54 protein-coding genes and 1 tRNA gene (2 of these 55 only partly in view) are annotated in these 57671 nt (G+C 40.2%); 42 read left to right on the forward strand and 13 right to left on the reverse strand.

Annotated features, from left to right (window positions below):
- Together IGJ28_RS14635 and IGJ28_RS14640 are read right to left on the reverse strand one after the other, a co-directional pair.
- A protein-coding gene (locus IGJ28_RS14635; protein WP_252711508.1) for a hypothetical protein crosses the window boundary here: on the reverse strand, positions 1-420 show its 5' portion. 360 nt of this gene lie to the left of the window's left edge; 420 of the gene's 780 nt are visible here — the first part of the coding sequence; it begins with the start codon at positions 418-420; its stop codon lies off the left edge, out of view.
- Positions 421-641: 221 nt separating this feature from the next.
- The gene (locus IGJ28_RS14640; RefSeq protein WP_252711507.1) at positions 642-1070 is read right to left on the reverse strand and encodes a helix-turn-helix domain-containing protein; all 429 of its coding nucleotides are present in this window, start codon (positions 1068-1070) and stop codon (positions 642-644) included.
- A 379-nt stretch (positions 1071-1449) separates the two neighbouring features.
- Here IGJ28_RS14640 and IGJ28_RS14645 point away from each other — a divergent pair, with 379 nt between their 5' ends.
- On the forward strand, positions 1450-5976 hold the full coding sequence (locus IGJ28_RS14645; RefSeq protein ID WP_438845466.1) for a Spy0128 family protein: 4527 nt from the start codon (positions 1450-1452) through the stop codon (positions 5974-5976).
- Positions 5977-6273: 297 nt separating this feature from the next.
- On the opposite strand, the gene IGJ28_RS14650 is transcribed toward IGJ28_RS14645, so the two are convergent.
- Positions 6274-6723 (reverse strand): DIP1984 family protein, encoded by a 450-nt coding sequence (locus IGJ28_RS14650; RefSeq protein ID WP_002331389.1) that lies wholly within the window; start codon positions 6721-6723, stop codon positions 6274-6276.
- 489 nt (positions 6724-7212) lie between these two features.
- Here IGJ28_RS14650 and IGJ28_RS14655 point away from each other — a divergent pair, with 489 nt between their 5' ends.
- Positions 7213-8838: a peptide ABC transporter substrate-binding protein gene (locus IGJ28_RS14655; RefSeq protein WP_170081311.1), complete on the forward strand. Its 1626-nt coding sequence runs from the start codon at positions 7213-7215 to the stop codon at positions 8836-8838.
- 71 nt (positions 8839-8909) lie between these two features.
- Here the strand turns inward: IGJ28_RS14655 and IGJ28_RS14660 are convergent, their stop codons facing one another.
- The 3 genes from IGJ28_RS14660 to ypfJ form a co-directional block, all read right to left on the reverse strand.
- Positions 8910-10193 carry a cytochrome P450 gene (locus IGJ28_RS14660; RefSeq protein ID WP_170081312.1) on the reverse strand — a complete coding sequence of 428 codons (1284 nt, stop codon included), beginning with the start codon at positions 10191-10193 and terminating at the stop codon, positions 8910-8912.
- Between the two features lie 115 nt (positions 10194-10308).
- Positions 10309-10390: transfer RNA gene (locus IGJ28_RS14665), tRNA-Leu, on the reverse strand.
- A 340-nt stretch (positions 10391-10730) separates the two neighbouring features.
- Positions 10731-11624 carry a KPN_02809 family neutral zinc metallopeptidase gene (ypfJ, locus tag IGJ28_RS14670; protein WP_002316719.1) on the reverse strand — a complete coding sequence of 298 codons (894 nt, stop codon included), beginning with the start codon at positions 11622-11624 and terminating at the stop codon, positions 10731-10733.
- A gap of 213 nt (positions 11625-11837) precedes the next feature.
- Here ypfJ and IGJ28_RS14675 point away from each other — a divergent pair, with 213 nt between their 5' ends.
- The 5 genes from IGJ28_RS14675 to IGJ28_RS14695 are packed head-to-tail and all read left to right on the forward strand — an operon-like array spanning position 11838 to position 16189.
- Positions 11838-13475 carry a BglG family transcription antiterminator gene (locus tag IGJ28_RS14675; RefSeq protein WP_005470693.1) on the forward strand — a complete coding sequence of 546 codons (1638 nt, stop codon included), beginning with the start codon at positions 11838-11840 and terminating at the stop codon, positions 13473-13475.
- On the forward strand, positions 13472-13903 hold the full coding sequence (locus IGJ28_RS14680; RefSeq protein ID WP_081131547.1) for a PTS sugar transporter subunit IIA: 432 nt from the start codon (positions 13472-13474) through the stop codon (positions 13901-13903). Before IGJ28_RS14675 ends, IGJ28_RS14680 begins: the two co-directional genes overlap by 4 nt.
- Positions 13904-13915: 12 nt before the next feature.
- Complete coding sequence (locus IGJ28_RS14685) at positions 13916-14197, forward strand: PTS sugar transporter subunit IIB (RefSeq protein ID WP_002301437.1); 282 nt, start codon at positions 13916-13918, stop codon at positions 14195-14197.
- 2 nt (positions 14198-14199) lie between these two features.
- On the forward strand, positions 14200-15450 hold the full coding sequence (locus IGJ28_RS14690) for a PTS ascorbate transporter subunit IIC (protein ID WP_003125789.1): 1251 nt from the start codon (positions 14200-14202) through the stop codon (positions 15448-15450).
- 1 nt (position 15451) lies between these two features.
- A complete protein-coding gene (locus IGJ28_RS14695; protein WP_002301439.1) occupies positions 15452-16189 on the forward strand; it encodes a sugar isomerase domain-containing protein in 738 nt (245 codons plus the stop codon).
- A 251-nt stretch (positions 16190-16440) separates the two neighbouring features.
- Here the strand turns inward: IGJ28_RS14695 and IGJ28_RS14700 are convergent, their stop codons facing one another.
- Both IGJ28_RS14700 and IGJ28_RS14705 read right to left on the reverse strand, forming a co-directional pair.
- Positions 16441-17280 (reverse strand): aldo/keto reductase, encoded by an 840-nt coding sequence (locus IGJ28_RS14700; RefSeq protein WP_002301441.1) that lies wholly within the window; start codon positions 17278-17280, stop codon positions 16441-16443.
- 141 nt (positions 17281-17421) lie between these two features.
- The gene (locus IGJ28_RS14705; RefSeq protein WP_010723486.1) at positions 17422-18249 is read right to left on the reverse strand and encodes a manganese catalase family protein; all 828 of its coding nucleotides are present in this window, start codon (positions 18247-18249) and stop codon (positions 17422-17424) included.
- Between the two features lie 191 nt (positions 18250-18440).
- On the opposite strand from IGJ28_RS14705, the gene IGJ28_RS14710 reads away from it, so the two are divergent.
- The 4 genes from IGJ28_RS14710 (at position 18441) to IGJ28_RS14725 (ending at position 22051) form a co-directional block, all read left to right on the forward strand.
- A complete protein-coding gene (locus IGJ28_RS14710; protein ID WP_060814530.1) occupies positions 18441-19388 on the forward strand; it encodes a magnesium transporter CorA family protein in 948 nt (315 codons plus the stop codon).
- Between the two features lie 634 nt (positions 19389-20022).
- The gene (locus tag IGJ28_RS14715; RefSeq protein ID WP_002292290.1) at positions 20023-20271 is read left to right on the forward strand and encodes a GlsB/YeaQ/YmgE family stress response membrane protein; all 249 of its coding nucleotides are present in this window, start codon (positions 20023-20025) and stop codon (positions 20269-20271) included.
- 200 nt (positions 20272-20471) lie between these two features.
- Positions 20472-20876 carry an organic hydroperoxide resistance protein gene (locus tag IGJ28_RS14720; RefSeq protein WP_170081314.1) on the forward strand — a complete coding sequence of 135 codons (405 nt, stop codon included), beginning with the start codon at positions 20472-20474 and terminating at the stop codon, positions 20874-20876.
- 131 nt (positions 20877-21007) lie between these two features.
- On the forward strand, positions 21008-22051 hold the full coding sequence (locus IGJ28_RS14725) for a hypothetical protein (protein ID WP_438845467.1): 1044 nt from the start codon (positions 21008-21010) through the stop codon (positions 22049-22051).
- A gap of 117 nt (positions 22052-22168) precedes the next feature.
- Here the strand turns inward: IGJ28_RS14725 and IGJ28_RS14730 are convergent, their stop codons facing one another.
- Positions 22169-22513, reverse strand: coding sequence for a PepSY domain-containing protein (locus tag IGJ28_RS14730; RefSeq protein ID WP_003125823.1), 345 nt, complete (start codon positions 22511-22513; stop codon positions 22169-22171).
- A 193-nt stretch (positions 22514-22706) separates the two neighbouring features.
- Here IGJ28_RS14730 and pepA point away from each other — a divergent pair, with 193 nt between their 5' ends.
- From pepA to ytpR, 4 genes are all read left to right on the forward strand, one after another.
- The gene (gene pepA / locus IGJ28_RS14735) at positions 22707-23783 is read left to right on the forward strand and encodes a glutamyl aminopeptidase (protein ID WP_003125824.1); all 1077 of its coding nucleotides are present in this window, start codon (positions 22707-22709) and stop codon (positions 23781-23783) included.
- A 217-nt stretch (positions 23784-24000) separates the two neighbouring features.
- On the forward strand, positions 24001-24315 hold the full coding sequence (locus tag IGJ28_RS14740; RefSeq protein ID WP_003125825.1) for a thioredoxin family protein: 315 nt from the start codon (positions 24001-24003) through the stop codon (positions 24313-24315).
- Positions 24316-24333: 18 nt separating this feature from the next.
- Positions 24334-24789 carry a universal stress protein gene (locus IGJ28_RS14745; RefSeq protein ID WP_005470736.1) on the forward strand — a complete coding sequence of 152 codons (456 nt, stop codon included), beginning with the start codon at positions 24334-24336 and terminating at the stop codon, positions 24787-24789.
- Positions 24790-25000: 211 nt separating this feature from the next.
- Positions 25001-25612, forward strand: coding sequence for a YtpR family tRNA-binding protein (ytpR, locus tag IGJ28_RS14750; RefSeq protein WP_252711504.1), 612 nt, complete (start codon positions 25001-25003; stop codon positions 25610-25612).
- Positions 25613-25666: 54 nt separating this feature from the next.
- Here the strand turns inward: ytpR and IGJ28_RS14755 are convergent, their stop codons facing one another.
- On the reverse strand, positions 25667-26974 hold the full coding sequence (locus IGJ28_RS14755) for a S1C family serine protease (RefSeq protein ID WP_060814535.1): 1308 nt from the start codon (positions 26972-26974) through the stop codon (positions 25667-25669).
- A 248-nt stretch (positions 26975-27222) separates the two neighbouring features.
- Here IGJ28_RS14755 and rlmH point away from each other — a divergent pair, with 248 nt between their 5' ends.
- Positions 27223-27702 carry a 23S rRNA (pseudouridine(1915)-N(3))-methyltransferase RlmH gene (gene rlmH / locus IGJ28_RS14760; protein WP_081131541.1) on the forward strand — a complete coding sequence of 160 codons (480 nt, stop codon included), beginning with the start codon at positions 27223-27225 and terminating at the stop codon, positions 27700-27702.
- Positions 27703-27750: 48 nt separating this feature from the next.
- The gene (locus IGJ28_RS14765) at positions 27751-28599 is read left to right on the forward strand and encodes an LEM-3-like GIY-YIG domain-containing protein (protein WP_081131540.1); all 849 of its coding nucleotides are present in this window, start codon (positions 27751-27753) and stop codon (positions 28597-28599) included.
- 282 nt (positions 28600-28881) lie between these two features.
- Here IGJ28_RS14765 and IGJ28_RS14770 read toward each other — a convergent pair whose 3' ends face one another.
- A complete protein-coding gene (locus IGJ28_RS14770; protein ID WP_170081317.1) occupies positions 28882-29703 on the reverse strand; it encodes a MurR/RpiR family transcriptional regulator in 822 nt (273 codons plus the stop codon).
- A gap of 124 nt (positions 29704-29827) precedes the next feature.
- On the opposite strand from IGJ28_RS14770, the gene IGJ28_RS14775 reads away from it, so the two are divergent.
- The 4 genes from IGJ28_RS14775 to IGJ28_RS14790 all read left to right on the forward strand — a co-directional run bounded on the left by IGJ28_RS14775 (position 29828) and on the right by IGJ28_RS14790 (position 35226).
- Positions 29828-31699: a beta-glucoside-specific PTS transporter subunit IIABC gene (locus IGJ28_RS14775; protein ID WP_170081318.1), complete on the forward strand. Its 1872-nt coding sequence runs from the start codon at positions 29828-29830 to the stop codon at positions 31697-31699.
- 27 nt (positions 31700-31726) lie between these two features.
- The gene (locus IGJ28_RS14780; RefSeq protein ID WP_170081319.1) at positions 31727-33205 is read left to right on the forward strand and encodes a glycoside hydrolase family 1 protein; all 1479 of its coding nucleotides are present in this window, start codon (positions 31727-31729) and stop codon (positions 33203-33205) included.
- A 470-nt stretch (positions 33206-33675) separates the two neighbouring features.
- Entirely contained in the window at positions 33676-34371 is a 696-nt protein-coding gene (locus IGJ28_RS14785) for a DUF4767 domain-containing protein (protein WP_205943893.1), read from the forward strand.
- A 96-nt stretch (positions 34372-34467) separates the two neighbouring features.
- Positions 34468-35226: a TIM44-like domain-containing protein gene (locus IGJ28_RS14790; protein WP_170081321.1), complete on the forward strand. Its 759-nt coding sequence runs from the start codon at positions 34468-34470 to the stop codon at positions 35224-35226.
- 97 nt (positions 35227-35323) lie between these two features.
- On the opposite strand, the gene IGJ28_RS14795 is transcribed toward IGJ28_RS14790, so the two are convergent.
- Together IGJ28_RS14795 and IGJ28_RS14800 are read right to left on the reverse strand one after the other, a co-directional pair.
- The gene (locus IGJ28_RS14795) at positions 35324-35494 is read right to left on the reverse strand and encodes a hypothetical protein (RefSeq protein WP_438845468.1); all 171 of its coding nucleotides are present in this window, start codon (positions 35492-35494) and stop codon (positions 35324-35326) included.
- Positions 35495-35675: 181 nt separating this feature from the next.
- Positions 35676-36434, reverse strand: a complete 759-nt coding sequence (locus IGJ28_RS14800) for a MurR/RpiR family transcriptional regulator (RefSeq protein ID WP_170081322.1) — start codon at positions 36432-36434, stop codon at positions 35676-35678.
- A gap of 163 nt (positions 36435-36597) precedes the next feature.
- Between IGJ28_RS14800 and pfkB the strand changes: the two genes are divergently transcribed.
- The 21 genes from pfkB to IGJ28_RS14905 all read left to right on the forward strand — a co-directional run.
- On the forward strand, positions 36598-37527 hold the full coding sequence (pfkB, locus tag IGJ28_RS14805; protein WP_081131535.1) for a 1-phosphofructokinase: 930 nt from the start codon (positions 36598-36600) through the stop codon (positions 37525-37527).
- A 3-nt stretch (positions 37528-37530) separates the two neighbouring features.
- Positions 37531-38967, forward strand: a complete 1437-nt coding sequence (locus IGJ28_RS14810) for a PTS fructose transporter subunit IIC (protein ID WP_252711503.1) — start codon at positions 37531-37533, stop codon at positions 38965-38967.
- A gap of 15 nt (positions 38968-38982) precedes the next feature.
- Positions 38983-39438 (forward strand): fructose PTS transporter subunit IIA, encoded by a 456-nt coding sequence (locus tag IGJ28_RS14815; RefSeq protein ID WP_005470755.1) that lies wholly within the window; start codon positions 38983-38985, stop codon positions 39436-39438.
- Between the two features lie 19 nt (positions 39439-39457).
- Entirely contained in the window at positions 39458-40426 is a 969-nt protein-coding gene (gene lacD, locus IGJ28_RS14820) for a tagatose-bisphosphate aldolase (protein ID WP_113849408.1), read from the forward strand.
- Between the two features lie 236 nt (positions 40427-40662).
- Positions 40663-41544, forward strand: a complete 882-nt coding sequence (locus IGJ28_RS14825; protein WP_081131533.1) for a LysR family transcriptional regulator — start codon at positions 40663-40665, stop codon at positions 41542-41544.
- Positions 41545-41695: 151 nt separating this feature from the next.
- On the forward strand, positions 41696-42109 hold the full coding sequence (locus IGJ28_RS14830) for a cupin domain-containing protein (protein WP_005470765.1): 414 nt from the start codon (positions 41696-41698) through the stop codon (positions 42107-42109).
- Between the two features lie 13 nt (positions 42110-42122).
- On the forward strand, positions 42123-42440 hold the full coding sequence (locus tag IGJ28_RS14835) for a carboxymuconolactone decarboxylase family protein (protein ID WP_005470766.1): 318 nt from the start codon (positions 42123-42125) through the stop codon (positions 42438-42440).
- Positions 42441-42535: 95 nt separating this feature from the next.
- On the forward strand, positions 42536-43042 hold the full coding sequence (locus tag IGJ28_RS14840) for a DinB family protein (protein WP_081131531.1): 507 nt from the start codon (positions 42536-42538) through the stop codon (positions 43040-43042).
- A gap of 160 nt (positions 43043-43202) precedes the next feature.
- Positions 43203-43943, forward strand: coding sequence for a tRNA pseudouridine(38-40) synthase TruA (gene truA, locus IGJ28_RS14845; RefSeq protein WP_003125859.1), 741 nt, complete (start codon positions 43203-43205; stop codon positions 43941-43943).
- A gap of 29 nt (positions 43944-43972) precedes the next feature.
- Positions 43973-44617 carry a glucose-6-phosphate 1-dehydrogenase family protein gene (locus tag IGJ28_RS14850; RefSeq protein ID WP_081131530.1) on the forward strand — a complete coding sequence of 215 codons (645 nt, stop codon included), beginning with the start codon at positions 43973-43975 and terminating at the stop codon, positions 44615-44617.
- A 259-nt stretch (positions 44618-44876) separates the two neighbouring features.
- Positions 44877-45695, forward strand: coding sequence for a peptide-methionine (S)-S-oxide reductase MsrA (msrA, locus tag IGJ28_RS14855; protein ID WP_436796720.1), 819 nt, complete (start codon positions 44877-44879; stop codon positions 45693-45695).
- Between the two features lie 581 nt (positions 45696-46276).
- The gene (locus IGJ28_RS14860; protein WP_369915129.1) at positions 46277-47587 is read left to right on the forward strand and encodes a citrate transporter; all 1311 of its coding nucleotides are present in this window, start codon (positions 46277-46279) and stop codon (positions 47585-47587) included.
- 19 nt (positions 47588-47606) lie between these two features.
- Positions 47607-48830, forward strand: a complete 1224-nt coding sequence (locus IGJ28_RS14865; protein WP_252711501.1) for an amidohydrolase family protein — start codon at positions 47607-47609, stop codon at positions 48828-48830.
- Positions 48831-49594: 764 nt separating this feature from the next.
- The gene (locus IGJ28_RS14870) at positions 49595-50302 is read left to right on the forward strand and encodes a deoxynucleoside kinase (RefSeq protein WP_170081327.1); all 708 of its coding nucleotides are present in this window, start codon (positions 49595-49597) and stop codon (positions 50300-50302) included.
- 132 nt (positions 50303-50434) lie between these two features.
- Complete coding sequence (locus IGJ28_RS14875) at positions 50435-51283, forward strand: helix-turn-helix domain-containing protein (RefSeq protein WP_252711500.1); 849 nt, start codon at positions 50435-50437, stop codon at positions 51281-51283.
- Between the two features lie 257 nt (positions 51284-51540).
- Positions 51541-52497, forward strand: a complete 957-nt coding sequence (locus IGJ28_RS14880; protein WP_252711499.1) for an FAD:protein FMN transferase — start codon at positions 51541-51543, stop codon at positions 52495-52497.
- Positions 52498-52500: 3 nt separating this feature from the next.
- On the forward strand, positions 52501-53106 hold the full coding sequence (locus tag IGJ28_RS14885; RefSeq protein ID WP_021150173.1) for an NADPH-dependent FMN reductase: 606 nt from the start codon (positions 52501-52503) through the stop codon (positions 53104-53106).
- A 21-nt stretch (positions 53107-53127) separates the two neighbouring features.
- Positions 53128-54384 (forward strand): NAD(P)H-dependent oxidoreductase, encoded by a 1257-nt coding sequence (locus tag IGJ28_RS14890; RefSeq protein ID WP_003125869.1) that lies wholly within the window; start codon positions 53128-53130, stop codon positions 54382-54384.
- 446 nt (positions 54385-54830) lie between these two features.
- Positions 54831-55877, forward strand: coding sequence for an FUSC family protein (locus IGJ28_RS14895; RefSeq protein ID WP_252711498.1), 1047 nt, complete (start codon positions 54831-54833; stop codon positions 55875-55877).
- 115 nt (positions 55878-55992) lie between these two features.
- A complete protein-coding gene (locus IGJ28_RS14900) occupies positions 55993-56592 on the forward strand; it encodes an NUDIX hydrolase N-terminal domain-containing protein (RefSeq protein WP_252711497.1) in 600 nt (199 codons plus the stop codon).
- A gap of 367 nt (positions 56593-56959) precedes the next feature.
- Positions 56960-57671, forward strand: the 5' portion of a protein-coding gene (locus tag IGJ28_RS14905) for an NCS2 family permease (RefSeq protein WP_252711496.1). Its footprint extends 599 nt past the window's final position; only the first 712 of its 1311 coding nucleotides appear in the window; the start codon lies at positions 56960-56962; its stop codon lies off the right edge, out of view.

The raw sequence follows: 57671 nt of genomic DNA on the forward strand, positions 1-57671 counted from the left end.
ATGGAAAATATAAATCAAATGGTTGATCGTAGCAGGGCGAATCGCCGGTAATTCAGAATGAGTCACTAGCTGAACAATATCTTTGTTGATTGCTTGCTGGACAGGATCGCAGTTGTCAACAAAACGGGCCAGGCGATCATTCAAAATACAATACGGAACATTCAAATTCGTTTCCAGCAAATATTTGAAACTAACAGCATCCAATTTTTCTTGAAAGTCTGTTTCGGTGTAATTGTATTTAAGAAAAATTTGTTTAGTCAATTGATAGAAGATTTTTTTTACTTGTTTATAGATAGCTGGGTCGGCTGTGATATGAGAAGTCAGATAACCCATAACTTTTTCTAAATAAGAGCGTTTGTAGCGAGAGAATTCAGCGAGATCGATTTTTTCTAGAAAATATTCAATTTTATTCGATTGCACTTCCGTGGCAAAAAGCTTCTCTCGTTTACTATGTACATAAATGATAAACGCTATTTTTCATATGTCAGAAAAATACAGCTTTAATGGAGTAACTTCAGCCAAAAGTTGTGCAACCTTTAAAAATTCTTGTTCCTGATTTTTACTGGCATCTCTAAACTCATGTTGGTATTTCTCCAAAAAGAAAACCATGTAAAACTGGCGAATAGTAATTTCATTCCCAGCTATGCGGATAGGTTTTTTTCTATATGAAAATCAAAAGGACGTATGACCGTGTTGATTTTTTTAATTAAACGAATAATTGAGGATTTGCTTAGATTCAATTCAATCGCTAGTGTCTCATAACTGGAAAAGTGGGATGAAAACAGAAGTTCCAAGAGTTTGAAAGCAGAAGAGTCAGCCAAGAAAAAACTATAGACATCCGATCGTGAAGCGAAAGAATGGAATTCCAGACTCACTTGGGAATGATTGTCTATATTTATTTGAAGAAAGGACAGATCGTGATTGATCTCTGTCACATACTTTCTGAACAACGACAAAGACAGGTCAAATTCATCCAGCAAATCAGCAATAAAACAGTGACGGTCATGCAACAAACTTTCAATCAACTGCAATTTTATTTGTGAAGCAGTTGACAATAAACCTCTGAACATAGCTTTCCTCCAATCAGTTATGTATTGATGGTAGCACGTTTTTCCAAATAGTCAAAAATATTTGAAAAATGATTTTTTTTGAACACTTAGTTTATGCCAAATTTGGGAAAATAAAGGTGAGATAACACATGCTTTTTTATTGATACTTGTCTCTGATTTTCTATAAAAAAGGTATGTTATTGAATGAAAAATAGGTTCTGGTCTAGCTATATCAATCGTTATGCTGTCTTCGGAAGAATGAGGGAAGAACGTACAGTACGGTGCCATCATAAATAATTATATTGGTTGGTTCTTTTAGAAAAACTTATATTTTAGAAAAGTAAAAAAATTAAGTTTTTCTAAAAAGTAACAGTTGTTTTTTTAGAAAGGATGAATCACTATGAATAAAAAACTATGTGCATATTTGAGCTTGTTGATTTTGCTAGGTGCGACTTTTTGTACACCGGCAATTGCAGTAGCTGAAATGGTTTCAAATATAGAAGTTGAAAGTCAAACGAGTCAATCGAATTCACCTGCGGCAGACACAAAAACGGAAGAATCAACAACAACTTCAGAAAACACGGAGAGTATTAGTCAAACAGTCGAAGATACCTCAAACAGTCAACCGGAAAAAGCGACCACTACTACTACGACTGAAACGTCCACTTCAGAGTTGAATCAAAATACAATACAGCCAAGAGCACCCACGGAGGATTCAGAGACTGAATCTACCGAACAAGCAGCCACTCCAAATGCTGTTAATCCAGATTTAAATGCTCGAGGAATTCAACTATTTGATAATGTACGAATTACAGATATGAATGATCAACCTTTTGATCAAAACAATCCTCCTTATTATAACGACAATATTAAGATTCACTTTGACTGGTCATTATCTGATCAGGAGGAAATCAAAAACGGTGATTATTATATTTATCAGCTACCAAGCTATTTTGCTGTTCACAATGAGGTGTCAGGCACATTACAGCGTTCAGGTGGAGGATCATTAGGAGACTTTTATCTAAATGCAAATGGAGAATTAAAGATTGTTTTCAATGAAAACGCAGAGAATCTATCAGGTAGAAGTGGGACAATCAATCTTGAAACCGAATTGAAAGTGTCAACAATCACAGAAGATGTTGTCATCGAAACTGGTATTTATGACCGTGATGGCAATGAGATCCTGATTACTTTACCAATCTATCAAATCGATATTACGAAGAGTGGGAAAGTAAGTACTAGTGGCTCAATTGTTTGGGAGATCGTATATAATACGGAAAGCAAGGAACTGGAAAACGTCGTTGTGACAGATAAACTACCAAGCGGATTGGCATATTCTCATTCTTATGGTTACCTTTATGATGGAGACGCTTGGGTTAGAACTAGCGACTTGTATACTTATAACTCAACGACTGGAACTTTTACATTCAATCAAAAAATCGATAAGCCAGTCAAAATTGAAATTTATAGTGTTGTCAATGATCCAACGATTAACTCCTTCAAAAATGTTGCTCAAATCACTGGAGATAATTTCCATGAAAAATCAGTTGAAGCAACAGTCAGCTATGATGAATCTGCGGAATATAAGCGATTTTTAGGTTATGATCAGTCAACTGGTCGTGCTTCTTGGGAGGTTTCTTTAGATCTTAGCAAAGACGGTTCAATTCTCACTGATAAAACGTATTCTGGATCACTTTCAGAAAATGCATTGCATTATTTAGTAGCCGATTCTGTAGTGGTCAGAAACAAAAATGATAACAGTATTGTGACAGATTGGCACTTTGATGAAGCAGGAGAAATAAAAAAAGATAATCAGCTTGTTCAATTTCAACTTGTGTTTGCTCATGCTGGACAATATGTGATTCGTTATGAGACACAACTCTTTGATCCAGTACTGGCGAATACTAGAATTACTAACTATATAACTATCAAAGATGATACGACAACTTCTCATAATGGGTCGGGAACAGTGACCCCAACAAGCAAAATTGGTGTGACAAAAACAGCACCATCAAAAAGTTATCAGGATCAAACGATTCAATGGCAGATTGAGATAAATCAGCAATATGTAGAAGTGGAAAATATGGTCATCACAGATCGCTATCGAGAAATTAGCGGGACAAATATTAGTGGATTAGAATTGATTGAAGACTCTCTTGTTTTAACTGCAACTAGCCAGTCAGGAGAAGTTAAAGAATTGACTTCAAGCGACTTTGATTTATCGAAGCAGCGTGAAACCACTTCTGGAGAAAATCCAATTGAGTACGAATCTGGTTTTCAAATTAAACTAAAAGGAAACTATGCAAAGACAGCAGACAAAATTACGGTCAGATTCAAAACGACTTTTGATATGACGACACAGATCGCTTTAGGAAGTGCCAAAACACGTTTTAGTAATTCTGCTTTTGTCGATTATGAAATTGACGGTAACTCTTATAGGGAAGCCGCTCAAGCAAATTCATGGATGGACACTACTTGGACCTTAAACGCGCTAAAAGCAGGGCTTTTCATTCCAAAAGGAGGAGATGTAAAAGCATACTTGCAAGCAGCTTTTAACCGTAATTTCCCAAATATCTTTTCAGAAGATGTTGCTACAAGTGATCAAATCTATTGGATGGGATTATTTAATACGTATAAAGCGACACTTCATGAAGGAACCAAGATTGTCGATCAATTACAAGATGGTCAAACGTTTAAAGAAGCAGTAGTTTATACAGTTGACGTATCCGGAACAGGAAACCAAGTAAGATCTCTGAAGGAAGAATTGAGCTCAGCTGATTATCGCTTGACGTATGATCCAGTGACAAAACAAGTGACAGTAGAACTGTTGAAAGACACTTCAGAAACGATTGCTGTCTTCATTGCTGTCGAAGCAGCTACAGATGTTTACAAGTACAATAATATGATCTCTTTGACAGATGGTACAACGGATTTAACTGCTGAAGCGCAAGTTGAGAAATCCGCAAAAGGAAACTGGTTAACAAAAAATGGCACTCAAAATGTTGACAATAATCGACTGTTGGATTGGGAAGTGCTGGTTAACCAAGATAGTCGAACGATCAAGAATGCTGTGATTGAAGATACGATCAATTATAATCAACAGACTTTCTTGTACGATGAGACAGGAAAAGTCCTTGTTGATGTGTATAAAGCCGTCAAAGACGGAGATCAATGGATAAAAGGTGAGAAAGTTATTTTCAATAATCAAGACAATCCAAATGTAACAACGAATGGTATTGATGGAACATTCACATTACGTATTGCTTTTGAGGATGTCATTGACAGTCCATACTTCATCGTTTATCAAACGAAACTTGATCCTGGCATTCGAAATAATGAAGTTGTTTCAAATGATGTGTCTCTTTACGGAAGTCAGACGGAAATCCATCAAGTAACAAAAGACGTAATCGTCAAATCTACCAACGGTAGCGGTACTTCAACGGGAACAAATGGCTCGTTGACAATCAAGAAATATGACAGAGAAGGGGATAAGGAAGCTGGGATCAACAAAGAGGCACATTTCCAACTCAGTCGTAAAAATGCCGAAGGAAACTACGAAGTTGTTTTCTCCGAACTTGTTGTCAGAAATAATAAGTTGATTCAAGGAACTAGCGAATTTGACCGCTTAGATGGGCTACGATATGGAGATTATAAAATCCAAGAAACGAAAGCACCAGATGGATATGAGCGGGATGAAAAAGAATATACGTTTACGATCTCGAGCGAGGAAGTCGATTATGTCTTTGAACTAGCTAATACAAGGGAAATTATCGAAACTAGCCTAGCTTTAACGGCTATGAAAGCTTTGGAAGGCCGACAGATCGAAGACGGGGAATTCACTTTTGTTTTGGCAGATGAAGAAAATAAAATCCTTCAAGAAAAGACGAAAAAGGAAAATAATATTCTTTTTGATGAGATTACTTATCAAAAAGAAGGAACCTATCGATATAAAATTTATGAAGTACAAGGACATGACGCTACGATTAGCTATGATGATTCAATCACCAATGTTACAGTAGAGGTGAAAAATAACGACGGACAGTTAGAAGCAACAGCCACCTATGAAGGCAACGCCGTCTTCACGAACACTTACACGCCAAAAGCTGGCAGTGTAGTGTTGGAAGCTGAGAAAGTCTTGACTGGCCGTTCACTAGTCGCAGGAGAATTTACTTTTGAATTAGTCGATCAAGAGGGACAAGTGATTCAAAGTCAAACCAACGACGGCACAGGGAAAGTTTACTTCGATGCGATTCCATACGAAGAGGCTGGTGACTACAACTATACGATCCGGGAAAAAACCGGTGACGACAGTACGATTGATTATGACACTACTAAAGTGCCAGTGACTGTAAGTGTGAAAGACAATGAAGGACAATTGGAAGCAACAGCCACCTATGAAAGCAATGCCGTCTTCACGAACACTTACACACCAAAAGCCGGCAGTGTAGTGTTGGAAGCTGAGAAAGTCTTGACTGGCCGTTCACTAGTCGCAGGAGAATTTACCTTTGAATTAGTCGATCAAGAGGGACAAGTGATTCAAAGTCAAACCAACGATGGAAACGGAAAAATTTACTTTGATGCGATTCCGTACGACAAAGCCGGTGAGTACAACTATACGATCCGGGAAAAAGTCGGACAAGACAGTACAATCACTTATGATGACGCAGAGATTCCAGTGACCGTAAATGTCGAAGATCAAAACGGAACATTGGAAGCGAAAGCAGATTATGGTAGCGAGCCAACCTTTACTAACCGCTACACGCCAGAAAAAGCTCCTGATCCAGCAAAAAATCAGAATACAAAAACACCGACGAAGAAAAACGAACTGCCAAAAACCGGTGAAACGTATCAAGTCAGCTGGATGTTAGTAGGCTTGTTACTAGTAGGCATTGTAGTAGTGGTATATCGCAGACAGAAAAGAAAGTAACTAGCTAAACGAACAAAGATTCCTTGATCTGGTTTCCTATGTTGGAAACGGATCAGGGGGTCTTTTTCTTTTGAAAGAGGTCTTGTTGAACAAAAAACCTCTGTTTACCTTTTGCGTAACAAAAGATAAACAGAGGCACCCACCTTGTCAAACCAGCACGTGGTCGTTAATTGAAAAATATAAGTTGTACGCTTGTAACTGAACAGCAGTCATTAAACTGGTCTCTGCCAGACCCCATTGGTGTACATATAAGCCTGTACCTGCTTTGTGCTCGCTTTTGACTCCCACCCAGCTGTTTTATAAATCAACAAGCCAATTTGTTTGTTGAATCTGCCCGTCTAATTCACGTAAAGCTTTTGCGGTTTGATTCAAACGGTCGGTGATTTGCTTGGTATCGATCGTTCGGATCATACGAATCTCATTACGTCCCATCCGTGGAGCAACCTTGGCTGCTTCCAATGTTGCCGTTAGCATCGCATGCGAACGCCTTAAAGCTTCCCGTTTCTCTAATGCAGCAGCAATCGTTTCTTGTTCACCGATTTTGGCGACCGCATTTCGCTGATTGATTGCAATGACCAACTGGGCAAATTCTTGGTTTGTTGTTTCATAATCCAGCAGTAAGTCGTCGATGCTGCGGTCTAACGTATCGCCTTCTTGGATCACGGCACTACTGGCAATCTCTTCTCGTAACAGAGTGAGTTTGGATTCAAGATCTCTTCGTAGTAATAATGCTTCAGCAAGTTTCATTGATTTCATCCTTTCGAGCAAGGTTTCTTTTCTTTATCCTAGAAAAAAAACACTAAGCTGGCAAGTATTTGCCCTCCAAAAAGTTTCGAAGCCATTATTGAAAAGATTGAAAATTCTAAAAACTGTTTGACTTGAAAAACGAGGAATAGTATACTTTTATCAATTCAGTAGAATATAGGACATCGATGAGAAGAGTAGCTTTGATGACTGTTTAAAGAGAACCCGGGTTGGTGAGAAAGGGGACAGAACGCTAAGTGAAGATGAGCTCAGAGTCTTTTAACTGGTTTACGCTGGTTAGACGGAACGCAGCCGTTATCCTGCCGAGTATGCATACGTACTGATGAGGTGTTATTGTAAAAATGACACGAAAAAGGGTGGTAACACGAAGTCTTCGTCCCTTTGTTGATCAATGATGATCAGCAAAGGGACGAGGATTTTTTTATTTAATCAAGCTTGCAACTCGCAAGTGAAAAGGAAAGAGGAGAGTAAATGAAAAAGGGTTTGGTTGTTGTAGGGATTTTAAGTTTTTTGTTAGCAGGATGTAGCACGACTGGATCGTCCGCAAAGGGGACAGATCCAGAAGTTCAAGAGATTTCAGTCAGCTTACCGGCAGAGTTGACAACATTAGATACGACGCAAACAACGGATAAAGTTACGTTTACCGTTATCCAGCATCTTTTTGAAGGGTTGTATCGTTTTGATGAAAAGAGTCAGCCAGTTCCCGGTTTGGCGGAGGAAGCAGTCATCAGTGAAGATGGCAAGACATATACCTTTAAACTAAAGGAAGAAGCCAAATGGAGTGATGGGCAGCAAGTGCAAGCAGCAGATTTTGCTTATGCTTGGAAGAAACTGGTCGATCCTAAAACCATGGGGCCTAATGCGTATCTTTTAGACAATGTCGTCAACAGTCAAGATATTCGCGAAGGGAAAGCAGACATTGCGACGATTGGCTTAGAAACACCGGATGAAAAGACCTTTGTCGTCCATTTGGAACAGCCGCAACCTTCTTTTTTATCGGTGGTGTCGATTGGCTGGTTAGCGCCTCAAAGACAGTCTTATGTTGAAGAAAAAGGGACGGCATATGGGAAAACAAGTGAAGACTTGCTCTATACGGGACCTTTCATTCTGAAAGACTGGCAACAGACCGGTGCAGAATGGACGCTTGCCAAAAATCCTGAGTATTACGATCAAGCGGTAGTTAAGTTGGATAAAATCAAAGGTTCCACGATCAAAGAGGAGAATACTGGAATCCAGTTGTTTGAAAGCGGGGAGTTGGATCTGCAAAAAATCAGCGGACTCTATGTGCAACAGTACCAAAATAATGACTCATTAGTCACTCAAAAGGATATTGCCAACTATTTTTTAGATTTTAATAAACAGGCAAATAAACCATTGGCAAATGTCCACCTTCGTAAAGCCATCGCTTTGGCGATTGACAAAGAGAGTCTCGTGAATGATGTGTTGAACGATGGAGCAAGCGTATTGAATGGCCTTATTCCCAGTGGGCTTTATGCCAATCCGAATACCAATGAAGATTTTCGCACTTATAGCGGGGACTACAATGAATACGATAGTAACAAAGCACAAGCAGAATGGAGCCAAGCACAATCAGCTATCGGTGACAAAATTGAACTGACTTTATTGGTAACAGATGATGATCACGGACAAAAAATCGGTGAATATCTGCAAAATCAGCTTCAAGATCATTTGCCTGGTTTGACGATTACAATCAATAAACAACCACGAACGAATTTGAATCAATCACGAGCAGATGGTCAATATGAGTTGTCGATTTCTGGTTGGATTGCTGGCAGCAGTGACTTGGACTCTTATTTCAATTTATATAAAAAAGGTTCTTCTTACAATTACGGTGGATATGTCAACGAGGACTATACGGCATTGACAGAAAACGCACGTACCGTGGATGCCAATGATCCAGATAAAGTATTTGAAGATTACAAATCAGCAGAATCAATTCTGTTAGCAGAAGATGCAGCTCAAGTTCCTCTATATCAGAGTGCATCAAATTATTTGATCAGGTCAACGATCAAAGATATCCAATTTCCCGCATACGGTGCCTATTTTTATTTCCGTACGGCATCTGTAGAGAAGTAAGCAAAAAACGCAGCCCTAAGCTTGCTTGGGCTGCGTTTTTGTGAGCTGCACTTAATAACAACGATCAATAGTTACTCATTTTCTGTGGTCATTGCAGCTTCTTTAAATAAGAGAACTTTACTTTCTGGATAGGTTGGAAAGTGATTCATTGGAATCTTCCAATCTTGTTCAGGAACTTCAAACTGATAGTAGTTGACCAGTAAATCACTGAACACGCGCAACGTATGCAAGGTGATCCATTCACCAGCACAGCGGTGCATTTTGCGGAAATCACCGCCTCCTTGTGCGATCATTTCATATTCTTCCTCATAGGAAATGGCTTGTGTACGTCCGACAAAGCGATCCACTTTGAAGTCATCTGGCTGATCAAAGGTTCTCGGATCATGATTCGTACCATAAATATCTTGGACGACCCAGCTGTCCTTAGGGATCAGATAACCATCGACGACAACATCTTGCAAGCTAATGGCGGGCATCATTGGAAAGAAAGGATAAAAGCGGCGTAATTCTTGAATAAATGAATCCTGTAACTCCGAAAAGTTTTGTTTAAGTGCTTGGTAGATGGTCGTTGTACTAAAAAGGGCATGTCCCATCAAAGCGATCCAAACGGTTAAAGCAACCGTAGGGCGGATGATATTTAACAGATCGACGGCTGCAACTTCGATCGGCAGTAAATTACCTTCAAGATCAGTGGCAGTAGCGAAAGTATAAAGTGCTAATGATTCTTTGCCAGCAACAGGATGTTGACGAGCTTCTTCAATCAATCCTTGAGCCCATTTCTCAGATTTTTTACGATCTTCGACGCCTCTTAAATGGGCGACAGGGGAGGTGACAGTCCCGCTGAACATAGCAACTTGATAATCAGCTAACTCACTGATCTCTGATTGAGACAGTGGTGCTAGATTGATTCCTGACCATTCACAAATCGTTTTGAATAGAACATTTTTTGTGAGTGAAAAAAGCTCAAAGGTACCGGATTGTTTATTCAGTTCATGAGAAAGGTTTCGTTCCAACAAATCATGGTAATCGGTCATTCTCTCAGGTGTCATCAAGTCCATAAAGTAGTTTTTCCGATGGTGATGTTGTTCCCCGTCTAAAGTTTGAACCCCCTCTTCCCCTAACAAGGTTGAACGGACGAGTTTGGGCATTGCTCCTTCACGTTTAAAGTTTCGTGGATCATAAAAAATTTTTGCTGCTTCTTTTCCATAAATGGCAATTACTTCTTGATTCAGAAATTTAGCTCTAACGACTGGGGCATTCACCTCAGACCGTAATTCTCCTAAGATTTCATAACCAGCATCAAAGAGTTCTTTGACCTCAGTTAATTTGATTTTCGCTGTTGGTACTTCTTTCATTGGATTTCCTCCTGTCTTTTTCCAATTGATATACTTCTAGCTTAAGCTTTTTTCTTTATTTAGACAAAAGAAACACATAAAAAAGAGCAGATCATCCAAGATGACCTGCTCAAAATGCGGAAGATGGGAGTTGAACCCACACGAGATATACTCACACGCGCCTGAAGCGTGCGCGTCTGCCATTCCGCCACTTCCGCGCATAAATAACCTTAGCGCATTTTGAGAATTTTGGCAAGAAAAAAATAAGTCTGTCAGCGGGGACTGACAGACAAGGAGTAAAAAATGAAAAAGTTGGGTTGTTTGTTGGGTTATTTATATAGTAACCGGAAAATATGAAAAAATTGTGATCAACCCTTAGCGTTTCAAAGAAAAAAACAGGCCAAAGGTTAAAAAAACTAAAATAGCACCATGATAAAAAAGGGCCTGCCAGCGGGGACTGGCAGGCAAGGAGTAAAATGAAAAAGTTAGGGTTTGTTGGTATGAATAAACTATACCGCCCAAATGTGAAAAAAGAGTGACCAAAAAGGAACGTTTTTGTTACGATCCGTAGACCAAATCAAGGTTTTTTTCATTGAAGGTGTCTCCATGCTCCAAATCACCATATTTGAACCCCCGGTTGAACCATTCAACTCGTTGTTTTGAAGTCCCATGAGTAAAACTATCTGGTACGACATATCCTTGGTATTCCTTTTGTAACGTATCATCACCAATGGCATTAGCAGCTGTGATAGCCTCTTCGATATCACCAGCTTCTAAAATCGGTTGGCCGTTATAAGTTTTTCCTTGTAGATACTTGGCAAATGTACCGGCTAAATAATCCGCTTGTAGTTCCAAACGAACACTATATTGATTGTATTCTTTTTCAGAAACCTGTTGGCGGATCTTATCGAGTTGCTGTGTAATACCAAGTTCGTTTTGTACGTGATGACCAACTTCATGAGCAATGACATAGGCCATGGCAAAATCTCCGCTGGCCCCATACTTTTGAGAAAGTTCTGTTGCAAAGCTGAGATCTAGATAAACATTTTGATCGGCAGGGCAATAAAAGGGACCAACTTGAGAAGTTGCATTCCCACAAGCCGATTGAACACTTCCTGTAAATAAAACCAGTTTAGGATCTTGATACGTAGTCTGTTCTGCTTCAAAAACACCATTCCAATAATCTTCCAAATGGCCGAAGACGACAGCGGAGAATTCTTTTTCCTCTGTATACTCGTCTGAAGCCACATTTTCTGTTTGATAATTAGCGGCTTGTCCGCCTCCCAAAATATCTGTGACGGAGTTTAAATCACCCCCACTGAATAGAAAAAAGAGGACTGCGATAACAATCGTACCGATACCACCGCCGGCCATTATTTTTCCTCCTGAACCTGCGGAACGACCAGAGCGGTCTTCCACATTGGAACTTTGTCTACCCCCACGCCATTTCATTTTGTTTCCTCCTCATTTGACTGTTTACATTTATTATAAGAGAAAACGAGGAAGATGAGAAAAGTTTGGCTTGCTTGAAGCGATTTTGCGGAACAAACGACCGATATTGCTATCAAGGGAAAGGGTGTGCACACCTTTTAATCATTTTTTAATCTAACAATTGGTCTTCATATTTGTTAAGGTATCACTAGAATAAAGGTAGAGGGTGAGCAAATGAAAAACAATTATTCTTTGATCGAAGACCGACGCATGCAAATTTTTAAGCGGCTGATCAATGGGGAGCACTTGAGTTACCAGCAACTTTCTGATGAGTATTATGTTTCTAGGAGCAGTATCGCCAAAGATATCGCTTATCTAAAAACACTGTTTGTCAAAGAAAATTTACTGTTGCGTTTTGATAATTCAGGCACTTATTTTCAAGGAAGCGAGTCACAAATCCAACGAATGTTGAAGCGATTCATTCTCCTTACTATGGAGCATGGGGAGAACCTTTCTGTTCTGACAAATGTGTCATTATTTGAAAAGATAAATGCGGCTTTTCGCCATTCGATCACCGAAAAGCAAATGGAGATCCCAGAAAGCTACATCCAAAGCATCGTTGTTTCGATCTTGCTGATTGTCGAGCGCTCGAACCAGGCAAATCAGCTGGATATAGAAGAGAAGCGCCAATTTGGAAAATTGTTTTTGGAATTTGACAAGTATCCGTTGATTTATGAATTGTTGAAAGAAATTGAAGAACAAGAAATCTACCATTTTTCATCGAAAGAAGTTCAGTACCTAACCTATCTCATTGTAGGTAGTGGCTTACGTTTTTTTATGAAGAACGAATCGATTCCGTTCTCTTTTCGAGGGAAAGTCAGAAATCTGATTCAGAAAGTCAGTGAAGGCATCCAGATCGATTTGACACAGGATAGTCGCTTAGAAGAAGATTTGACGATTCATTTGTACCAGCTGTTTTTACGCATTGAGGCCCAAACTACTGTAGTCAATCCATTGCTAGATGAGATCAAACAGCATTATCCGGCGTTGTATGGGGTCGTTTGGTTCTCTTTGAACGACTTTCTAAAGGCCTACCATATTGGAATATCTGAGGATGAAATCGGGTTTGTTTCGATTCACTTTCAAGCTGCAGTAGAACGGATGCGGCAATTGAATAAAATCGTCTTTGTTTGTCCGAACGGTGTTGGCACCAGTTCATTTATTTCTGCCAAGATTCGTCGAATATTGCCTAATGTCGATAGTATTGAAACCGCTTCTGTCGCTAAGCTCAAAGAGATGGATATTTCTGCCATCGATTTCATTATTTCCACGATCGATTTACCTGATGTTTCCAAACCAGTCGTCCGCATCTCGCCGATGGTGACCAATCGAGACATGAAGCGGATCATGAATCACTATATCGATTTGATTATTGATAATGAACCGATTGCGGATAAGGTGAAAATCCTGCAAGATACACGGATGTTGATTGCACCGAAGATTTATTTTGAACGATTTGAGACCAAAGAACAAGCACTGGATTTTCTGATCAGTCAAAATGACTTTTCGTCGGAAAATCAGCGTACGGACTTTCAGCGTTCCGTCTTAGAACGAGAAGCATTGCAGTCGACCTATTTAGATAACGGTTTTGCCATACCTCATGGCAATCCTGAGTTTGTTTCAAAAACGACCTTTTCTGTATTGATTTTGGATCGTCCTGTTGATTGGGGCAACCAAAAAGTCGATATCATCGTGTTACTAATGATACGAGAAGATGAGGCCCAAGAAGTAGAACCTGTCATGAAGTTGATCATGCAAGGGATCGAAGACAAAGAATGGTTCATTTCAAAAATGTTGGAGGTAAAATCATGATCAATTTAAAAAAATTACTGCCTGAGGATCATATCGAGACCACGAATCAAATCCTCACCTGGCAAGAAGCAGTTCAATTGGCGAGTCAGCCGCTATTAAATGAAAAAGCCATCGATCAACAATATGTCGCTAATATGATCCATAGCGTTGAGGAGAACGGCCCGTATATGGTATTGGCTGATTACTTTGCATTGATGCATGCTCGTCCGGGGGAAGGTGTCTTTCATCAAGGGATGAGTTTGCTAGTGACTAAAAACGAAATCGATTTAGCTGGCAAGCCGGTCCGTATTTTCCTTGTTTTAGCTGCAAAAGACAATCAAAGTCATTTGGAAAGTTTACAGGAAATCATGGAAGTGTTTATGGATCAGGAAAAGTATCAACTTATTTTGAATGGTGACAAAGAACAGATTTGCCAATTATTCCAATAGGAGGAAAAGAAGATGAAAATTTTAGCTGTGTGTGGATTTGGTGTTGGAAGTTCAATGGTGTTAAAGATGACGATCGATAAGGTGATTAAGGAGCTGGGGCTGAAGGCGACTGCTGAGAATACGGATTTGTCTACTGCAAAAGCAACTCCTGCAGATGTTTATTTTACAAGCCACGAATTATTGAATGATTTGCAAGCTTCCGTCAAAGCACCTGTCTATCCCATCAAAAAATATATGGATGTCGCTGAAGTCAAAATGCAAATGGAAAAGTTTTTAGCTGAAAGAGAGGGATAATCATGAGTTTTGTCACAGATCATATTTTAAAGAATCCGCCAGTATTGCTCGGACTGATTGCAATGATCGGGTTGATCGTGCAACGAAAACCTTTTGCCGAAGTGGTGAAAGGCTCGTTGACAGCAGCCTTTGGGATGGTAGCATTGACCGCAGGGGTCAATATGCTGACGGGAACGATCGCACCAATCAACACAGCGGTTCAGACACAGTTGGGGGTTCAAGTAGCCGATGGTCTTTCTGATGTGACCTTCACAGCAGAATACGGGGGAACTGTTGGGTTAGCTATGTTTTTTGGATTGATCTTGCACTTATTGATTGCTCGTTTTACACCAGTTAAGACGATTTTCTTGACGGGTCATATGTTATGGTGGTTCCCATTTGTGATCGTTGCTGGTGGGGTTGAAGGTGGAATGTCGGGGATTCCATTATTGATTTTAGGAGCTGTTTTATCTGCTTGTTATTGGTCATTTATGCCTTGGATCATGCGGAAATATGTTTGGGATGCCACTGGCGATGATTCGTTCTTGATTGGACATCCTACAGGGATCTTATCGATGGTGTCCGGCTTCGTGGCAAAACGAGTAGGAAACAAAGAAAAATCGACAGAAGATTTAAAAGTGCCAGAAAACCTGTCCTTTTTCCGTGAGATTTCCATTACAGGTGCCTTGGTGATGTTTTTGATGAATATTGTTGTAGGAATTATCGCACCAGTTCTTGTCCCAGAAGGTGGGAATCTGGTCATGTTTGCTGTTCAAGCAGGCTTGAACTTTGGCGCAGGACTCTTGATCATGCTTTATGGGGTCCGCCTATTGATCAACCAAATTATTCCAGCTTTCCAAGGGATTGCCGAAAAAGTCGTCCCTGGAGCCAAACCAGCTTTTGATGTACCGATCCTATTCAATTATCGTCCGAATGCCGTGATTATTGGTTTTATCGTAGCTATGATCACCTCAACGATCCTTGTGATCATTGTCAATACGACGAATGTTTTTGGAATCTTGATCGTACCATTAGTTATCACCAGTTTCTTTGAATGTGGCGGCGCAGCAGTTATTGGAGAAGGACAAGGCGGCTTGCGTGGCGCAGTCATTGGTACCATTGCCGCATCATTTGTGATGGTCTTGTTAGTTGGTGTATCTGCCGTTCTATTCAGCACAACGATTCAAAACTGGATTCTGATCTTTGGTGGCAATGACTTATCACTTTGGGGAATCATTGGTCGTGGTCTCGGCAGTCTATTTGGGGGAATTTAATATGTATCAATATGTTGATAAAATTCATGCATTACTAGAAACCGTTGAAAAAAAGGAACAGCATGCAATCGATGAGGCAATTCGTCTCTTGACTACAGCAAATCTAGAAAAGCATTCGATTTATATTTTTGGGGCCAGTCATGCGGGGATCTTGGCAGAAGAAATGTATTATCGCGCGGGAGGGATGATGACGATCAATGCGATCTTTGGACGAGAACTGATGTTGGATCGCAGTCCCATCACCTTTACTAGCAAAATGGAACGACTAGAAGGCTACGGCACCGCATTAGCGGAAATTCAGCCGTTCAAAGAAGGAGACGTGCTGATTTTACACTCAGTTTCAGGTCGTAATCCCGTCATAATCGATTTAGCACTAGCGGCAAAAGAAAAAGGCGTCAAAATTATCGCTTTAACAAACAAAACGTATTCGCAATCAGTCACTAGCCGCCATTCTTCGGGCCTTCGTCTGTTTGAAGTCGCTGATCTTGTAATCGATAATCATGGGGAAATTGGTGATGCAGGTTGTCAGATTAAGGGGATGGATCAAAAAGTAGGGCCTACTTCAACGGTGATTGGCGCTACGATCCTTAATACCATTATCGTCGAAGTTTGCCAACAATTGAAACAAGCAGGAATCGATTATCCGCCCATCTTTTATTCCGCAAATATGGATGGCGGCGATGAATTGAACCAATCATTGTTTGAACAATACAAAGAAGCCATTCATTATCAGTTGTAACGCTGATTGTACAGAAGTTTTAACTCAGAAAAAGAACTGTGAGAAAAGCATAATCCATATGAAAACTGATCGTGTCAGAAGTTTTTACTTCTCATAAAATAGCAGCAAGACTCCAGTAGAGCCTTGCTGCTAGTAGATCTAAGGAATTCAATTGGGGCAAGTCATCTCGCAGTTCTTTTTTTGTGACCATTCCAATTCCTATAATTGATGTGAGCCTATGAAATCCCTCAGGAGCTTTGTGCTGTCTCACTTTACTCAAATTCTTCATATTCATTCGGATCTTGACCTTCAATACGTCCATCTTCTTTGTTCAAGCGATTGATTGCATTGATTTCTTCTTCAGTCAGTTCAAAGTCAAAAATAGCTAAGTTTTCTCGCTGATGGCTCAGGTTTCGGGATTTTGGTAGTGGTAGAATCCCGCGATCGACGTGCCAGCGTAAGATGACTTGACCCGCAGATTTTTGATATTTATTTGCTAGATCAGTGATGATGGATTCTTTGAGCGCCGCGCTGCCGCGGCCTAATGGACTCCATGCTTCAGTAATGATCCCACGTTTTCTGTTTTCTGCTACCATTTGTTCTTGGACCCAGTAAGGATGAATCTCGATTTGATTGATGGCTGGTGTGACACCAGTTGCCTCAATAATGGCATCTAAATGTTCAGGTTCAAAGTTAGATACACCAATAGAACGAATCAAACCTAATTTTTGCGCAGTCACTAACGCCTGCCACGCTTCAATGTACTTGCCGCGTTTAGGCAGTGGCCAGTGGATCAAAAAGGCGTCAAAGTAATCTAATCCCATGCGCGCCAGCGATTCTTGAATACTGGTCAGTGCATCATCATATCCATGATATTTTCCTGGTAATTTTGAGGTGATATAAAACTCAGAACGAGGGACACCGGATCGGCGAATCGCTTTACCGACGATTCCTTCATTGTCATAGTTCGTTGACGAATCAATCAAACGATAGCCATCTGCAATCGCTGCTTGCAACTGGCTTAAGCCTTCGCCACCGCGAATTTGATAGGTACCGATGCCCACGGCTGGGCGCATATTGCCGTCATTTAGTGTAAGTAAAGGTGCTTTCATATAATGATTCCTCCTTTTTCTTATACATTCTACTCTAACGCTTTTTTAGCTTTAAGGTAACCAACTTGCTCAATAAGACAAGAAAAGAGCAATGATTTCTTGTGAATGGAATCATTGCTCTTTTTATTCGTTTCGATCAATTTATTTTTCAGGTGGCGTGCCATACATTTTTGGTGTGACAGGATCTAGTTTTGGCGCTTTGCCTTCAACTTTAGGTGTAGAAAGCCATTGGTATTCACCTTCGCCATCAAGTGCTTTTCCTTTTGCCCAAGAGCCTTCTTTACTTTGATCTCCTTCAGAGAAATTGTAAAAGTCATAGGCGATGTCTAACCGTTCTTCATTACGAGGGAAAGTGCTCGGTACTAAGATTGTACCCTCTTTTTCTTCAAGTTCTTTGACAGCTTGTGCCCAAAGGTTTTGGTGATAGCTGTCCCGAGCTAATAGTACGGATAAGAGGTCTTTAACTCCACGGTCATCAATCATTTCATAGATTCGAGCGACTTGTAATCGTCCTTGTGATTCTGCATTTAAATTGGCACGGAAGTCTGCCAGTAAATTACCGCTGGCAATGATGTAAGCGCCACTCCATGGATTACCGACACTGTCAGCTGGACGTGGTCCTAAGCCAGCAACGATCGCATGTTGTGGATTCATTCCAGAGATAATTGCGCCAATTGCTGGGTCTTTTTTCATTGCGGCTTCTTGATCTTCTACCGGTGCACCTTCTAATAAACGAGCAACCATTGTAGCAAGCATTTCAACGTGTCCAATTTCTTCTGTCGCAATGTCCATCAACATATCTTTGTACTTTTCTTCTCCACGGCAGCTCCAACCTTGGAAGAGATACTGCATTGCTACACTCATTTCGCCATACTGGCCACCGATCAATTCTTGAAGATACTTCGCAATTAGTGGATTTGGTTTGTCTGGTTTTGCTTCGAACTGTAGTTCTTTCTGATGTAGAAACATAGTTGTCCTCCTCTAAAATGATTTTTATTGGGCCCAAAAATATTCTCTCACGTTTATTTAGAATGGTCTAATCAAACGCTTGCTTTATTTCCGTATTAATAAAAACCGTTGAAATAGCGCTTTTTCTTGACAAAAAGCAGTCGCCATTAGATAGTTGAAGAGAAGTGAAGGAGTTAAAGGAGAGAGGCAAAATGTATTCGTACTATAAAATCGAACAGAACCAAATCAGAGAATCATCCGAAGAAGACTATAATTGGTTGGTAGTCAAACATGGAAATGAAGAAGAAAAAAAAGAGCTGCTGACACTTTTTGATTTACCGGAAGATATTTTTATTGGCTCCGATGAACCAGAGGAAGTTTCTCGATTAGAACATTTACGAGACACTAAATTAAACAATCCGTTTCTTTATACATTGATCGATCTTTCTTCAAATCATCAAGAACGCATTGAAAAACGCCTTGAACCTGTCACATTTATTCTTTCCAAAGGATTGATGATCACCTATGTCTCTAGAGAATCGAATCTCGTTGAGCGATTGATCGAGAAACATGGAAGTGAGCTTCGACATTTTGAGGATATCATTGCTTTTGCCACATTAATGATCTATACCCACTATATCAATGGGTTGAAAGAGATTAAAAAGCAAATCGACCAATTGGATGCGGCTGCCCGTAAAACAACCGAAAATAATGAACTATTTAATCTGGCAGACACAGAACGAGATATGGTTTATTTGGATCACACATTGAAAGATCAGAATCTTACAGTGAATCACTTGATGGAACGAAAAGAGTTTTTAGACAAATTAGATAATGAATCGTTAGTTTACGACATTAAACTGCGACAGAAATTTGCCAACAAGCTTGTCACGATCTATCGCGATTTATTGGAAACTATCGGTGGTCTATTCTCGGATATGATGGACAATAATTTGAACCATTTGATGAAATATTTAGATTCAGCAGCATTAGTGGTTGCAGTGCCATCATTGATTGCTGGACTTTGGGGGATCAACACTGGCGGACTGCCTGGGAAGGATAACACCATAGGAACGATTCTAGTCTTTGGGTTAGCTGTCTTAGTAGGCATCCTTACTGCTGTCTATCTTTCAAAGAAAGACTTTTCAAAAACAAAATAAAAAAGCAACTTTGTCTAGCATTGAACGCTGGTCAAAGTTGCTTTTTTTCGTGACTTCACAATCGCGAAGACTGTCCAATAAGCAGAGGGGAGAAGCGAGAAATGAAAAATATTAAGAAGAAAGGCCGGGGTACAATCCGAACAATTTATTTTTTACTTTACTCGCTATTGCATACGCTCACTTCTATCGCTGCTTTTTCTCATAATCCTTTTACATAGTGAGGGGAAGCAGGTTTCTAATACAAAAGGCAGAATCAAAGGAATGCCAATTGTTTTGATGTTTCATCAGAAGGATGTAGTGAATGAGGTGTGTACGACAATCAGGTTTCTTTGATTGCTTTTATTCATAGGGAAGATGACAGTTGAAAGCAGACAATGAAAGAAAATCGTACATAGTCTAGGTACCCTTTATCAGAAAATAACTTTTTGCTGATCGAAACGCTTTCAAAGAGCTGCGGCAGTTTTTTTGACCTCTTGCAGTGAGTGTTAACGATTCCAAAAAAGTTGATTTATCCTTAATATAACAACGTTTTAAATTTTTTTTGTTTTTTTAAGAGCAAAATTTTTGTGTATTTTTAAGAAGAAGCGTAACATAATATGTGTAATAAATATTTCACAGAAAGAAGGAGAAAATTATGCATTGGTTATGGGTATTAATCGTAGGAGCTATTATCGGTTTGATTGCCGGAGCAATTACAAATAAAGGTGGATCAATGGGATGGATCGCTAACATCGTTGCAGGTTTAGTTGGTTCAGCAATTGGACAAGCATTGTTAGGTAGCTGGGGTCCTCAATTAGCAGGAATGGCTTTGATTCCTTCTATCATTGGTGCGATCATCGTTGTTGCTGTAGTATCATTTTTCTTGGGACGTTCAAGAGGTTAATCGTCAAACATATCAGCAATTTTACCTATTATCTTAAGGAGCAGCTTTTCGCTGCTTCTTTTTTTGTATGGACAAACTGCTTCTATCACTGATCATCGATGTTGTCTAACTGATGGTCGTCGAATGCAAGCATTACCTTTGTCAGATTAAAAAATACTCGTTACACTTAATATAGAACGACGAAAGAAAGGATGATCTCAATGAAAAAAATGTACGAAACAGTAATGATCAATCGTGGAGGCCGTGATGGCGAGGTTGAGGCACCAAACGGAAGTATGCACATGAAGATCGACCGCCCAGGAATCCATAGTGAAGGGACAAATCCGGAACAACTTTTTGCGGCTGGATACGCATCTTGCTTCAACGGCGCGGTTCAACACATGCTGGAAGAAAATAATCTTGAGTCAGATTCTGAAGTCAAAGCACGGGTATCTTTATTTCAATTAGAAGATGGGGGCTACCAAATCGGGGTTGTTTTAGAAGTTTCTTTGCCAGGACTTGAGAAGGACCAAGCAGAGAAAATCGCAGAAGAAGCCCACGCATTTTGCCCATACTCTAAAGCAACAAGAGGCAATATTGATGTGGAAGTGACTATAGTAGAATAAGGGATTCTTAATGTTACTATAAATGAGATTATGAAAGATCCTATAAAGAAACGCTAGTAAAAGAAACATGTAGTTACTGGAATTAATAGCGGTATATGTACGATTGATCGAATAGAACAAGGAGGCAAAAAATGACACAGCGGGTAGCAATAATGATCTTAATGTTGCTGGTCATTGGCCTCCTTGTTTACTATGTCCTAAAGTTTAAGCATTGGAAGCAGCAACGGATACATCAGGATATTGAAAAAAAGTTAAAACGGTATCCTATTGTTCAAGCAGCTTGGGAAAAGGCTGAAGCAAAACAATATAACATTCCTGGATTAACAGAAACAAGAATGGTGGTGCCGGAAACCGGCGAAAATGAGGTTTGTCAATGGATGACGCCGCAAGGGTTGGCTTTTTCTCAAGATTTTGTGTTTATTTCTGCCTACTGCTATGACCATCAGCATCATTCTATTATTCATGTACTGGATAGAGAAACAGGACAGCCGATCAAACTGCTGATTTTACCTAAACGGCCACATGTAGGGGGCTTAGTATATGATACAAAACGGGAACTTTTATGGTTGACAATCACAGGATCTGCTACTGGACGAGCAGCCGCTTTACGTTTGATCGATATCTTAGCAGATACATCTGAAGCGACGGGACAGCCAATCACTTATTGGCTGACAACTGATCTCTTAGAGATTCCACAAGCATCGTATTTGACTCAAAACAATGATCAACTAGTATCTGGCAACTTCACATTAAAAGGTGAAGGACAGTTGACTTTCTATCTATTGCCGACGATAGCTGAAATGAAAACAGCAATTCGCCGCAAAGACAAAATCCAACCAACCGTGACAATGAGCAGAAAAACATCTGATAAGATTCAAGGTGTGGCTTTTTATGGCCATTATCTCTTAGCCAGTCGTTCTTATGGTCCTTATACCTCGGAACTCTTAGTGTCCGAGCGGGACTCTCCTAACCGGATCCTAAAACGAATCAAATTTCCACCGTATTTGGAACAAATCGTTGTTGTAGAAGATCGTCTAGCAGTATTGTTTGAAAGTGGCGCCGCAGCGTATCGCGAGAAAGCCAATCCTGTGTTAGCCAATGTTTTATTACTAGACTTAGCAACGTTGCTTCATGCAAATAAACGTCCCAAAAAGATTGCTGCAACTAAAAAATAGTCGGACAACTCAAGATGATCACTGTTGTTCATAAAGAACGACAAGAAAAATCATCTAGCGATGTTCGACTATTTTATGAGTTTGAATCATTGAGCGTCTGTTGTATAGCAATGCGTATTAATCAATGATCGATCGTTGAATATCCAAAACAGTTCCTGTTTTCGCATCTGCTAAAAATTCGTAAGTGATCAGTTGTCCGTCTTCGGTCCGAGTAATACCGCCGGTATATCCTTGAGATGTCACTGCAAATTTACGAAGGGGTTGCTTCTCAAAATTGATCCAGGAACCTTCGATCGGACCTTCTTTTAAAAATGCTGCTTTGATTTGATCGAGGACGTCATCTGCATTCATCGATTGTTTTTTCTTCATCCATAATGTCGAGAAGATCCCGCCTGCAAAACCGACACCCACGCCGATGGCCAGGCCGTTTTTAAAATAATTGAATGGACGTTCATTGATCATAAATGTTGTGCCTCCTTGAAGACTTCTTCTATCCTGTTAAGGAATAAACGGAAATCCTTTTGTCTGTTTAGATTATTTTACCATAGTTTAGAATTTTTCTATAAGAAAAGAACCAGAATGAGTAATTTGCGTTATAATAAATATAGATTTGCAAGAGGAGGGAAGGCTTGTTTCGATTCAAGCCGAAAAAAGTATGGAAGAAAAAACGTTTCAACGAATCAAAGAATTAACAGAATTGCAAGGAACTAGTGGATTTGAACAGGATGTTCGGGCTTATATGCGGGAAGCGATGACTCCATTAGTGGACGAAATCCAACAAGATGGACTTGGCGGGATCTTCGGATTACGTCATCATTCAGATGCAGATGCACCACGCGTGATGCTAGCTGCTCATATGGACGAAGTTGGATTCATGTTGACACAAATCACCGAACGCGGGTTATTTAAAGTGACACCTCTTGGCGGTTGGAACCCTTATGTCGTTTCAGCACAACGCTTCACTTTAAAAACTGCGAAAGGCAACTATCCATGTATTTCTTCATCAGTGCCCCCACATTTACTACGTGGAACAGCTGGACAAAAAGCAGTAGAAGTAACGGACATTCTGTTCGATGCTGGTTTTGATTCTAAAGAAGAAGCGGAAAGTTTTGGCGTACGACCAGGTGACACCATCGTACCTCAAGTAGAAACAATCAAGACAGCGAATGGCAAAAACATTATTTCAAAAGCTTGGGATAATCGTTATGGCTGTACGGTTGTATTAGAAGCATTGGAAGCATTGAAAGAAGAACAACTGGGTCATACATTGATTGCTGGTGCCAATGTGCAAGAAGAAGTTGGCTTACGTGGTTCAAAACCTTCTGTCACGAAATTCCAACCAGATCTATTCTTCGCTGTTGACTGTTCACCAGCTGATGATACAGTGACGAAGAATGGGACTTTTGGGCATTTAGGTGAAGGTACACTGATGCGTATCTATGATCCAGGAATGATCATGTTGCCTCGGATGAAAGAATTCTTGCTGGACACAGCAGAAACAAACAATATCCCTTACCAATACTTTGTGTCTAAAGGCGGTACGGATGCTGGTGCAGCTCATATGGCCAATGAAGGAATTCCAAGTTCTGTGATTGGTGTACCAGGACGTTATATCCATACCCATCAAACACTATTCAGCATCGCTGACTTTGATGCTGCGAGAGAAATGGTGATCCAAGTCTTGAAAGGTTTGGATAAATCAACAGTTGCTACAATTGTAGAAGGAAAATAAAAATTAAGAGCTGTGATACGACTCAACGCTAGATCAGACCTATTTGGTTCAATTTTTGATCTGTTATTGTAACTGTTTACGATAATCAGGAAATGGGACAACTAGGGTGCTGTTTTCAGTGACTAGCATGGGCGTGTTCACAGCTCTTTTGCTTGTGAGTTGGTTCCCTGTTTTAAAAGGTGTATAATTTGATTAGAGAAGAGAAAGTGGTGAGCGTGTGATTGTTCCAAAAAATTTAGAAGAATTGGCAACATATGTCGAAAAAGGAAAGAATGTCTTCTTTTTTACAGCAGACTGGTGTGGGGATTGCCGTTATATTAAACCGCAATTGCCTGAGATCGAAGCAGATTTCCCTGAATTTCAATTTGTTGAAGTTGATCGTGATGCTTATATGGATGTGGCTGTTGAATGGAATATCTTTGGAATTCCAAGTCTTGTAGTGATCGAAGACGGCAAAGAACTTGGTCGTTTAGTCAACAAAGATCGAAAAACAAAAGCAGAAATCGAATCTTTCTTATCAAGTCTAAATTAAACTTTCGAGGTGAAAAACATGAGTGGGCAAAGATATCAAAATATTTTAGTAGGTGTCGATGGCTCCGACCAAGCCAATGAAGCGTTCAAAAAAGCAGTTGAAGTGGCACGACGCAATCAGGGGAAAGTCTATGTAGCGAATATCATCGATCAGCAGATTCCCACGATGATGGGATATGCTCCTTTAGATACAACGATCATTGAGCAGGAAAAGGATACTGCCCAAGAATTAATCGAATCCTGTAAACAATATGGTAAATCCGTTAATTTTGATTTGATCGAAGGGATCATTGCTTACGGCTCTGCGAAAGAAGCAATGGCCAAACAGTTACCAGAAAAATATGGGATTGATTTGATCATGGTAGGCCAATCCGGACTGAATGCAGTTGAGCGGTTTATCACCGGGAGTGTAGCGAGTTATATTATTCGCGAAGCGAAATGTGATGTGTTGGTTGTCTCTCCTAGCGAAGAATAAGCAAAAGACAAAGCTGTGACAGAAGATACAGAGACAGGAAAAAAGAGCAAGCGAGTGCTTTTTCATTCACTAGCTGCCTGTTGGTCTGATTTCTGTCGCAGTTTTTTTATGGATTGGGAAGTGCAGCGATTGTAAACTGAGAAAATTCCCATGACGAACAGACAAAAATTTGTTAAGATTATGGGCGGAATAAGTAAGAGGAGGAAGACAAGTGATTTTTTCATACAACAAAGAATATGTGGGCGATACTTTGATCGTGATCACAGCAGATGATAAAGGGCTGGAACAAACGGCTGTACGAAAAGGAAATGTCGCTCAAATCAAAAATGAAGAAGGTACGATCGTAGGTTGGAACTTCTTTCACATTTCTGATACAGTTGCCATTGAAGGAAACGGGCAAGTAGTTTTGACGAAACAACAAGTGGAAACTTTGAACCGATTGATCACAGAAGCTGGCTTTACGGAGCAATTGGCAATTGATTTAGCGCCGAAAATCGTTGTGGGTTATGTCAAAACATGTGAACCACATCCAGATAGTGATCATTTATCTGTAACGGAAACAGAAGTCGGAGAAGGCGAGGTCCTGCAAATCGTTTGTGGTGCTGCCAATATTCGCAAAGGCTTGAAAGTCGTTGTTGCTAAACCAGGGGCAATGATGCCGGATGGGTTATTGATCTGGCCAGGAACGCTTCGTGGCGTCGATAGCTACGGCATGATCTGTTCTGCTCGTGAACTGCACTTAGCAAATGCACCATTGAAAAAAGGAATTCTTGAATTACCACAAGATGCCGTTGTTGGTGAAGCTTTTTCAGTTGGAAAATAATAAAAAAGATCTGCCACGTCCTGTTTGTGTGGCAGATCTTTTTTTGACTTGAATTTAGTTGCTGCTGTCAGTCGATTGTTCATTGATCGAAGTATCTACAGATAGAACGACTTTGGCTGTTTTTTCTTCTTTGCCGCGGTAGAACGTCACTGTGATCGTATCACCGACTTTGTGCTTGTACAGTGCAGATTGTAGATCTGTGGTTGTGCTGATGTCGGTATCATCGATTTTCGTGATGACATCGTATTGTTTCAATCCTGCTTGTTCAGCTGGTGTCGCGTTATTTACTGAGTATACGACTACTCCGTCAGTGACAGAAGATGGTACTTTCAAGATTTGTTCTTGTTGTTGCGAAGTGATTGAGCTTAAGTTGATTGTTCGAATACCCAATGCTGGACGAACAACTTTGCCGTCTTTTTCTAATTGGTTGATAATATCGACAACGTCGTTACTTGGGATCGCGAAGCCCATTCCTTCTACGCTGACACTTGATGTTGATTCAGAAGTGCTAGCGATCTTGCTAGAGTTGATTCCGATCACTTGTCCTTCAACGTTGATCAGTGGACCACCAGAGTTTCCTGGGTTGATCGCTGCATCTGTTTGAATCGCATTGATGCTGACTGCTTCACCAGATTCATTTTGGTTCGTTACTTGACGATTCAGAGAAGAAACAATCCCTTGCGTTACAGAATTTGCAAAGCTAGATCCTAATGGAGAACCAATCGCAATTGCTGGTTCGCCAACTTTTAGTGAATCAGAATCGCCGAAAGAAGCAACCGTGTCTACTTTATCAGAAGAGATGCGTAAAACAGCAAGGTCAGTGTAAGCGTCTGTTCCGACTAATTCAGCTTTGACTTTTGTGCCATCCGAGAGAACGACTTCCAAACCATCTTGTCCTTCTACTACGTGGTTATTCGTAACGATATACGCTTTGTCGCCATCTACTTTATAAATCACGCCACTTCCTTCAGAAGAAGCTTCTAGTGAACTGTCATCGCCTGAATTCTCAGTCCCTGATCCTTGACCACCTTGCTGACCAGAGCCAAATAACCCTTCGAGGCCATTCGCATTATTTTGTTGCAAGTTGATGATCGAAACGACTGCTCCTTGCACTTTTTCGACTGCTTTTGTTACATCGCTGTTGACGTCATATTTAACATTGGAGACTTTCGTTTGTCCATTGTTATCTTGAACACCGCTGGTTGCGGTCGTTCCAGGTGAAGTCAAAGAAGAGCCCATCGCCAGATAAAGTCCGCCGAAGGTCAACAAACCACCAACTACTCCGCCAAGAATGCCAATACCTAATTTTTTTAATAAACCGGAAGAAGGTTTTCTTCCTGGTGTCACATTTTTTCGTACCATTTGTTATTCCCCCTATTGAATTGTTTGTATGTATTTATTATATTCTTTCTTTCTGACAATAGTCTACTAAGAGATTTTGAAAAAAATATGAAGAAGATAGGGAGGATTTAGACCAAAACAATGAAATTTCTTTTTTTAGTAAGAAGAGGATTGCTTGAAACGAGACATACTATTATAAAAGAAAAATCCATCTCGACATATATTCTAGAAAGAAATTCCATTATAATGATAGCGGAAGGTGAGTGGGCATGAATATTAAAATCGTCACAGTAGGCAAATTAAAAGAGAAATATCTGATTCAAGGCATCAATGAATACGTGAAACGATTAGGCGCTTATTGCAAAATCCAATTCGTGGAAGTTCCTGATGAAAAAGCTCCAGAAAGCATGAGTGAAGCTGAAATGCTTCAAGTGAAAGAAAAAGAAGGTAAGAAAATCTTGGCAAAGATCAAAGACCAGGAATACGTCTTTGCATTAGCGATTGAAGGCAAAAATCCCACCAGTGAAGCTTTTGCCCAGCAGATCGAGCAATTAGGAATCCAAGGCAAAAGCCAACTAGTCTTCGTAATCGGCGGCTCCTTAGGTCTCAGCCAAGAAGTGATGCAGCGCAGCGACACCCAAATCTCTTTCGGCAAAATGACCTATCCCCATCAGTTGATGAAACTGATTCTAGTCGAACAAATCTATCGTGCTTTTCGCATCAATACAGGCGCGCCTTATCATAAGTGAGGGTGTTTTCTCCACGAAAGAAAAAATAGTAAAACAGAGGAGTAACAAATGAGTGAACTTAACCATTTTTCTGCATCTACTTTAGCTGCGTTGCAAAAAGATGAGCAACATCCTTACTATGTTTATTGTTTGGTTGATCCTAGAAACAACCAGACTTTTTATATTGGGAAAGGCAAAGGTAACCGTATTTTTGCACATCGTCAAGCGGCTCTAAGTATGTTAAGTCAATCTGATTATTTTGAAGAAGATGAATCAGCTAGAACATTAAAAATAAAAACCATCCAAGAAATAAACGGAATGAATCTGCAACCATTGAGTTATATACTTAGCTATGGATTAACTGAGAATGAAGCTTACGCTAGTGAAAATGCGTTGATTAATTATGCTCAACTGATTCAAGGACTCTCTTTGACGAATTTAGTAAAAGGACATGGTTCTAAGCCAATGCTAGTGGAAGAGGTAGAAGAGCGATATGGATTTCAACCCATATCTGTAAATCAAATAGCAACGGATGAGTTGGTCTTAGCAGTAAAAGTGAGAGATGCTTTTGAACTTTGTAAAGATGAGTCAGATGAATATCCGATTGACGACAAATTTCGTGATGATCATAATTTAAAATCTCGTACGCTAGGTAATTGGGTAATTGGTCGTGATAAAATTCATCGGATTCGCTACATTATAGCGATTAATACTGGAGCAGATAATGCGGTTGTTGCTGCATATAAAGTCTCCTCTCAATATTCAGAATCGAAGAAAAACGAAAACGGACGGACACGCTATGCGTTTCGTGCACTCTCTCAAAGAGATGATACGTTAAGAGAGCTGAATTTATACAAACGATCGTTGCCGGAGATTAAATTTGGTAGTGGAAGTGCAATTGCATATATTAATCATTAGAAAAGTGTTTCAAGAAAAGCCCAACACTAAAATGATATGACGGGATAACTTAAATAACAAAAATGCTGATAATTGATTTTTCTAAGAAAGAAAACCTTATAGACAATAGTTAGATGGAAGTTGCAATTGAGAAGAAATACATTGGAAAAGTATTGCCGGCATATTTGCTAATAATGGTAGATGACTACTTCTTCTTAATTAAAAAATAAAACCTCAAAAAGAACTGCTAGTGATAGGTTTCTCATCACTAGCAGTTCTTTTGTCAATTTCATTCGTAGGTTATTATTGTTTGCGAGAGATTGTTGGAGGTTCAAGATACTGTCGATATTTACTAACGATGATATCCATAATGATTTGATAGATAAAAGAATGGGTTTGAAAAATAGTCTCATGAGGGAAAAGAATAACATCATGAACGAAACGATAGTTACGAACCTCTTCATTTGCTGTGATTACGAAAATCTTGGCTTTTGTGTTTTCAAATACATTTCTGAAGGGTATATCATCTCTAAGTTGTTGTCGCTGTAAAAAACCGCCAGAGTTAGAAAAAATAATCAATAGTGTCTCTTCATCGGCTTGTTCTATGAATTCGATTTGTTTGAGATCACTTTGATAAGTAATAATAAACTTTCCCGCATAAGCCAATTTGTATTGAAAATCAATGGCTGCTGATTCGGAAAATAGCAGTCCAAAAGCACCTACTTTATTATAGGTAGTCAGACATTTTGCTAACTCATCAATACTTCTCATGTTGCTTTGCTGTTTGAACGCACTAATATCTTTAATGATGGCATCTAAATAATCATCATAACCATTTTTTTCAATTGGATTGATAATATTTGAAATGTAATTTAAGTCGAAATGGTATTTATTTTCAGCAAAGGTTGAGGATTTTTTTAATTCATAATAATCTTCAAATCCGATGGAACGAGCAAATTTTGAAATGGTTGATTTAGAGACAGTGCATAAAGTAGCTATATCAGAGATACTTGATTTATCGATAATGCTATAGTTATTCAAAAGTGTCTGAGCGATATGGTAGTAGGTAGAAGAAGTTGTTTCATTGTTAAGAACAGTCAATAGTCTAATAATTAAGGGTCCCATAAATACTAGCTCCTATCTGTGAAAGAGTTTCCAAAAAACGAAATTTTCATTTAATATGTTGAAAAAATTGTATATTACACATGTATTATAACAAACATAAACAAAATTGATAGGAGTTGTAACAATGGGGAAAAATTATAGTGCTCTTTCCAAAAGTATTATTGATTATGTTGGTGGAACAGAGAATATCATTAGTCTTTATCACTGTATCACTAGATTGAGATTCAAGTTAAAAGATGAAAGTATTGCACAAAAAAATACCGATGAAATTAAGAAGATTCCCGGTGTCTTGTCCGTCGTCGATGCAAATAATCAGTACCAAGTCGTTATTGGAAATGAAGTGGAAGATGTCTATAAAACGATCATGGCTAACTATGACATTAAAAGCGCCTTGGGATCAGACGAGTCGGAAGCATTAGATGATGACCGATCTGGAAATATCTTCATCCGCTTCTTTAATACACTGTCTTCCATTTTTAATCCGATTATTATGCCTTTAGCTGGGGCAGGAATGATTAAAGCCTTGTTAGTGGTTTTAACGACCTATCATTTTATGTCAGCAGATGGAAGTACCTATAAGATTCTTTCAGCAGCCGGCAATAGTGTATTTTTCTTCTTACCGTTATTTTTGGCTTTTAGTGCGGCCAGAGTGTTTAGAACAAATCAATTTATTTCATTAGCAATTGTAGCAGCACTTTTAGAGCCTAATTTCACAGCATTAGTCACAGAAAATGGTGTAACGGTTGACTTCTTAGGTATTCCAGCAATTTTAATGGGGTATTCTGGAACTGTCATTCCTGCGATTATTTCCATTTACCTCTATTCAAAGTTAGAAACGCTGCTAAAGCGAATGATTCCAAAGAGTTTAGAAATTTTTTTGTTGCCAATGGTTGCCCTTCTTATTATGGTTCCGCTAACAGTGTTAGTTGTTGGACCAATCGGCGTTACATTAGGGGATGGGATTGGAAGCGCTATGAACTTTATCAGTGACCGCAGTGGGTTACTGGCTGGTTTGATTATTGGGGCAGGATGGACTTTCTTGGTAATGATTGGCATTCATTGGGGTGTTGTGCCAATCATGATCAATAATCTTGCAGTCTATGGTTATGACGTTATTCGACCAATGGTTGCGGCTGCCACTTTTGCAAGTGCAGGTGTGGCGTTAGGCGTATTTTTAAGAAGCAAAGATAAAAATGTTAAAGTGCTCTCGCTATCTGCGATTGTACCAGCTTTACTTGGTGGGATAACTGAACCCATCGTCTATGGCTTGTCGGTAAAATATAAAAAACCATTGATTGCCCAAACAATCGCAGGTGGAATTGCTGGAGCTTTCATGGGAGCAATGCAGACAAAGGCGATTGTCTATGTTTTTCCAGCATTAACAACGTTACCAGCCTTTTTGGGTGATACCTTTGTTTATTACCTCATCGGAATCGCTCTTGCTTTCTTCCTGTCAGCAATTTTAACTTTTGCTTTTGGACTGGGAGAAGAATCTTCATCAAGTAATGAAGAAACAGAAGGTCAAGTCAATACAATCAGTTTACCATTGGATGGGGAAGTGATTGAGTTAGAAAAAGTCAACGATCCAGTGTTTTCAGAAAAAACGATGGGTGACGGATTTGCTGTAATACCAACTGATGGCGTAATTAAAGCACCATTTAGTGGAAAGGTCGAACTGGTTTTTCCTACAAAACATGCGATTGGATTAAAGTCAACATCTGGTGTAGAAGTATTGATTCATATTGGCATCAATACCGTTGAATTAAACGGCAACTATTTTGATTTAGCTGTTAAAGCAGGCGATGACATCCAAAAGGGGCAAAGAATCGGAAGTGTGGATATTGAAGGCATCCAGTCTGAAGGCTATGATCCAACCACGATCCTTGTAGTAACCAATTTGGATGATCTTGATGAGGTAGACATTATCGACTCTAAGGGTAAAATCATCCAAACTTTCACTGGCAAAAAAACGATACAAACAGAAATAATAGCATAAAAACAACAATCTGAAAGAGGTAATCGAATGAATAAAAGCTATTTTCCCAAGAACTTTCTTTGGGGCGGAGCAATTGCGGCGAATCAAGTAGAAGGGGCCTGGAACGTTGATGGAAAAGGGATGTCGGTAGCAGATGTCGCAATGTACAAACCTGATGTAGATAGGACAGATTATATCAGTCAATGGCACGTGTCTCCTGAACAAATCGAGGAAGCCATGCAGTCAAAAAACGATAAGTTATTTCCGAAAAGACGAGGAATCGATTTTTATCATCGTTACAAAGAAGACCTGGCATTATTTAAAGAAATGGGCCTGAAATGCTTAAGGGTATCTATCGCATGGACAAGATTATATCCAAAAGGTATTGAAAGTGAACCGAATCAAGCTGGGATCGATTTTTACGTGGGCTTATTCAAAGAGATGAAGAAGAATGGGATTGAACCTCTAGTCACATTGTCTCATTATGAAATGCCATTATATTTAGTCAATGAATATGACGGCTGGGTTTCCCGAGAGGTGATCGACATGTTTGTTCGATTTAGTAAAACTTGTTTTGAAAATTTTGGACATTACGTGACCAATTGGCTGACTTTCAATGAAATCGATAGCGTCTTTAGACACCCCTTCACTACGATGGGAGTGGTGGAAGAAAAGTACAAAACAAAAAAAGAAGCTGAAGAGGCCATTTATCAAGCGCTACATCATCAGTTTGTAGCTAGTTCCCTAGCGACTAAATATGCCCATCAAATCATTCCTAATGCGCAGGTGGGATGCATGGTTACAAGAGCTTTAGCTTATCCGTTAACCTCAAATCCAGTGGACGTGATGCTAGCCCAACAACATAATCGGGAGAACTACTTTTTTTCTGATGTGCAGGTTTTTGGAACGTATCCGACTTTTGTCAAAAATTATTGGCAAGAGAACAATTTTTCCATTGAAATGGTGGAAGGGGATGAGGAGATCATTCAGCAACACACAGTGGACTTTGTCTCTTTTAGTTATTATATGTCTATGATTAAAACAGAAGATGAAGAAGATCGGGAAAAAGTTGGCGGAAATTTAGTCACCAGTGTGAAGAATCCTTATCTTGATACAAGTGATTGGGGTTGGCAAGTAGATCCAACAGGATTGAAAATTGCATTAATCGACATGTACGATCGTTATAGAATGCCTCTGTTCATTGTTGAAAGCGGGATTGGTGCTTTTGATGCGTTTGAAGATGGAAAAGTGCATGATGATTATCGCATAAAGTATTTTGAAGACCATTTTAAAGCGGTCAATGAAGCCATCAGAGAAGGCGTTGAAGTAATGGGTTATACTACGTGGGGATGTATTGACTTAGTAAGTGCGTCGACTTCTCAAATGTCAAAACGATATGGATTTATCTATGTGGATGCGGATGATGAAGGGAACGGAACCTATGATCGGTTTAAAAAGGATAGCTTTTACTGGTACAAACAGGTGATTGCGAGCGATGGAGCTTCTCTATATGAAGAAAATAGTTAAGCATTAAAAATTACAAAAGAATTGAGAACGAAGTCGTTCAAAAAGTCAGTTGGCGCCACAAGGTCCAATCATCTTAGTAGATGGTTGGGCTTTTTTTGCGGAGCGGGTAATAAAGCTGATAGTCGACCAAAGGTACCAGAAAAGTCGTACGTCAAATCGTAAAGAACAAACGAGTATTTTGTCTTTTTTCAAACATTTTAAGACGGATTGAGAAGAAAAAGCAAAGTATTAAACGCTACTCATAGAAATACTCTAAATCGTTCTTTTATTTTTATAGTTCAAAAAGCAGCTGTAATGATTCTAAACTCATACCAATGCAATGTGATGTTATTTATCAATCTCATGTATGAGGAAGTCGTGAGAAATAATTCTTCAAAAATTTAGTAACCATTTTGTCTGTTGTCTGCTACTATGTGTACACTAAATACTCTATAAGAGAGGTCTTACAAGTGAAAAAAGTTCTAGTAACAATGATGGGTCTACTGCTTCTTTTGGGTGGCTGTTCAACAAACAAGCCAGAAACATCTACTCCAGCAAAAGCTGCAATAACTGAAACAAGCACGACTAAATCAAGTACCACCCAATCAAGTACAGCTCAAGCTTCTAAATCTACGAGTACCGAAGCAACTAAACTAAATACGACTGAGTCATCCGAGCGCCAATCGACAAAAGATCAAAGTGCGTCACTCGTTGCTCAAACCAAAACTTCCTCCAATCAAGCACAAACCAATCAACCAGTGACACACGTTTTGTGGGATGCTTCCAAGTCTGCAGAGCTTGCGACGTTTATGCAGAGTTGGGGACAAGAAATGGGGCAGCAATATCGAAGCTATGACGACCATGTGCAAGCAAATTACTATGGTCTCCAAGTACCTCAAGATATTTTTGATGGTAAATGGACAACCGTCATTAATCAAACGCCAGTCTCGGTGGAGTGGTCAGAAAATGGTGAGGGACAAGCTGATTTTCAGATCGTGGCAATCTATTCGGACATCGACCATGCTACACCAGCTGGAGGGCATCTCTATTTCTTTGGCTTCCAGCAAAAGCAGCCAAAAGTTCTAATCACACAACAAAATCAAGGAAATCAAAACAATTATCTGTATTTTAAAGAGACAGCGAATGAATCATTGAAAAATGCATTTATTCAGCTTGCCAATCGTTAAACAGTGCTAAGATGAAGAACACTTGGAACTGAATGGCATGAAAAAGATTTTGAAAAAATTGTCGGGCTTTCTGAGTCAGACAAAAGAGGGTATCCAATGAAGAAACACTACTTTATGGCTTTTTTACTTAGTTTATTCTTTTTGTTTGCTCTGCCAGTGCAGGGAATGGCAGTTGCTGGGGGACACGGCGGTGGTTCGACACGTGGCGGCGGGTCGGGGAGTGGTTCTGGCGGCATCACTACATTTGATGACTATTCGGATCATTATTCCAGAGCTTCTTGGGGAAGACGAGGGTATGGATATTATAGCCCCTATGGTTCATCATCAGTTATAGAAAATTATGTTTTGGTTGGGGCGTCAGTAGGCGGAGCCGCGATTCTCTCTTTAGTTAAACGAAAAAAAGACCAACGAACCAGAAGGAATGATTTATTCGCTCAAATCCCAGGTAAAAAGAACGAAAAGAAAAAATTACTTCATGAAATCCAAAAGAGCTTTTTTGCGATCCAAACCGCTTGGGATCAAGAAGCACTTGAAAAAGCAAGCAGACACTATACTGACAAACTATTGTTGGAACACAGTCAAGTATTGCAACAGAATAAAGAGGACGGTATAAAAAATCATACAAAGAAAGTCATCCTACATCAAGTGGAAAATTATCGACAACTTCGTGCAGACAGCTTCTCCATTCGGATTGATTTCAGTTGTTGCGATTATGTGGAAGACCGGGTGAATAAGCAGATCCTCTCAGGAAAGAAACATCGAAAACAATCTTTTTCTCAACTATGGTATTTTAACTATTCTGAGAAAGAGAGGAAATGGCAGGTGGATTTTATTCAACCAATTGATTTGGATTAAGCAAGAGCGGGCTGGTGATAGTCGTAGTTGTTGGGTTAAATTCATGCATACGATGAAACATTCTACTAAGTTTTAGGTTTTAGTTATTCGAGTTAAGTTATCCAGTAAAGTTGCTGACTCCTAATGCCTGACGTTTCGTACCGACCGTAGGCAGGAGGCGGAATAAAGGAAGCATTTCTATACGCAAACAGTTCAAAAAAATCTTTCGATCAGATAGACGGTTACGAACCGCTTTATCAAATCGAAAGATTTTTTTTCGGATGATCATTTTTTGACGAAAAAAATATAAGCAAATTTAACTGGATAAAAATCAAAGAACCCCATCGTTTGACGAGTATCGAATTCTATATGAATAACTGCAAAAACAATGCGTTCAGCGTGAATCACTTCATTTTGAAAAATCTCAAATCAACTACAGCTTCCTTACCGGTTATGATTTTCTCAAGATATCAGTGCCTCTTTGATTCTGCAGTCCGCAGCGCATACGCGTCGAGCAAGATTCTAGCAAGGATCGAGAGGGGCAGTCTTGAACGAACTTCATAGTCTGGAAAGAAGGAGCCTTCTGATTTGAAGCCAACAAAAGGAATTTCGATATGCGCCATTAAGCTAGAGTGCCGATTGGCTGTCAGCAGAATGGTACCGATCTCCGCTTCGTAACAGTTTTCAGCTGCGGTGATCAATTCTTTGGTTTCACCATTTAAAGAAACGAAGATCACGATATCTTCCTTTGATAGTTTCTTACTGATGTTCTTAATGATGTTGGGATCGGTATGCATCTCACAGTATTTGCCAGTAAGCTGAAATTTGACCATCATTTCTTGAGCAATCAGTTCAGAAAATCCACGAGCAAAAATCATGATTCGTCTAGCAGCATTGATTCGTTGGATCGCGTCTTCGATATTGCCGCTTTCCACCATATTGATCGTGCGGATCACTTCTTGTTCATTCTTTAGAATCGCCGTTTTTATCCCTTCGTCCACCTTATCAAGCGCTGCAAAATTGATATTGGTATTATCTTTTTCTTTTAGTGAATGCTTGAAAGCAGTAAACCCCTCGTATCCTTTTTTCTTCATGGTACGAACAACAGTCGCCGTTGAAACGTTTGCATATTCACTTAATTTTATAATGGAGCAAGACGGAATCTCAAGGATATGACTTTGGATAAAATCCCACAGGTATTGCTCTGACTCACTTAATTTTGTATCCATGTTCTGCCTCCCTTCAGCTAGTCTTTATTGTAAATCGAAAGATTCACCTACTTCAAGGTCATGAAGTATTTCTTGTAAAAGTTTTCAGCGGTTTTGTTTATTTATGAAAACATTTACATCAAGTAGTGATCCATAATAGGTTTGTAGGAAAGGAGGGGCGCAAATGGCTGTTTATACATGTACGTTAAATCTAGCGATCGATCTTTTTATCGAAACAGATGAGATGAAACCATTTCAAGTGAATCGCACAAAGGATGATGATATCCAAGCCAATGGAAAAGGGGTCAATGTCTCATTGATCATGAAAAAACTTGGTATCGATAGTACAGCATTAGGGTTCAAAGCTGGTTTTACTGGTAATTATATTGAGGACTACTTGCATCAACAAGCGATTCAGACCGATTTTATTCCCGTTCCGGGATTTACGCGAATCAACGTTTTTACGCATGTAAATCGCGATAATAAGGAGTACAAACTTGTGAATAAGGGACCTGAAATTTCAAAAAAGCAGATCAATCTTTTGTTAGACCAAGTTAGACATTTGCAAGCTGGTGACTATCTTTGTGTATCTGGGAGTATGCCACAAGGTGTCTCGCCCAAAATTCTTATAGCAATCAGTCGTATTTGCTTTGAAAAGCAAGTGAATCTGATTATTGATTCAAGTTATTCAGAGGTGTTGGAATGTCTGCCTTATCAGCCCTTCTTGTTAAAGCCCAATGAAGAAGAGCTGCAAGCATGGTATCAGACCGAAATCAATGATCGCAAAGGCTATATCGACTACGCAAAACGATTGGTGGCTAGTGGTGCGCAAAATGTGCTGCTCTCTTTGGGAGGAGAAGGCGGCCTTCTTTTGACAAAAGATACGGTCTACTCTGGAAACTCTCCTAAAGGCAAAGTAGTGAATACAGCATGTGCCGGAGATACGTTGCTAGGAACATTTCTTGCAGGGTATTTAACAGGTGAGCCGCTGGATGTCAATTTGAAGAAAGGATTAGCTGCTGGCAGTTCAACCGCTTTTCGTAAGGGATTAACTGATTTTTCGGATGTTGCAGAGTTGGAAGAACAAATTGAAATCAAAAGAAGGAGCGAATAAAAAATGACAACTTACAAGATTGTTGCTGCAACGGGCTGTCCCACTGGGATCGCCCATACCTATATGGCACAAGAAGCGTTGGAACAAGCCGCCAAACGCAAAGGAATAGCTATTAAAGTAGAGACTCATGGACAAGTGGGGATAGAAAACCAGTTAACGCCAGAAGAGATAAAAAATGCAGATGCGGTCATTATTGCTGCAGATAAAGATGTCCAAGCGGAACGTTTTGCGGGAAAACGCGTGATCAATGTTCCGGTCAGCAAAGGAATCAAAGATGCCGATCAGCTAATTGAAGAAGCATTGAGAGGGTCGCTGATTGCAGAAAACAAGACGGTCGATGCATTGGAGCAAGCAGATGGGGGAATGGCTGCTGGAATCGGACATAGTATTTATAAAAATCTGATGAATGGTGTTTCTCATATGCTGCCATTTGTCGTAGCAGGGGGCGTGATCATCGCCGTCTCATTCGCAATCTGGGGTGTCTACTCTTTTGATCCTAATGATCCCACCTATAATCCGACATCAGCGATGTTAAAAGGAATTGGGGATACGGCAATGGGAATGATGGTCCCTATTTTAGCGGCTTACATTGCTGAAGGGATTGCTAAACGACCTGGTTTGGTGGTGGGATTTGTCGGCGGCTTGTTGGCCAATGCTGGTGGCGCTGGTTTTCTAGGCGGGATCTTTGCTGGATTCTTAGCTGGGTACTTTATTCTGTTCTTGCAAAAAGTCATGAAAGGATTACCGAAACAATTAGATGGATTGAAAGCTATTTTCTTATATCCAGTGATTGGTGTTTTAGTCATTGGTGTGGTGATGTCTTTATTAGCAAGCCCGATGGAGGCGATCAATCAAGGTATGATGGATTTCTTGGCAGGATTCCAGAATTCGAATCCATTGATTTTAGGCATCATTGTTGGCTGTATGTCCGCATTTGATATGGGCGGTCCCGTCAATAAAGCCGCTTACGTTACGGGAACGGCATTGTTAGCTCAAGGAAACCATACCTTTATGGCAGGTGTTTCTGCGGCATGTATCGCGCCACCATTGATTACGGGATTTGCTGTCTTATTTTTTGGGACATATTTTGATACGAACGACCGCAATGCAGGGCTAGTCAACTTTATTTTAGGATCAACGCATATTACTGAAGGGGCGATTCCATTTGCAGCCAAAGATCCTCTGCGTGTTCTGCCTACGATGATGTTGGGTTCATCGATCGCAGCGGTTTTGACCTATATGTTTGGAGTCCAAGTTCCTGCTCCTCATGGCGGCTTCTTAGTATTGCCGGTTGTCACGGGGAAAATTGCTTGGGTAGGTTCGATTTTACTTGGCTCGATCATAGGTGGAGTGATTTTAGGGTTCATCCAAAAACGCAGTGTACAAAAACGTGAAGCAGAAGTTTCAGCTGATGAATGGAAAGAAACAGCGAAAGAATAGAAAAGAGGAAGACAAATGACGTTGATCAAAACAGACCACATTTTTATGAAGCGAGATTTTGTGACACAAGACGAAATAATGACCTTCCTTGCAGCACAAGCAGTTACTCTAGGCATCAGCAGTGATCAAGCTGCTGTTTATAGAAAATTGCTAACAAGAGAAGAGGAGAGTACAACGGGGATGATGGATGGATTTGCTATCCCTCATGCGAAAGATCACAGTATCGAAGAAGCCAACGTCATCATCGTCCAATTAAATAGCAAAATCGATTGGAAAAGTTTGGATGGGGAAGGAACTGATTTTATTATTGCTCTTTTTATACCTGATTCAGAAGCGGGAACGACACATTTGAAACTATTGTCTCAAGTGGCACGGCTTTTGATGCATAAAGAGGTGACAAATTGTTTGAAGCAAGCACAGTCTCCTGATGAAATTGCCGAAATTTTAAATGGAAAACTGGCAGAAAACTAAAAAAGGAAGTAGTGAAAGCATGACATTATCAAATAAGCAAGCATATATCCAACAGCTATGTAATGAAAATGGCATTATTAGTGCTTTAGCCATTGATCAACGAGGGGCTTTGAAAAAAATGATTGGCAGATTCCAAGACCATTCAGTCACGACAGAGCAAATCAGTGCCTTCAAAAAAATCGTGTCAGCCGAGTTGACGCCCTATGCCTCAGCAATTTTACTAGATCCAGAGTACGGATTGCCAGCAGCCCAAGTTCGGGATGAACAAGCTGGATTATTGTTAGCCTACGAGAAAACCGGTTATGATGCTTCAACTCCGGGTCGTTTGCCTGATCTTTTGTCCAACTGGTCTGTGAAACGGCTAAAAGAAAATGGCGCGGATGCTTGTAAGTTTTTGCTCTATTATGATGTGGACGAACCTGACGAGATCAATGATCAAAAGAAGGCATTTATCGAACGGATTGGTTCGGAATGCCTTGCTGAAAATCTACCATTTTTCTTAGAACTGGTTTCTTATGATGCTGCTATCCCAGACACCACTTCGAAAGAATATGCTTTGAAAAAACCTCATAAAGTAAACGATATGATGCGAGAATTTTCGCAAGCATACTATGGCGTTGATGTCTTAAAAGTGGAAGTCCCTGTGAATATGAACTATGTAGAGGGCTATGCGGAGGAAGCTGTTTATACTAAAGAAGAAGCGGCGGCTTATTTCAAAGAGCAAGCGGAAGCAACGGATCTGCCCTATATTTTCTTGAGTGCAGGGGTTTCAGCTGAGTTATTCCAAGAAACGTTGAAGTTTGCCAAAACATCCGGCTCAAAATTCAATGGCGTACTTTGTGGACGAGCAACCTGGGCAAACGGTGTAGAGCCTTTTGTGACTCAGGGAGAAGGTGCGGCGAAAGAGTGGCTGCAGACCCAAGGACGTACAAATATTGAAGCGCTAAACAATGTTCTGCAAAAGACTGCTACACCGATTCGCTTGTAATAAAAACGTCCTTTAGAAACAACTGAAATTCAATTCTATCGGTTCCTTCGTTCTCTTCAGTGAATGAAGGGCCTTTTTGTTTGGATGAACCAAACGAATAGCGGTCAAGAATTTCTAGTTAGGTGGTAGAATAAAGCTAGTATTCGTTGTTACAGATAAATAAGGATGCGTTCTTTTCCCGAAAATCTGAGATAACAGTAGGAAAAATGTTGTGTCATAGAAGAAAGGAGTTTTCGATGGAAACTCGTGTATTAAAGTATTTTCTAGCAATAGCCGAGGAACAAAATATTACCCAAGCAGCTAAAAAGCTGAACATTACGCAACCCACTTTAAGCAGACAAATTCGAGAGTTTGAAGAGCGTTTGCACACAGAATTGTTTGTGCGCCAAAATAAGAAACTTTATTTAACAGAAGCAGGTCTGTTTTTAAAAAAGCGCGCAGAAGAAATTCTTGAATTGAATCAGAAAACAGAACAAGAATTGTTCAATTATCAGGAGACGATTCTGAATGGACAAATTGCGATTGGTTGTGTGGAAGCAGAAAACTCCTATTTGCTCACACAAATCATCGAAGAAATGGTTACTGATCACCCCCAAGTGTCTTTTACTATTTTTAGCGGAACTAGTAATGATATTCTGGAAAAACTTGATAAAGGCTTGCTTGATGTGGCGATTTTGATTGATCCTGCAACGACGGATCAATACAATCGGCTGACATTGCCTAAGAAAGAAGTCTGGGGGCTTTTTGTTGCAAATGAACACCCGTTGGCTGATCAAAGCAGTATCTCACCTGCAGACATCCTCACCACACCGTTGATTTGTTCGAGTCGTAAAGAAGTTTTGGAAATGTTTTGCACGTGGGGCGGGTTCGTTGAAGAAGAGTTGACGATCGTCGGGAGATACAATTTGATTTTTAATGTCCTTTTATTGGTCGAAAACAATGTTGGTGCTGCTTTAGCAATTGCTGGAGCGATTCATCATCGAGAAAACCAAACAAAATTCATCCCCTTTTCGCCACCTCTGGAAACGAACTGTGTTCTGGTATGGAGGAAAGAGACGATTTTGGCGCCGACAGTCCAAACATTTTTGAAGAAATTCAAGCATGCTTTGCAAGCATAGAAATCAGCTTAACAAGTATTGGACGTTATGTGGATCAAGCAGTAACATGAACTTGTAAGTTATTGAAAGGATTGCCGCTTTATTGATTGTGAAAGCTGACAAAATGGCACAATGGTATCAGACAAAGAGGTATGCAAGGAGGAGACAAGCAATGGCAAAATTTGAAGAGGTAAAAGATGGCGTGATTTTCCCAAGTGGCGCAAAAAATGAAGCGTATGCCCAATACTTTGTTGGACAAAGCTATTTAAACACTTTAGTTGCAGACCCCTCGGTCAATGTTGGCGTTGGGAATGTAACTTTTGAGCCAGGTTGCCGCAACAATTGGCATATTCATCATGATGGTTATCAGATTTTGCTGATTACTGGTGGTGAAGGCTGGTATCAAGAAGAAGGAAAACCAGCCCAATTTTTGACAGCAGGAGATATTGTCGTCACCCATGATGGCATCAAGCATTGGCATGGCGCAGCAAAAGATAGTTGGTTTGAACATCTGGCTATTACTGCCGGAACGCCTGAATGGCTCGAAGCTGTGGCGGAGGAAGACTATCAGCAGTTACAAAAATAAGGAGGCAATGAGAATGAAAAAACAAACAGCAGGAAGTGAACGGTTAGGTGACTTCGCCCCTCAGTTTGCGGCATTGAATGATGACGTATTATTCGGAGAAGTGTGGTCTAGAGAACAAGAATTGTCCGCCAGAGATCGTAGTTTGATCACTGTTGCCAGCCTTTTGACACAAGGTGTGCCTCAATTAGAAGCTCATTTACGAATCGCCAAAGAAAATGGTGTGACTCAAGCAGAGATCGTTGAATTGATCACACACTTGGCTTTCTATGCCGGATGGCCTAAAGCATGGTCGGCATTCAATTTAGCCAAAGAAATTTATGCGGAAGAATAATTTTTCAGTCCTTTTTACCAGCAGGTTGATTCATTGGTTTCTCCCTTTTTCTGTAGTAGAGTAAAGATAAGCACTTACTAAAGAGGAGGAGTATCATGAAGGAAACACAATTGACGATCGAGACATTGCAACGGGCCCAAGAACGATTTGAAGAAACGTTGGCGCAAATGAGTATCGCGGAAGCGAACACGATGCCGGAGCCACTGATTAAGTCAGTCACTTGGCTGATCTGGCATACCGCTCGCGAAATCGATCTGCAGATTTCCGCATTAGCGGATCAGGAACCACTTTGGCTAGCGGACTGGACGAAGCGATTTGCTTTGGATTTGCCTGACGATACAGAAGATTGGCGTCATACACCAGAAGAAGCCGTCAAGGTAATCGTTAATCAAAAAGAACTATTAGTGGATTATCTTTCTGCTAGTGTCGAGTTAGCAGTTAATTACCTTCAGTCTATCGATGAAACTAGCTTATCAGAAGTGATTGATGAGAACTGGACGCCAGCTGTGACACGACAAGCTCGGATCGTCTCCATCGTCGATGATGCAGTCATGCATTCGGGCCAAGCAGTCTATACAAGGAGATTAGTGATTGGGAAATAAAAGTTTTTAATGACATCAGAAATTTGAATCTTTGGCTGTTTTCTTGAAATATCGCTAAAATCTTCTTTAGAGCATTTACAACGGTGACGGGTTCCCTTATGATAAGCAAGGGAACCCGTTTTTTTGGGTAAATCATTGATGACAGGAGCAATTAAAATAAATGAGAAATATTAAACTTACGATTGAATATGATGGCAAGCGCTATCTGGGGTGGCAACGTTTAGGCGATTCTGATCGAACGATCCAAGAGAAAATTGAAAGTATTTTGACACAAATGACAAATGAAAAAATCGAAATCATCGGGTCTGGACGTACAGATGCAGGGACGCATGCGAGAGGACAAGTAGCCAATTTCAAGACAGCAAGCGATTTGTCCCCCGAAAAAATGTTGCAATTCCTGAATCGCTACCTACCTCAAGACATCGTCATCAAAGAGGTCGCAGAAGCCTCTGAACGGTTCCATGCCCGTTACAATGCGACCGGCAAACAATACAGTTATTATGTTTGGAATAGTCCGATTCCAACCGTATTTGAACGTCATCGGAGTTTTCATTGTCCGCAAGAGCTTGATTGGGACAAAATGCAAGCAGCTTGTGAGAAGTTTATTGGCACTCATGATTTTATTGGCTTTTCTGCATTAAAAAAGACCAAAAAATCCACTACTCGTACAATCGAGGAACTCTCACTCACAAGAGAAGGAGATATGCTGCGTTTTCGCTTTAAAGGAGATGGCTTTCTTTATAAAATGGTACGGATCATCACCGGGACGATTTTAGAGATTGGTGCGGGTACAATGGACATTTCGGCGATCGATGAGATATTTACGAATCAAGTCCGAAAAGCAGCCGGAGAGACAGTGCCTTCCCAAGGATTGTTCCTAGATGCTGTTTACTACCACTAAAAAATAGAGCTTAAAAGTAAGGTGACATTATGGAATTTGCTAAGGCAGATTTTGATTTATTCGATCGTGAGGTATTTGCCTTTAAACAACTCAAAGACATCTACCCACCAGAAACAATTCAGCGGTTGAAAGAGGATTATCAGATGAGCTGGCAAAAATGGAAACATATCCAAATGACTGTCGCAACCAATGTATCAGCAGACCTTCAACCGAAAGTTGAGAGTTGGACGAATGGTTGGAATTTGCGCAGTCATTTTTGGTGTGCTTATCGGAATGAGGCACATCCGAATCAAAATGCCTGCCTAGCTGCATTGATCAATCAAAAGCAATATCAAGTCTATTTCATGTTCCAACATTACAAAAGTGGCCAACGTTCAGGGAGTTTAGCAGCCTATAATGACTTACGCTGGCAGATTGAAGAATGGAGCAAAGACAAAAATTTGGCTGATTATTATATTTGGCCACAGGTGGAACATGAACTAGAAGATCATTGCCCATTAGCTGTATACCTCTCAGAGCCGCAAAAACAAAGACAACTTGAAGAAAAGCTGCAAGGACGCAGTTTTCAAATCGGCAAACTTTGGTTTCCATCAGAGAGCATCGAAGATGTTGAGAGATTGACGACTGAAGCATTAGAAGAATTAAGTCCATTGTATTTTTCACTAACAAGATAAACAATGCTCTTAAGATAACCAAACAGCAAAATACCTCGAACTGAACGATAGCTGATTTCTGTTCTACAGGAATTTCAGACCCTCCTATGTTGATGGTCTGTACCGCTATTTGTTCGGTTTTTTTGTCATTTAGAGAATTTTTTCTTTGGTCAGAAAGCGAATCAGTAGGCCAGATGAAGGAAATATGGTAATTTGCATATAAATCATTTCAAGTAATTGCAAGAGGATGGAACACTTCAAAGTTTTGCTGGCAGAGAGGATGAGAAGGATGGACGAGGAACGATTAAGTCAGCTTTACAATTTGATCATCAATCCAGGGACAAGAGATTGGGAACGATCCCAGTTGTTGGCAGCCCGAGATCGGTTAGAATCCGGACAAGAACAAAAAAATGTCCTATCAGAGTTGGAAGCTGCTTTGCGACCATTGGCACTTCGAGGCAACTTGACACCGGATTTACAGGATTTTTATGATCAGTTAAGAGGGATAGAAACAACTCAAACAACTCAAAAAACAAAGACACATCAAATCACTGACTGGAGTCATCAAGAAACAGCCATTTTTGCGGGGGGTTGTTTTTGGTGTATGGTGGAGCCTTTTGAACAGAAAATAGGGATCACTTCTGTTCTTTCAGGATATACCGGCGGGAATATCCCGCATCCCACGTACGATCAAGTCAGTAGCGGGTTAAGCGGACATGTAGAAGCAGTGGAAATCATTTTTGACAATCGGTTGATTACGTATGAGGAGCTAGTCTCATTGTATTGGCAGTTGACGAATCCCACAGATGCTGGTGGACAGTTTCAAGATCGGGGAAAGCAGTACCGACCAATCATTTTTGTCGGAGATCCGCAGCAACAAGCGATTGCTGAAGCGTCAAAAGAACAGCTGCAAAGGTCAGGTCATTATGCAAAACCAATCATCACAGAGATTAGACCAGCCACGACTTTCTGGCCAGCCGAGAATTACCATCAAGGGTTTTACCAAAAAAATCCTCATCGGTATCGCCGGATTCAACGTGCCCGCAAACAATTGCTGGTCTATCAGCGGATCAAGCGATTCTTCAGTGGAACCAGATAATTGATAAAAGCGGCTGGTCAGAATAGGCAGAACAGCCGCTTTTGTTTCACTTTGATGCAAATGATTTAGACAATCGGCTAAAAAAAGATCGTTTTTTTTAGAATAACGTCTAAAGAAAGCGGATTCACATTCGCGTAAAATAGAAAACAGGAAGATAGGCAGAAAAGGAGAAAAGGAAGAATCATTCCCACAAAAAAGCGGTGTATTTGTATGTCCGACAACTTCAAAGGATTCACCAACGGCATCTTGTGGCCGTTTATTAGTAGTGGACAGTGCAGGGAATGATTCTTAGGGAGGAGTGGCTCAGAGAACTTGTAGCTGAATAGCAAGTAGTGAAAGGGGTAGTTTTTTAAGAGTGATCTCATTTTGATTTCAATAGGTAATCGGCAGTAATTGTTTTATAGAAAGGAGAAAGCAGGCCCCGTTTGAGTTTCTCTAAATGGAATAACCTATTTAGCTAGTTACGTAATAGACTGAATCATTCGTTTTTTTCAATGCATTTATTTTTATCCAAAAAAGGACGTGGAAAAATGAAAACATTTAAAAAATGGGTTTTTTTGCTTGCTGCTATGTTTGTAGGAATGTTTTATGGCATTGCTGTACATGCTGAAGAAGCAATTGACCAAATCGTTGCACCAACAGGATTTAAAGCTATTTTGGTTTTAGTTCCATTGGTCTTGGTTTTAGTTCTTTTATTTAGAAAGGTAGATATGATCATTGCTGGACTGGTTGCTGGTATACTAGCAATGATCATCGGAGGGATCAGTTTAGCAGAAGCCAATACGCAACTGCTGGAAGCTGTGCCAACGATGTTGAGTATCACTGTCCCCATCATCAATTCTGCTGTGGCAATGGCTGTTTTCAAAGCGGGAAGCTATACGGCAGCTTTGACTTTGGCTAAACGAGGAACAAAAGGCAAGGTAGAATATGTTTCTGCATTTATTGTCATTTTGCTTGCAGCAGCTACTTATATGTCTGGAATTGGCGGCGGCAGTGCAATGGTGATCGCACCACTGGCCTTTGCAGCAGTGGGAGTGGTTCCAGAATTGATTGCAGCCATGTCGCTAGCGGCAGCTGTTTCATTTACAACTTCTCCTGCCTCCTTAGAATCAAGTATTGTTTCCAAACTGGGCGGCTTTAGCGTTTCTTCTTATGTTGTTGAGATGCGTCCTTTTTGGTTGTTGTTTGTCGTGTTAGCTATCGCTTTGGCTTTTTGGGGAACGAAGCGCCGTCACATCGGCTTTAAAGCTTCTGCAGAAAATGAATATGAAACAAAAAGTAATGGCGAGTTGTTCAAAATCACATTACCAGCGATTTTCTTGCTTTTTGCAGTTATATTCGGCCCGCTAGTCAATGAGTTGATTGGTTTTGTTTTCTTCACACCGCTTGTTTATATGGTGATCACATTAGCATTGATTTACTTATGTACTGATTTTTCAATGAATCAATCGGTGGAAGCAATGGTAGATGGATCAACGTATATTCTGACTCGTCTTTTTCAAGTGGGAATCTTCTTGGCATTCATCAATATCATTGCGCAAACAGGAACGTTTGCCGTCATTGCTGGGGTAGCTCAAAATGCACCGGAATTTGTTGTAGTACCTGTGGCGATTTTAACCGGAGTCTTGATTGGCATTCCTGCCGGAGCGTATGTGGGCTCAGTGTTGACACTTGTTTTGCCAGTCGCCGTTTCCCTAGGATTCCCACCGATTGCTTTAGGTTTTGTCACAATGGGCGTGGGCTTAGGCAGTCAAATGAGTTTCGTCAACATCACGATGCAAGCATTATCTTCTGGATTCCAAATCCCCATTTTGGATGTGGTCAAAGGAAATGTGAAATGGCTAAGTCTTGCTTCAATTATATTGTTGTTCATTGGTTTGATTTTTGGGTAAGTAAGAGGGAGGAAAAGAAATGGATCTACTAATTAAACAAGCAAGAATCGAGGATGGAGAAGAGTTAAAAGACGTTGGCATTACTGCTGGCAAAATCGTCGAGATCGCACCATCCATCGAAACAGTTGCAAATGAGACCATCGAAGCCAATGGACGAGTGCTGATTCCCGGTCTTGTAGAAAGCCATATTCATTTGGATAAAGCATTGATCGCTGACCGTGAACCCAACAATTCCGGCACACTGCAAGAAGCTATCGCGGTTACTGCAAAATTAAAGCCAACTTTCACAGAGGAAGACATATACCAACGGGCAAAACAAGCACTTGAGATGCTGATCATTCATGGTACGACAGCTGTGCGGACTCATGCAGAGTTTGATCCAGCCCAAGGATTTACGGGCTTTGATACAATCATGCGATTAAAAGAAGAATACAAGGATTTGATTGATATGCAAGTTGTCGCATTTCCCCAAGAAGGAATCTTCAAGGCGCCTGGTACTGATAAGATGATGATCGAAGCAATGGAAAAAGGTGCCGACGTTGTAGGGGGAATTCCTTATAATGATGCACCAGCCAATGAGCATATTGATTTGGTTTTTACGATTGCCAAACAGTTTGATAAAGACATTGATCTCCATCAAGATTTCGCCGATGAAGCGGATGAGACATCAATTGTTTATCTGTGTGAGAAGACCATTAAAGAAGGCTATCACGGGCGTGTCTCCGTAGGTCATTTGACCGCGTTGCATGCGATGCCGCCTGAAAAATTAGCAGAAGTCATCTCATTGATGGCGGAAGCACAAATCAATGTCATGCCATTGCCTGCCACCGATCTTCATTTAGGGGCGAGAAACGATCCTTATAATGTGCGTCGTGCAGTCACTCCGATTCGCAAATTAAGAGATGGTGGTGTAAATATCTGCTTAGGAAGCAACAACATCCGCAATGCCTTCACACCTTATGGGAATGGGGACTTGATTCAGATTGCGATGCTAGCTGTTCCAGTTGCCCACTTAGGTGGGGCTGCCGACTTGCCGACGGTTTTACCGATGATCACTACCAACACGGCGAAAGCGTTGAAACTAGCTGATTATGGATTAGCTGTTGGTAAAAAAGCCGATCTTGTATTGTTAGATACAAAGTCGAAAAGCAATGCATTGATTGATATTCCCGAACGGGTTTATGTGATCAAGAACGGTCGTGTAACGGTTAAAATCGAGAAAACGATCGAAATCTTACGTTAAGGATCATGGAAAGATATTCTTTAGTGGAAAGGGGCTGAAATCAGTTCACTGACACAAAGGATATATCCTAGCTAGAGTTTGTTTTTTGATTCAAGGGGACAAAAACGACTGATTGCTGATCCATTGAAGTGGAATAGCAACATTTTAAACACAACACCTGCTCTTTTTTCTGATAGGAGAGCAGGTGTTGTGTTTTTTTGGGGGAAAAAATGAATAACAAAATCAGCTGCAGTGACTGAATATTTCCTTCCTTTAGATACCATTACTTCACAATATATAGTATTTTTTAATCTTTTTCTTACACTCTGTTCACTATATATTGTATTTACTTTTTTTAAAGATTAGGTAAAATGGATCTTGAAGTTTGGAAGGAGCGCTGTTTTTGTCATAATCGTTTAGCAGGGATTTGTGTCGAAGTGAGGCAAACAAGCATAAAGAATCCGCCATTACGACTCTGAGAAACGCACGAGTTTAGACGACAACCTGTTAGCAGAAGAGTGCCCGTTATTGGAAAAAGGACCTTCAATCTTGTAATACGTGCTGGATTTGATACACTAGAGAGGTTGCCACTGAGACATTAGTCGCGAGAAATCTTTTGTTATCAAAGAGAAATCAGTAAACAAGGTCTTTTATGAGTATTTTGCTGCTAACCAAATGCCATGTAAAGATACGCCTACGTTTTGAATCAGCTTCAGTGTTAGGTTTATCAGTGAGACAAAAAGCGAGACAAGGATGGCTCAACGATATTTTAGTAAGAAGGATGGATGCATGTGTTATTGATAGCAGGAACGATTGGAGCAGGTAAAAGTAGTTTGACCGATTTTTTATCGAAGGAAATGGCTTCAAAACCATTTTATGAAAATGTTGAGGACAACGATGTGTTACCATTGTTCTACTCAAATCCAGAAAGATATGCTTTTTTGTTGCAAATCTTTTTTTTGAATAAAAGTTTTCTTGCAATGCGGGAAGCCTTGTCTCACGATGACAATGTGATCGACCGTTCGATTTATGAAGACAGCATGATGTTTCATTTGAATGCAGATCTTGGAAGGATCTCACCAATGGAAGTCGAGCAATACGACAATTTATTGAACACGATGCTGCGTGAGTTGGAAGACTCCGCCCCAATGAAACAACCAGACTTGATGATCCACATCAAAGTTTCTTTGGAGACTATGATCGATCGGATCGGTAAGCGAGGACGTTCGTATGAACAGGTGGCAAATGATCCAAGTTTGTATGATTACTACAAATTGTTGAACGAACGGTATGATGCTTGGTATGAAAATTTTGATGTCTGTCCGAAAATGCAGATCGATGGGGATGAACTAGATTTTGTAGCAGACCCTCAAAACTTGAACAAAATTATGAAAATGATCGAAACAAAGCTAGCCGAGATACGTACAGGAAAAGAGATAGGAATCTATCAAACCCAGCGGGCTGTTGTAAAAGGCGATTTCTCAGAAAAGTGATTGTTCCATAGAGTCTTCCCCTTCACAAGGGAAAAATAAAATCAAAAGAGGGTGCCTGTTTTCAAAAAAACATGCTAAAATCATATCGATACTGAATGGCTGCCATTGTTGAAGCAGAGAGGGGAAAGGCAATTGAATGTAGAGAAATTTATTGCAGCACGAAAGGCTGCTGGGATGTCACAAAAAGAACTTTCAGAGGGTATTTGCACACAAGCAACTCTGAGCAGGTTTGAAAATAATGGACAAGTCCCTTCCTTGAAAATATTGATCAAGTTATGCAATCGAATCAATCTGCCTTTAGTGGATCTTTTTTCTTCAATCAATGTGGTGAATTCACAACTAGATGAACAACTAGAAAAAGCTGAATTTTCGCTGATTACCAGTGAATTTGAACAATTGGCTCAAATTTTGGAGAAAATCGATCCCAAAACGATCAAAGACGCCGATTTAAGAGCTCGTTATTATTATCTTAAAGGATTCGAGATGGTTTTTAACCAGGCGCCGTTCACGGATGTCTTGTTCCATTTTGATCAATTGCTGATGTCAAAGACGACCGACACAGTATTTCAACTGCTGGCCTACACGGGGATCGGCATCGCTTATGCGCGTGAAGCTGAGTTGGAAAAAGCGGAAGTATATTTCGATAAAGTATTTAGCGAAATTTATACGTATCCCATCCAAACAACGGAAGACATCTGGCGCGTTTTGAATATCGTTTTCCATTGCGGGGTTTTTTACGCGCAAACGAATGATCTTGAAACCAGCAACGCACTATTAAATTATGCGATCGCCATTTGCTCAGAGAATCATTTGACCTATTATCTGGCCCGTGCAGCTGCACAGTTGTCCAAAAATGCCCAAGCTGCCGGCGAACCAGCTTCTGTCATTCTAGAATTGATACAAGATGCACTTGCGTTTGCAAAAATCAACAAAAATCGGCTGTTGATCAATGAGTTAAATCAGATGAAAAAACAGCTATAATGATGCATGACTAAAGCAAATGAAAATGAGTCGTTATTTTTGATCCGTTTTATAGGGAACAACCTTTGATCTAGCAACGAAAGATCGAAGGTTGTTCTTTTTTTTATATAAGATTAGCGCGGCTTTTTATATAAAAAAATATATAATGATATTGACAAAAATGTTTTAAAGGAGTATTCTCTGATTGTGAAAATACTAACAAAAATGATGGTTCGCTAGCGAGTCGTTTGATTTTTGGAATCAAAGAAGGGATACAAATGGGTGAAAACTTTTTTCGAGAAGAAACAAGGGTCATTCATAGAATGGGTACAACCATCACATTACAAGTTGCCCATAACGATCCAATGTGGTTACTATCAGAATTAGAACGCCTGCTGCATGAATATGAAACACGATTTAGCGCAAACGATCCCCACTCAGAATTGATGGCGGTGAATCACGCAGCTGGTCAACATCCTGTGGTCGTCGATCCAGAACTTTATGAGCTGATCAAAATCGGCAAATATCATAGTTGTGCAGCAGACAGTCACTTGAATATTGCGATTGGTCCTCTTGTCCAAAGATGGCGGATCGGATTTACGGATGCAAAAGTCCTCACACCCTCAGAAGTAACTGCACTATTGCCATTGACAGACCCGCAACAAATTCGTCTGAATGAGGAAGAGCAAAGTGTCTTCTTGGAAAAACAGGGAATGCTGCTAGACCTCGGTTCATTAGCTAAGGGCTACATTGCTGATAAATTACGAATGTACTGTCATCAGAACCATGCTGTTTATGCTTTGATCAATTTAGGCGGTAATATCGTGACCTATGGCGCGTCTCCTAAACATCAGGATGGTTTTTGGCGTATCGGTATCAGAGACCCCCAAGGAACAAGGCAGCAATCATTGGAGATCATCAAAGTCAAGAATGCCTCTCTTGTGACTTCTGGTATCTATGAACGCTATTTACAGCAAGGAGCATCCGTTTATCATCACATCATTGATCCAAAAACAGGCTTTCCAACCAAAAGTGACTTAGCGAGTCTGACCATTGTTTCTAAGTCATCGTTGGAAGGAGAAATCTGGACAACTCGTTTATTTGGTAAACCGATTGTTCAAGTGGTGGATCAATTGAAAGCTCAGACCGTAATCGAAGGAATCTTTGTCACAAGGGAGAATCGGGTCTGCCACACGTCAGGGATCAAAGAAAATTATTTTGGAAAGGAAGAATAAAAAATGAAATTTATAGGCTTAGTAGGAACCAACTCATCACGATCAACGAATCGCGATTTGTTAAACTTCATGAAAAACTTTTTTGCTAGTGAAGCGGAGATCGAACTTGTCGAAATCGCCGGTCTTCCTTTATTCAATAAGCCGGAAGACCATGAGTTGCCGGAAGCAGTCAGAAGGATTGCAGAAAAAATTGAAGCTGCTGATGGCGTGATCATCAGTACCCCAGAATATGACCACGCCGTTCCAGCTTCGCTGATCAATGCCTTGAATTGGCTTTCTTATGGTATTTTTCCTTTTGTTGATAAGCCCGTTATGATCACAGGGGCGTCGTATGGCACACTAGGGTCTTCCAGAGCACAGGCTCATTTGCGGCAGATTTTAGATTCACCGGAATTAAAAGCACGGATCATGCCAAGTTCAGAATTTCTTTTGGGGCACTCATTGCAAGCTTTTGATGAACAAGGACGCCTGAAAGATGAAGAGCAAGTAACAAAATTGCGGGAACTATTCAGTGATTTTCTCTTGTTTGTGACGATCACAAGTCAGTTACAACATGCCCATCAAGCCAATAAACGTGAAGCAGAAAATTTTTCTTGGGAAACCATTTAATTGCGATAGGAGATAGAAAAGATGAAATTAATCGGTATCGTCGGATCAACAGCAGAAGTTTCAACCAATCGAAAATTATTAACATTCATCAAAAAACAATTCACCGAACTTTTTACTTTGGAACTGGTCGAAATCAAAGATTTGCCATTATTCAATCAAGATGATGATCAAACGAACAGTCCAGAGATCCAGCAACTAAATCGAAAAATCATTTTAGCCGATGGCGTAATCATTGCTACACCAGAGCACAATCATACAGTACCAGCAGGCCTGAAAAGTGTCTTGGAATGGCTTTCATTTAAGATTCATCCTCTTGAAAATAAGCCAGTAATGGTCGTGGGTGCTTCGTATTATGATCAAGGAACTTCCAGATCACAGTTGCATTTGCGTCAAATCTTGGATGCCCCAGGAGTCAATGCACTTGTGATGCCGGGGAATGAGTTTTTACTAGGAAAGTCAAAAGAAGCTTTTGATGAAGATGGGAATCTGATCGATCAACGAACAATTGATTTTTTAGGCAGCACGTTAGCAAGCTTCGTCAAATTTATTAACGTAGTCTCTGCATTAGCTGGACCTAAACAATTGCCACCAGAAGATTTACATGCGACTGGGAAGATCGCTACAACGGTGGAAGGCGTTGATATGTCTGATGATCAATGGCTTGAGAAAGCTGCAGAAGCAGTAGGGGCCGTTTCTGGAAATACTTATGTTCAGTTAAATCGTGGATTATTGACCGTCGATCAAATCAATTACTTTTTAGATTCAATGCCGATGGAGTTGACCTTTGCGGATAGCAATAATCAATTCTTGTATTATAACTTGCGTCAAGAAGCCCATGAAATGTTGGCAGCTCGTGTTCCCGGTCAGGTGGGCAATCCATTAGCTAACTGTCACCCTGAAAAATCATATAAAAATGTGGAATGGGTGATCCAACAATTGCGCAGCGGCGCTACAGATGCTGTTCGGGTTCATGTACCAAAACAGGTTCCAGAGAAATACATCGTCCACAATTACCAAGCCATGCATGATGAAAATGGCGAATATGCAGGTATCAACGAGTATATTCTAGATTTCAAACCAATCATTGAATGGTATCTGCAACAAACCGGCCAAAAATTGGTGGGAAACGAAGATGCTGTCTCTAGCGCTTCTGTTCACGAGAACTCAGATGCTGTTACCAGTGCTTCTGTCCATGAAGATAACGCAGAGTCAGCTACGACAACTGGTGCGTCAGAGGCTGTCGTAGTCGATGCTGTTTCTAGTGCATCTGTAAAATAAAAGAGGACTAAATTTTTCCTATCCTAAAGGAGATAGAGGAATAAAATGATTCGATCAAAACTAACTGAGTGCAACTTCTTGTTTGCTCCAGAATAGTTTTGATCTTTTTTATATCACTTGAACCGTATAATTGACGGCAATGAGAGTGCACCATCTTTTCTGATAGATTAATTGAGATCAAGTGATTCACGAAACTTTCTTGAAAAATTTGCATATTTCGATTTTCATTCCTATAATTGATAGAGAGGCCGTTGCCTCTCTGCTAGAAAGTCGCTGCTTGTTTTTCCATTGTTAAAAATCTTCCATCTTCTATAGCTTGCTTCATCAGTTATGCCGTGTTTTTCATTGAAGATCTTGCTTTCTTCTGATCATTTACATACTAATTTTTTCCCAAACAACCACTTATAAAAGATGTCGCTCCCAATAGGGGCTAGAGGAGGAATGTCATGAATTTAACTACCAAACTATCACGTCCATTGGGCTCTGGCATCGCAATGGGCGTTCCTTTGATTACTGGGATTCTTTCCAAAGACCCCATGATTTGTTCTGTTGGAGCCATGGGAGCTTTTTCTTATTTGGCTTTTCAGCACCGTTCCTTCAGTTACAATTTAAAAGCAATCCTGATCCACGGTTTTGCATTGTTGAGTGCCTTTATTTTAGGGGCGATTACTTCATTGATTCCTTGGAGTGCACCGTTTATCATCGGCTGCTTATCCTTCACGGCTTTTTTACTTTCCAAAATCTACCGCTTGCCAAAACCAGATTATTTCTTTGTACTGATGCTCTACGCAACGGGATTCAATTTTCACCATCAAACACAGAATGTGACAGCTGCTTTACTGGCGATTCTTCATCAAAGCTCCTATCTTCTTTATGGAATCGTAGGTTCTCTGGCGGCTGGGTTGCTGATCTCTGCTGCAGAAAGGCTGCCTTTTCATTTACCCAAAGATCGCTTTCAGCAGCTTTCTCTCAAAGATAAGTATTATGTCGCTCTTTACCACCAACCGGAAATGATCCTAAAAGCGATGCATTTTTCGATGATTTTATTTATTGCTACTTATAGTGGATATCTGTTGAGAGCAAGCAATGGTTATTGGATCTTGATTTCTGCAGCCGCGGTACTCGCTGGCGAACATATGGAAAACATCAAAAAAAGAACAATCGGTCGTGTGCTAGGAGGAATAGTTGGGCTCTTATTAGGTTTCTTACTCATGGCACTGGATTTACCATTAGAAGCAAAAGCTGCTATTTTGATTGTATTGAATGTATTGACGGAATATTTCATGCCTGTCAATTATACGATCGCCAACTTCTTTACCAATCCGCAAGTGCTGCTTTTGATGACTATCGGCAGTAGTTTTGTACCACTCCATCTGATTCCTTGGCGTTTCTCGGGAACATTGATCGGTAGTTTATTGGCTATGGGATTGATTTTTCTCATGGATTTTGCGTTAAAGCAAATCCAGCAAAGTATGATCTATCGCAAAGAATGATTGCTTGTTGAACAATGCCAGCTGACTTTAGAAATTAGTGCTGTCTGGCTTTCTATCTGCCAGAATTTGCTTTATCATAAAGAGAGAATGACAGAGCACAAAGCGAGGGGAGCAGATGCAGGAGATTTTTGAGAAGTATCAGCGATTGCTAGCAATCGCTGATGCTGGGATCTATTATGGCAAGGATATTTATGATCAAGAGCGTTATGTCGAAATGAAAGAAATTCTAGTGGAATTGATGAGCCGATCGACGAAAGAAACAACCGATACGCTTAAACTTGTGCTAGATGCCAATGAGGGGTATCCAACACCAAAAGTTGATGTTCGAGCATTGATTCGTCAGGATAACAAAGTCTTATTAGTGGAATACATTCATACAAAAGAGTGGTCTTTACCGGGTGGCTATGCAGAAGTCGGTTTCTCACCCAAAGAAAACGTTATAAAAGAAGTGTTGGAAGAGACAGGATTAATTGTTGAAGTTGACAAACTTTGTGCAGTATTTGATACTAATCTGCGCAAAGACATTCCACAATTGTTTCAATATTATAAATTAGTTTTTGCCTGTTCGATCAAAGAAGGCTCTTTTGTGACGAACAGTGAAACCTCTGCCAGTGGCTTTTTTACGTTGGAAGAGTTGCCGCCGTTGTCAATGAAACGAACGACAGCAGAACAATTAAAGATTTTGATTGAGGAAGAGCAAAATTTTGTGGATTGATCATTCACAAAAACAGTTTAACCAATAGGTCAGCAAAAGAAATCCTGATAGGATCTTTCTGTCAGGTAGGATTGGCTTTTCTTCGGAAAAGATGATCGTTCTTTGGCTGCCTATTTTTGTTTCTGACAGTACAGACTTTTTTTGTTTTTACTATTCAAGTGGTACAATCGAAGCATAACGAGTATGAGGCACTGTGTATGGGAAATAAGCGGTTTTAGCATCTTAAATGAAAATGAAAATAGTTCTGAAATTTTTAGAAAAGTTTATTTACTTGGAGGAAAAGTTGGTATATCATTGATTTCGTTGTTTTATTAAGGATTCAGAGAGAAAATAATCGCGCCTATCTGAATAATGGAGGATTCAAAAAATGAAAAATGTGCTTCACTCTTATTTTGGGCTTGATGAGCTCAACACGACCATCAAGCGGGAACTCTTGGCTGGATTCACGACATTTATTTCAATGGCCTATATTCTTTTTGTCAATCCAACGGTCCTTGGTGCTTCTGGTATGGATGAGGGAGCGGTCTTTACAGCCACAGCATTAGCAAGTGCCCTCGGATGTATTTTGATGGGAGTCTTGGCAAAATACCCGATTGCGACAGCTCCTGCGTTAGGAATCAACGCGTTCTTTTCTTATTCAGTCTGTATCGGGATGGGTGTGCCTTGGCAAACGGCACTAGCCGGTGTTTTTGTCGCTTCGCTGATTTTTATTGCAATCACGATTTTTAAACTTCGTGAAATGATCATTGATGTGATTCCTTCCGACTTGAAATATGCTATTTCTGGTGGGATAGGCTTGTTCATTGCTTTCCTTGGTCTTAGTGAAGGTGGGATCATTGTTTCCGACGATTCAACATTAGTTGCCTTAGGATCATTGAGTGTAGGTACGACATGGTTAACGATCTTTGGCTTGGTCATTACGGCTGTGTTGATGGTTCGTCGAGTACCTGGCGGGATTTTCATTGGGATGGCAGCGACGACCATTCTCGGTTTAGTGACAGGTTTGATCCACGCACCGAGTTCGATCGTTTCGGCAGCACCTAGTATGTCGTCGACTTTTTTAGTCGCATTGAAGCATA

The organism is Enterococcus sp. AZ091 (assembly GCF_051714805.1).
In the GTDB taxonomy this organism is placed as follows: Bacteria; Bacillota; Bacilli; order Lactobacillales; family Enterococcaceae; genus Enterococcus_D; species Enterococcus_D gallinarum.

Excerpts from the sequence above, each read along its gene's own strand:
- IGJ28_RS14640 (WP_252711507.1), bottom strand. The coding sequence starts at position 1,070 with ATGTTCAGAGGTTTATTGTCAACTGCTTCACAAATAAAATTGCAGTTG.
- IGJ28_RS14645 (WP_438845466.1), top strand. The coding sequence starts at position 1,450 with ATGAATAAAAAACTATGTGCATATTTGAGCTTGTTGATTTTGCTAGGT.
- IGJ28_RS14650 (WP_002331389.1), bottom strand. The coding sequence starts at position 6,723 with ATGAAACTTGCTGAAGCATTATTACTACGAAGAGATCTTGAATCCAAA.
- IGJ28_RS14655 (WP_170081311.1), top strand. The coding sequence starts at position 7,213 with ATGAAAAAGGGTTTGGTTGTTGTAGGGATTTTAAGTTTTTTGTTAGCA.
- IGJ28_RS14660 (WP_170081312.1), bottom strand. The coding sequence starts at position 10,193 with ATGAAAGAAGTACCAACAGCGAAAATCAAATTAACTGAGGTCAAAGAA.
- ypfJ (WP_002316719.1), bottom strand. The coding sequence starts at position 11,624 with ATGAAATGGCGTGGGGGTAGACAAAGTTCCAATGTGGAAGACCGCTCT.
- IGJ28_RS14675 (WP_005470693.1), top strand. The coding sequence starts at position 11,838 with ATGAAAAACAATTATTCTTTGATCGAAGACCGACGCATGCAAATTTTT.
- IGJ28_RS14680 (WP_081131547.1), top strand. The coding sequence starts at position 13,472 with ATGATCAATTTAAAAAAATTACTGCCTGAGGATCATATCGAGACCACG.
- IGJ28_RS14685 (WP_002301437.1), top strand. The coding sequence starts at position 13,916 with ATGAAAATTTTAGCTGTGTGTGGATTTGGTGTTGGAAGTTCAATGGTG.
- IGJ28_RS14690 (WP_003125789.1), top strand. The coding sequence starts at position 14,200 with ATGAGTTTTGTCACAGATCATATTTTAAAGAATCCGCCAGTATTGCTC.
- IGJ28_RS14695 (WP_002301439.1), top strand. The coding sequence starts at position 15,452 with ATGTATCAATATGTTGATAAAATTCATGCATTACTAGAAACCGTTGAA.
- IGJ28_RS14700 (WP_002301441.1), bottom strand. The coding sequence starts at position 17,280 with ATGAAAGCACCTTTACTTACACTAAATGACGGCAATATGCGCCCAGCC.
- IGJ28_RS14705 (WP_010723486.1), bottom strand. The coding sequence starts at position 18,249 with ATGTTTCTACATCAGAAAGAACTACAGTTCGAAGCAAAACCAGACAAA.
- IGJ28_RS14710 (WP_060814530.1), top strand. The coding sequence starts at position 18,441 with ATGTATTCGTACTATAAAATCGAACAGAACCAAATCAGAGAATCATCC.
- IGJ28_RS14715 (WP_002292290.1), top strand. The coding sequence starts at position 20,023 with ATGCATTGGTTATGGGTATTAATCGTAGGAGCTATTATCGGTTTGATT.
- IGJ28_RS14720 (WP_170081314.1), top strand. The coding sequence starts at position 20,472 with ATGAAAAAAATGTACGAAACAGTAATGATCAATCGTGGAGGCCGTGAT.
- IGJ28_RS14725 (WP_438845467.1), top strand. The coding sequence starts at position 21,008 with ATGACACAGCGGGTAGCAATAATGATCTTAATGTTGCTGGTCATTGGC.
- IGJ28_RS14730 (WP_003125823.1), bottom strand. The coding sequence starts at position 22,513 with ATGATCAATGAACGTCCATTCAATTATTTTAAAAACGGCCTGGCCATC.
- pepA (WP_003125824.1), top strand. The coding sequence starts at position 22,707 with ATGGAAGAAAAAACGTTTCAACGAATCAAAGAATTAACAGAATTGCAA.
- IGJ28_RS14745 (WP_005470736.1), top strand. The coding sequence starts at position 24,334 with ATGAGTGGGCAAAGATATCAAAATATTTTAGTAGGTGTCGATGGCTCC.
- IGJ28_RS14755 (WP_060814535.1), bottom strand. The coding sequence starts at position 26,974 with ATGGTACGAAAAAATGTGACACCAGGAAGAAAACCTTCTTCCGGTTTA.
- rlmH (WP_081131541.1), top strand. The coding sequence starts at position 27,223 with ATGAATATTAAAATCGTCACAGTAGGCAAATTAAAAGAGAAATATCTG.
- IGJ28_RS14765 (WP_081131540.1), top strand. The coding sequence starts at position 27,751 with ATGAGTGAACTTAACCATTTTTCTGCATCTACTTTAGCTGCGTTGCAA.
- IGJ28_RS14770 (WP_170081317.1), bottom strand. The coding sequence starts at position 29,703 with ATGGGACCCTTAATTATTAGACTATTGACTGTTCTTAACAATGAAACA.
- IGJ28_RS14775 (WP_170081318.1), top strand. The coding sequence starts at position 29,828 with ATGGGGAAAAATTATAGTGCTCTTTCCAAAAGTATTATTGATTATGTT.
- IGJ28_RS14780 (WP_170081319.1), top strand. The coding sequence starts at position 31,727 with ATGAATAAAAGCTATTTTCCCAAGAACTTTCTTTGGGGCGGAGCAATT.
- IGJ28_RS14785 (WP_205943893.1), top strand. The coding sequence starts at position 33,676 with ATGATGGGTCTACTGCTTCTTTTGGGTGGCTGTTCAACAAACAAGCCA.
- IGJ28_RS14790 (WP_170081321.1), top strand. The coding sequence starts at position 34,468 with ATGAAGAAACACTACTTTATGGCTTTTTTACTTAGTTTATTCTTTTTG.
- IGJ28_RS14795 (WP_438845468.1), bottom strand. The coding sequence starts at position 35,494 with ATGATCATCCGAAAAAAAATCTTTCGATTTGATAAAGCGGTTCGTAAC.
- IGJ28_RS14800 (WP_170081322.1), bottom strand. The coding sequence starts at position 36,434 with ATGGATACAAAATTAAGTGAGTCAGAGCAATACCTGTGGGATTTTATC.
- pfkB (WP_081131535.1), top strand. The coding sequence starts at position 36,598 with ATGGCTGTTTATACATGTACGTTAAATCTAGCGATCGATCTTTTTATC.
- IGJ28_RS14810 (WP_252711503.1), top strand. The coding sequence starts at position 37,531 with ATGACAACTTACAAGATTGTTGCTGCAACGGGCTGTCCCACTGGGATC.
- IGJ28_RS14815 (WP_005470755.1), top strand. The coding sequence starts at position 38,983 with ATGACGTTGATCAAAACAGACCACATTTTTATGAAGCGAGATTTTGTG.
- lacD (WP_113849408.1), top strand. The coding sequence starts at position 39,458 with ATGACATTATCAAATAAGCAAGCATATATCCAACAGCTATGTAATGAA.
- IGJ28_RS14825 (WP_081131533.1), top strand. The coding sequence starts at position 40,663 with ATGGAAACTCGTGTATTAAAGTATTTTCTAGCAATAGCCGAGGAACAA.
- IGJ28_RS14830 (WP_005470765.1), top strand. The coding sequence starts at position 41,696 with ATGGCAAAATTTGAAGAGGTAAAAGATGGCGTGATTTTCCCAAGTGGC.
- IGJ28_RS14835 (WP_005470766.1), top strand. The coding sequence starts at position 42,123 with ATGAAAAAACAAACAGCAGGAAGTGAACGGTTAGGTGACTTCGCCCCT.
- IGJ28_RS14840 (WP_081131531.1), top strand. The coding sequence starts at position 42,536 with ATGAAGGAAACACAATTGACGATCGAGACATTGCAACGGGCCCAAGAA.
- truA (WP_003125859.1), top strand. The coding sequence starts at position 43,203 with ATGAGAAATATTAAACTTACGATTGAATATGATGGCAAGCGCTATCTG.
- IGJ28_RS14850 (WP_081131530.1), top strand. The coding sequence starts at position 43,973 with ATGGAATTTGCTAAGGCAGATTTTGATTTATTCGATCGTGAGGTATTT.
- msrA (WP_436796720.1), top strand. The coding sequence starts at position 44,877 with ATGAGAAGGATGGACGAGGAACGATTAAGTCAGCTTTACAATTTGATC.
- IGJ28_RS14860 (WP_369915129.1), top strand. The coding sequence starts at position 46,277 with ATGTTTTATGGCATTGCTGTACATGCTGAAGAAGCAATTGACCAAATC.
- IGJ28_RS14865 (WP_252711501.1), top strand. The coding sequence starts at position 47,607 with ATGGATCTACTAATTAAACAAGCAAGAATCGAGGATGGAGAAGAGTTA.
- IGJ28_RS14870 (WP_170081327.1), top strand. The coding sequence starts at position 49,595 with ATGCATGTGTTATTGATAGCAGGAACGATTGGAGCAGGTAAAAGTAGT.
- IGJ28_RS14880 (WP_252711499.1), top strand. The coding sequence starts at position 51,541 with ATGGGTGAAAACTTTTTTCGAGAAGAAACAAGGGTCATTCATAGAATG.
- IGJ28_RS14885 (WP_021150173.1), top strand. The coding sequence starts at position 52,501 with ATGAAATTTATAGGCTTAGTAGGAACCAACTCATCACGATCAACGAAT.
- IGJ28_RS14890 (WP_003125869.1), top strand. The coding sequence starts at position 53,128 with ATGAAATTAATCGGTATCGTCGGATCAACAGCAGAAGTTTCAACCAAT.
- IGJ28_RS14895 (WP_252711498.1), top strand. The coding sequence starts at position 54,831 with ATGAATTTAACTACCAAACTATCACGTCCATTGGGCTCTGGCATCGCA.
- IGJ28_RS14900 (WP_252711497.1), top strand. The coding sequence starts at position 55,993 with ATGCAGGAGATTTTTGAGAAGTATCAGCGATTGCTAGCAATCGCTGAT.